We start from the raw sequence: 57671 nt of genomic DNA, 5'->3' as shown, positions 1-57671 counted from the left end.
TGCCGATCGGAATGGCCAGCACGTCGGCGGCATCGCGGTAGCTCATGTCCTCGACGCAGACCAGGACCAGCACTTCACGCTGCTCTGTCGGCAGCCTCTGCAGGGCGGCGGTCACCCCGGCGAGATCCATCCGCGCATGAGCGGCCGCCTCGCCCGACGGCACGGAGACGTCGCGGGCCTCATCGATGTCGTCGTGCGGGCCGGCGGTCTTCTGGCGGCGCAGGTGGTCGATCCACAGGTTGCGCAGGATGCGGAACATCCAGGCGTCGAAGCGGCTGTCGGGCGCGAAGCTGTCAGCCGCGAGGATCGCCCGCTCGCAGGCCGCCTGCACCAGGTCGTCGGCCAGCTCCCGCGACCGGCAGAGCGAGATCGCGAAGCGTCTGAGGTTCGGCAGGAAGGCCACAAGCCGTTCCGGTACCGTCGGCATGGTGTTCGTCATGGGATTTCTTTGGCATGCCATGGAATAAGCTGTCGAGTCGAACGTATGCCAGGAAGGACAATCAACGGAAGGCCGCACCCGACGGACGGCCGCCGCCACGGGAGACGGACCATGCCGAGCCGCCTTGCAGACAGAACCAAGCGCCTTTCCCTCCTCCTTTCCCTCGCCATGGCGGGGCTCGTCGCGCTGCCCGCGCCGCAGGGTGGTTTGTCGCCCGGCATGGCCGTGGCCCTCGCCGATGACGACGACGGAGGCGATGACGATGACGACGACGACCGCGGCGGCAGTCGCGGGCGGGGCGGAGACGATCGCCGTGCAGACCCGCAGCGCATCCTGCGCCCGCTGTTCCGCCAGTCGACCCGCGCGGTGCGCCGTGCGCCCGTGCGCCGCGCGGTCGCGGTGCCGGAGCAGGCGCCGAACGAGATCGTCGCCGCTGGCCTTGACGAAAACGCCCTTGCCGGCCTGACGCAGGACGGCTTCGTCATCGACGGCCGCGTCGAGGTCGCGCTCGTCGGCGGCGAAATGGTCCGCCTCATCGTGCCGCAGGGCCTGACGCTCGAGGCGGCACGCGCGGCCGTTTCGGCCCGCAGCGCCTCGGCGACGGTGGATTTCAACCATTTCTACCAGCCGCAGGCCGCGGACAAGGCCGTCTGCAGGGGCGAAAGCTGCACCCTGGTGCGCCATATGGTCGGCTGGCCGACCGGGGGCGACGGCAGCGGCATGGCCTGCCTGAAGCCGCAGCGCATCGGCCTCATCGATACGGCGATCAACGCCGACCATGCGGTTCTGGCGCGGGCGCGGCTGGAGGTGCTGAGCCTCGGCGACGAGAAGGACGCGGCATCGGGCGAGCAGCACGGCACGGCGGTCGCCGCCCTTCTGGTCGGCGCGCCCGGCAGCCGCGTGCCGGGCCTCCTGCCGGAGGCAGAGGTCGTCGCCGTCGATGCCTTCCAGCGTTTCCGCAAGACCGCCGACATCGCCAATGTCTACGACCTCGTCCGCGCACTCGACCTCTTGGTTCGGCGCGATATCCGGGTCGTCAACCTGAGCCTCACGGGCCCGGCCAACGCGGTGCTGGAGCGGGCCGTGGCGGCCGCCGCCGGGCGGGGAACGATCCTGGTCGCGGCTGCCGGCAATGACGGACCGAATGCCGAGCCGGTCTATCCCGCCGCCTATGACGACGTGATCGCCGTGACGGCGGTCGACAAGGCCCGCAATCCCTATCGCCGTGCGGTGCGGGGCGATCACATCGACATCGCCGCGCCCGGTGTCGGCGTGTGGACGGCGGCGTCGATTTCCGGTGCGCGGCAGAAGACCGGCACCTCGTTCGCCGCCCCCTTCGTCACGGCCGCCGTGTCCGTGCTCCTCTCCGCCAGGCCCGACCTTTCGCCGGATGCGCTCAAGGCGGAGCTGATGAGATCCGCCGAGGACATCGGCAAGCCCGGCAAGGATGCGGTCTACGGCTGGGGGCTGCTCAACGCCCGTGCGCTTTGCGGGACCTAGGGCAGGCCCGGTGAAATCCCGGAATTGCTCTTGATCCTTGTTTCTACTGCGTTATCCGGTGCCGTTTCGGCTGGGAATGCGCTACTTCGCTCCGTCGAAGACGAGCGGCGGGCAATGCAGGTAGCGGGCGACCTTGCGCTTGGCGGCGATATCGGCCCAGACCAGCTCGACGTCGCTTGCCTCGAGGCCCGTCGCCGCGGCGATCTCCACCGGCGGCACGGCGTTCTCCAGCCCGTAGAGGCAGATGTCCATCTTGTCGTAGGGCAGGGCGAAGTAGAATTCCTCCTGCGTCTGCGGCAGGGAATAGGTGTCGGTGGTGGGCGGGCGCGAGAGGATGTCGGCCGGCACGCCGAGATGGGCGGCAAGCTGGAAGACCTGCGACTTGTAGAGATGGGCGATCGGCTTGATGTCGGCGGCGCCGTCGCCGTTCTTGACGAAGAAGCCCTGGTCGTATTCCAGCCGGTTCGGCGTGCCGAGCACGGCGAAGTTCAGCCGGTCGGCATGGTAGTATTCGAGCTGCTTGCGGGTGCGCTGCTTCATGTTGGTCGCCGCGACGATGCCGAGATAGGCTCCGGCCGAAAGCCGCACCTTGCGCATCGCGCCGTCCGGCGAACGCACGACGAGCGAGGAAATGTTGTAGCCGCCCGTCGTCATCGGGTTGTCGAAGACGATCTTGGAGGCCCAGCCGGCCTCGTATTCCGGCACGGCCTCGCGGATGAAGGCGTCGCGGCGCTCGTAGCAGCCCATGGCGGCAAGCGACGGGCCGATATCCTCCACGATGCCCTCTATGCCGAAGGTCTCGGCGACGCTGCGCCCGAGGCGCAGGCTTTCCGGGTCGGAGTCGTTTTCCGGCATGAAGAGGGCGAAGACGTTCTTCGCGCCGAGTGCCTTGACGGCGAGCGCCGCGCAGAGGCTGGAATCGATGCCGCCGGAAAGGCCGAGCACCAGGCCGCGCTTGCGCAGGTCGAGGCGCAGCCGGTCGCGCATCCAGCCGGTGATGCGCTCCACCTCCGCGGCGGGATCGAGCACGAGCGGGGCGAAGGAGGGCGTGTGGGGCTTCGGCGTGGTCATGCGGGCGATCCTGTATCTTGGCCGGACGTGCCGGCGGGGTCGGCGGCAAGCCGGCGGCTTGCCTTGCCGGAATCGGTCCTGGGGAGAAAATCCCGGAATTCGACCTGCCTGGGGACCATATGGTCCTCCAGATGGCGGGCGCAGAAACGCAGCACGTCCCGTTCGGTAAGGGCCGGGTCCGAGGCGACGATCACGGCCTTGACGGCCTGTCCGAGCACTTCATGGGGAACGCCGGCGACGAGCGCTTCCGCCACGCCCGGCATGCGGCAGAGCACGTCCTCCACGGCCTTGGGCGCGACCTTCTCGCCGCGCGACTTGATGATGTCGTCCATGCGGGAGACGAAGGTGAGATAGCCGTCCGCATCCGCGGTGAAGAGATCGCCGGTATGGAGGCGCAGGCCCCCCGTGTGCGGATCGGGCCGCAGCGCGCGGCGCGTCGCGGCCTCGTTCTGCCAGTAGCCGCGCATGACATGCGGCCCGCTGATCACCAATTCGCCGGTCATGCCGGGCACCACCGGCTCGCCCGCCTCGTCGACGACCTCGGCCCGCCCGCCCGGTATGCTTATGCCGACCGAACCGCGCCGGGCGTCCACCTCGCCCGGCGGCAGCCAGCTGGCGCGGGTGCATTCGGTCTGGCCGTACATGGAATAGAGCTTTACCTGCGGCAGGAAGGCGCGCAGCCAGTCGAGATGGGGAAGCGGCAGGGGCGCGGCGGCGCTGGTGATGTAGCGCAGGCTCGCAAAGAGCGAGGCGTCGAGGTCGCGCGCCTGCATCATCATGGCCGCCATGGCCGGCACGAGCGGAAAGCCGGTGACACGCTCGTCGCGGATCTTCTCGAAGATCGCCTGCGGAAAGGCGAAGGACTTTTCGATGACCAGCGTCGCACCGCAGCGCATGGCGGTGACGAGCTGGTTGAGCCCGTAGCCGAAGGACATGGGCAGCACGACGAGGATCGTGTCGGCTTCGGTGTTTTCGAGATAGCCGGTGATCGCGCGGGCGGCGGCGTCCACGTTCTCATGGGCGAGCATCACGCCCTTCGGTTCGCCCGTCGAGCCCGACGTGTAGATCAGCGCGGCAAGGTCGGTATCGGGCAGGGGCCCGGCTTTGAGCGGTGCTGCATCGAGCGCGGCCTCGAAGCTGCCGCCTGTCACGATGCGTGGTGTGGTGGCGAGCTCGATCATCTCATCGAGCAGCCGTTCGAGGCGGCTCTCCACGAAGACCAGCCCAGGGGTGCAGTCGCGCACGATCTGCGCGAGCCGCGCGCTCCTGGTCGCCGGGTTGACGGGGCAGATGACGGCGCCGGCGATCCAGGCGGCGAAGACGGCGACGGCGGCCTGCCAGCCATTGTCGAGGAAGACGAGAACGCGGTCGCCGCGCCTGACGCCGCGCATGCGCAGCGTGGTTGCCATGCGGGCGGCGAGGTCGTGGAAGCGCGCGTAGCTCAGCCGCACCTCGCCCGAGACGATCGCCGTCCGGGCGCCGTCGCGGGCTGTGCTGTCCTCAAGATATCGCTCGATCCGCATGGCCGGCCCGCTGTCAGGCCGCCTGCTTGCGGGTGATGAAGCCGGCGATGCGTTCGATCGTGTCGAGATTGGCCGGCACGATGTCCGCGTCAGCGACCTGGACGTCGAAGCGTTCTTCAAGAAAGCCGACGAGTTCGAGGATGCCGGTGGAATCGACGAGGTCGTTGTCGATCAGTGACAGGTCGGCGGGCAGCGGGTGGCTGTTGTCGCCGAACAGGAAGTTTTCCACGATGAAGGTACGAATGGCGGCTTTGGTCTCGTCGGACATGGTCAGCTTATCCCGATGCTGGATGCAGGTTCTGTGGATCGTGCGGCGCCGGTGCCGCGCAGGAGCTGGGTCGACAGGATGCCGATGAAGGCCGCGTTGTCGCGGAAGCCGGAGACCTGCCCCCTGATGACCTTCTCCTTCAGCTTGCTGACGGCCTGGACGTTGAACAGTCCGCTCCCGGCGAGCCGGTCCGGCGACAGCACCGTGTCGAAATAGGCGGGTGTCTGCGGGGCGGCGAAGCTCTCGCTGTCCGGCGCGCGGTAGGGCTGCTTCGGGCGCTCGATGATGGCCGCCGGCACGAGGCCGCGGGCGGCTTCCTTGAGGATATGCTTCTCTCTAAGGCCGAGCAGCTTGGCATCCGGCGCAAGGCCGGCGGCGAAGGAGACGACCCGGTGGTCGAGGAACGGGAAGCGCCCCTCCACGGCATTGGCCATCATCACCCGGTCGCCCTGGCTGGAGAGGATGTAGCCCGGCAGCAGGAAGGCGGTTTCAAGATATTGCGCCTGGTGCAGCGGATGCCAGCGGCGGAAATCGGCCGGCAATTGCGCTGCAAGGTCCTCGGCGGCGTCGTAGTCGCCGAGCGCCTCCTTGAGGCCGGCGGAGAAGAACAGTTTTGCCGCCGCCGTGGAGCGGAAGCGCGGGCGGTGGGAATAGAGCGGATCGTCAAGGGCTTCCGAGCCGAAGGCGAAGAAGCGCGCGAGATATTCCGGCGTCTGCTGCTTGAGGCCGGGAAGATAGGGATAGAGCCGCTGGAAGAGGCGGGAACGGTGGACGGAGCCCGGCTGCCGGCCGCAGAAGCGCCGGACGCGCGCCTCGCGGAAAAGGTCGTAGCCGGCAAAGATCTCGTCTGCGCCCTCGCCGGTCAGCACCACCTTCATGCCGCGCGCGCGCACCCTTCCGGCGAGCAGGTGCAGCGGCACGGGCGCGGTGCGCAGGATCGGCCGCTCGATATGGCCCATCACCGCGGGCAGATGGCGGGCGATCGCCTCCGTCGTGCATTCGACGCTGTCGGCCTGCGCATCGAGCGTTGCTGCCATCTGCCGCTGCCAGGCGCTTTCGTCATGCTCCTCGCTGCGGAAGGTCAGGGAGAAGGTCCGCAGGCCGCGCGTCACGGTGCGTGCGGCAAGCGCGGCGACGACCGAGGAATCGATGCCGCCGGAGAGATAGGCGCCGACGGGCACGTCCGCGCGCAGGCGAAGACGGGTCGCATCGGCGAGCAGGGCGCGCAGTTCCTCGACCCGGCTCTCGAACCGGCCGGCCGGCTCGGCGTCGCCCCGGTCGGGGAAGGAGAGCTGCCACCAGGGACGGACCGTCCGGCGACCGTCCTCGACGGTCATCACGTGGCCCGGCGGCAGTTCGAAGATGTTGCGGTAGGCGGTGCGCGGCGGGATCGGGCACCAGAGCGTGAAGATCTGGTCGAGCGAGACGGGGTCGATCTCGGCCACCATGCCGGGCAGGGCCAGCAGCGCGCCGATCTCGGAGGCGAAGAACAGGGCGCCCTCGTGCTGGGTGTAGAACAGCGGGCGCACACCCATCCGGTCGCGGGCAAGCACCAGCCGGCGGTTCCTGGCATCGTGCAGGGCAAAGGCGAAGTCGCCGTTGAAATCCTCCAGGCAGGCGGCGCCCTTTTCCGCGAAGGCCGCAAGCAGCACCTCGGTGTCCGATGTGGTGCGGAACCTGTGGCCGCGGGCCGCCAGGTCGTCGCGCAGCTCCACATAGTTGAAGATTTCGCCGTTGAAGGTGAGAGCGAGCGCCCCGTCCGCCGTCGCCATCGGCTGGGCGCCGTCGGCAAGGCCGACGATGGAGAGGCGGGTATGGGCAAGGCCCGCATCGCCGCGCACCAGGATGCCTTCGCCGTCCGGTCCGCGATGGCGGAGCGCGTCGACCATGCGGCGCAGATGGTCCGCCGCCCGTTCCGGTGCGATGTTTCCCCCGCAATATCCGGCGATCCCGCACATGGCCTTATCCGAACCGATCGCCGATGAGGCGGGTCCAGCCTTCGCCGGCAAGACCGTTGAGGAATGCCCGGCCGCTGGTCAGCGCCTCCAGCAGCGCGGGATTGCGCGAGTGCACGATGGTCGAGGACGTATGCAGGAAGGCGCACTTCTTGCCGATCATCGCCTGCAGCAGGGCGGGTTGCGTGCGCCCGCGAATGCCGACGAGACCGCGGGCATGGGCGTTGCGTATCAGGCAGTCGATGACGATGGCCTCCTGGCCGGGCTCGGCCATGATCTGCACCGTGCGGCCGATGCCGCCGGGATCGCCGTAGTAGAGGTAGAGGCCGATCGCCTTGCCGGACCGCGTCTTGACGGCATGCTGGATGCGCTCGCCGTGCAGCGCCTTGCGGGTGGCGTGCCCGAGCATGGTCTCCAGCATCGGTGTCTCCCATGCGGGGCGCAGCGGGAAATGGCGTACGAACTGGCGGCACAGATGGGCAAATTCGGTATCGCTCACCGCGTCGACGACGAAGGCGTCGGCCTTGCCGGCAAGCGGCGCGTAGTGCGACCAGCTCTGCTTCCCACCGCGTCGGCAGAGAAGCGCGTCGATGGGCCGGGTCATGGGGCTGAGCAGCCTCAAGGCGGACAGGCGCCCGGCGGCGGCTTCCAGCGCGAAGGCGGAGGGTCTTATCACACGCAGCCATTCGAGGCTGTAGGGGCCGAGGACGGTGGCGCGCGTCGTGCGCCACATGTCCGTCGAAACATCGTTCGAGGTCTCGGTGAAGGACAGGTCCTGCGGGCCGGAGAGCACGTCGCGCAGCAGGCGCGCACCGGCGAAGGGGTCGCCATCGCGGTCGTCACAGGCGAAGGTGCCGCAATTGGCGGCCTTCAGGCGCCGCCCCTCGAATTCCATCTCCACCGGCAGCACGCCGAGGAAGCCCGAAACGCTGCCATCCGCGCGGACATGCACGCGCGAGCGCAAATCCGGTTCGGCGGCGGGAAAATCGATGAAGAGGGTGCGGAGATAGGTTTTCAGGTCGTCGCTTGGCGGCTGGGCGCTCTTTCGCAGAAGGCGCTGGAACAGGTCCGCGACCGCATCCACATCCCCCGCTTCAAATGAACGCACGCTCGACATCGACACCCATCCGGCCCCTGTCCCATTCCGGGCCTCGTCCCCGCTTTGCTTACGCGAGGAGCGTGAAGAAAAGGTCAAGAAGGCCTTGCGGCGCGACGGCGTGGGGCGAGGAGGGGCCGCGAGACGAAGCGGACCCTCCATGGCGTGGCTACATGGCGTGTCCGCCGGCATAGCCGAGGCTGACCGCCGCCATCCAGACGGCCATGGCGATCATCATCAGGTTCTCCGTCAGCGAGATGAAGCCGAGGGGGACGTTGCTGGAGCCGCCGACGCAGGCGCATTTCAGCGCGCGCTTCTCGATATAGACCGCCTTGAAGACCGAGACGGCGCCGACCGTGCCGATGAAGAGGGCGACCGGGATCGACAGCCCGTTGAGCGCGCCCGCCACCATGAGGATGCCGGCAAGGCCCTCGGCATAGGGATAGATGTAGCTGTAGGGCACCCAGCGCTTGGCGAGCAGGTCGTAGTTGAGGAACATGGTCGCGAAGCTCTCGACATTCTGCAGCTTCAGCATGGCGAGCGCGACCATCGAGAAGGCGATGAACCATTCCGCCGCCCTGACGGTGAAGGGCGTGCCGCTGACGGCATGGCTTGCGGCCATCGCCATCAGCGCCGTGAGCGCGAAGAGCACGACGACCGGGCGGTAGGTGGTCGCCTTCGGGGCCGCGACGGGCTCGCCGAGATAACGCCTCAGGTCGTCGTAGCCGCCGACGCGCACGCCGTCGATGAAGACCTGCGGGGTGGTGGGAACGTCGTGTTTCGCCTTGAAGGCGTCGGTCTCCGCGCGGCTCGTCAGGTGACGGTCGTCGACCGCGTAGCCCGAGCGGCGGAGCAGGTCCTTCGCCTTCAGCCCGTAGGGGCAGATGTGGCCCGGCATCACCATGCGGTAGAGGATGGCCGTGCGGCCGGCCTGATTGTTTCTGTCCAACATCTCACGTCTCCTGTCTTGTGAAATCGTTGGCGGGACTATAAGTTCCGTACCATGGTACGGAGTCAAGCGCCCGACGACCTGACGATCGGAAAACTCGCGGCGGCGGGCAATGTCGGCGTGGAGACCGTGCGCTTCTACCAGCGCAGGGGATTGCTCGCGACGCCAAGGCGCCTCGACGGCATCCGCCGATACGGGCCGGCCGACGTCAGCCGCCTGCGGTTCATCCGCCAGGCGCAGGCCGCCGGCTTCACGCTGGAGGAGATCCGCCAGCTTCTCGCGCTCGATTCCGGCGAGGACCGGGCGGCGGTGCGTCTTCTGGCGACGAAGCGGCTGGCCGAGCTCGAGGCCCGGATGGCGGAGCTGCAGGAGGCGCGCCTGTCGCTGCAAAGGCTCGTTTCGGAATGCGCGGTCGGCAAGACCGGCCCCTGTCCCATCCTGAAATCCTTCAAGGCCTGAACAGCCGGCCGCACGGCCCATCGGCTCGATCGCGGCCTTCCGCCGTCCGCTCGGCGGTATTTCCCTATTGTTTTTCCTCGATTTTCTCTTGCCGGCGGCGGCTTCAGCGGGGCACGCACTCCTTTGCCCGAAAATGGGCGCCTGGAAAATTTGTAACATCTATTGACGATATTATAACGTATGTATACGTTACAAACAGCGCTGGACGAAGCGGCGCATTCGGAGGAGAATCCATGAAAACCAGGACTTTGCTGACGGGCCTGTCAGCGATGACGCTTGCCCTTTCCCTGTCGACGGCTGCCGTGGCGAAGGACAGCTACCGTGTCGCCGTGATCCGCTGGGAGCCCAACGACATCTATTTCAACGGCGTACAGCTCGGTCAGGAGATCGAGAAGAAGCGCATCGAGGAAAAGGACGGCGTGAAGATCGAATTCACGGTGTTCGGCGCCAATGACGTGAGCGCGCAGCGCAATGCGCTCGACGCGCAGATCGCCCGCGGCGTCGATGGCGTGCTCCTGGTTCCCTGGCGCGGCGAGGCGATGATCAAGGTCGTCGAGGACCTGGCCGCCAAGAACGTCCCGGTCGTCGTGACGAACGCCTTCGTGCCGAAGTCCAAGTCGACCTTCGTCGCCTTCGACAACGAGACGGCCGGCCGCAAGGGCGGCGAGGCGATCGTGAACTGGCTCGACAAGAACCGGGGCGAGGACTGGCGCAAGCAGGACGGCGTGATCATCGAGCTGCGCTGCATCATCACCGCGTCCTTCGATATCGGCCGCAGCGCCGGCTATCACGCGGCCTTCGATCCGATCGTCAAGGACAACCCGAACATCAAGGTCGAATCCCACGAGGCGGGCTGCGACGGCTCCAAGGCCCGCAAGGTCGTCGACGACATGATCTCGCGCTACGGCAAGGACAAGATCCTCGCGGTCGCCAGCATCGATGGCACGATGGGCATCGGCGGCGCCATCCCGGCCTTCGGGGCGCAGGGCATGCTGAAGAAGTCGGACGACCCGGCGCATATCCCGGTCGCGACGATCGACGGCACCCAGCCGGAACTCGCCGCCGTGGAGAAGGGCGATCTCACCCACGTCTCCGTGCAGCCGGCGACGGGCGAGGGCATCGTCTCCATGCGCCTGCTCTACGACATGATGAAGAGCGGCAAGCTCCTCGACAAGTCGGCTTCCGCCAGTACCTTCCCCATCGAGGGCGAGGAGCTCTGGGCGCCGGTCGAGATCGTGCCGTCCGACGCCTTCGACGGCGACTGGTACAAGATCCAGGCCTATTCCGTGCCGGAGGACGTGCCGGCGGCCGACGCCCGCAACTGGGCGAACCAGATGAAGGCCGCCAACTGATCGACGGGCGGCGGCATATCCGCCGCCGCCTTCTTTCCCGCCGTGAGCAAGACCATGATCCAATCCGCCGCCCTTCCGGCGACCGAGGCGCCGTCCTATCGCCTTGCCGGGCTGACCAAGACCTTCCCGGGCCTTACCGCCGTCGCGGATGTCGATCTTTCCGTGCGCCGCGGGGAGATCCACGGCATCATCGGCCGCAACGGCGCCGGCAAGTCGGTGCTGATGAGCCTGATTTCCGGCGCGCAGCAGGCGACGTCGGGCACAATCGAAATCGGCGGCGAGAGCGTCGCCATTGCCGACTACGATCCCGTGCGCGCCCACGGGCTCGGCGTCTCGCTGGTGCCGCAGGAGCCGAAATTCGCGCCGCGCCTGTCCGTCGTCGACAATATGTTCATGGGCCAGCCGCTGACCCGCAGCTTCGGCTTCCTCCGCCGTGCCGACATGCGGCGCAAGGCCGTCGAGGTCGCCGGGGCGGTCGGGCTCATCGTCGACCCGGACGCGCTGATGCTGACGCTGCCCATCGAAAGCCAGCAATTGCTCGCCTTCGGCAAGGCGCAGTTCATCGACGAGGCGAAGGTCATCCTGCTCGACGAGATCACCGCGTCGCTGTCGCGCGAGCGCAAGACCATGCTGCTGTCGCTGCTGCGCGATCTCGTGCGTCGCCATCCCGACCGGTCCTACACGCTGATCTCGCACCACGTTTCCGAGATCATGGAATTCTGCGATCGCGTCACCGTCATGCGCGATGCCCGCGCCGTCGCCACGCTCGATGTCGCCGCGACCACCGGCGCGGAGCTTGCCAACTGGATCGTCGGCGACATTCCCGTGATGAGCCTCGACGGCCTGTCGCGCGCCGTGCCGGAAGGACAATCCCGCCCGATCGCCCGCATTTCCGGCCTCACCCGCCGCGGCGTCTTCGAGGACCTCACGCTGTCGCTCGGCACGGGCGATGTCATCGGTTTTGCCGGGCTCGACGGTTCCGGCAAGGACGAGGCGGCCGAAGCCCTGTTCGGCCTCGGCAAGCTCGACGCCGGCACCTTCGAGATGGAGGGCAAGGTCCTGCATCTCGCATCGCCCGGCGAGGCGATGAAGCACCGCATCGCGCTTCTGCCGAAACACCGTGAGCGCCAGGCCGTCATCCAGGGCCGCTCGATTGCCGAGAACACGCTGATCTCCAGCTATCGCCGGTTCTCCACGGCGCTCGGCCTGATCGACAGCCGCCGCGCCCGCCAGGTGACCGCCGACAAGATCGTGGAGTTCAAGGTCAAGGCCAAGGGGCCGGAGATCGGCATGAGCGGCCTTTCCGGCGGCAACAAGCAGAAGGTGCTGATCGCGCGCCTGACGCTGAACGCGCCGCGCCTTCTCATCCTCAACGAGCCGACGCGCGGCGTCGACCTTGCGACGAAACCCGAAATCCTCAAGGCGATCCGCACCGACCTGTCGCGCGACAGCGCGGTGATCGTGCTGACGGAGAGCGAGGAGGAGATGATCACGGTCTGTGACCGCATCTATGTCTTCTTCCGCGGCCGCATCATCGCCGTCCTCAAACGCGGCGAGGAGAATTTCACCGTCTCCGCGCTCTACAAGACCATCCAAGGAGTTTGAACGATGTCCAGCACAGTCCGGCTGTTCTCTCGTCTGATGGAGCGCCACCTCATCTGGGTGCTGCTCGCCGTTCTCGTCGCCGTCGGGCTCACCGTTCCGGGCTTCGCCTCGCTGCAGAACATCACCAACGTGCTCTGGGCCGCCGCTCCCCTCGGCTGCATGGTGCTCGGCCTCTTCCTCGTCCTGCTCATCAAGGAGGTCGATCTCTCTCTGGAATCGAGCTTCGCCTTCGCCCCGGCCGTCGCCATCGTGGCGATGACGGTCTGGGCGCCGGATGTGGTCCATCCCGTGCTTGCCGTCATCCTGACGCCCGTCGTCGGCCTGCTGGTCGGCCTTGCGGCGGGCGCCTTCGCGGTGAACCTGCGTGTCAATGCCTTCCTCGTGACGCTCGCGACGCTGCTTGTCATGCGCGGCGCCGTCGTCTTCCTCATTCCCGAGGGCGTCTATTACCTGCCGGCCGAATACACCTATCTCGGCGAGGCCCGCTGGTTCGGCATTCCCGTGGCGATCTTCGTCTGGCTCGTGCTCTACGGCGTCGCCTATATCTTCATGGAGCGCCATCGCATCGGCAAGGAGATCTACGCCATCGGCAACAACGAGGAAGCCGCCTTCCTCGCCGGCGTGAAGGTGCACCGCACCAAGATCCTCTGCTTCGGCATTGCCGGTCTTGCCGCCGCGATCGGCGGTCTCCTGGAAGTCGGTCGCCTGCAATCGGTCGTCGCCGATCTCGGCGAGGGGGATATCCTCATGGTCTTCGCCGGCACCATTCTCGGCGGCACCAGCCTCAATGGCGGGATCGGGCGGCTTTCCGGCGTGTTCGGCGCGGTCATCGTCATCGCCATCATCGAGAACCTGATGAACCTCACCGGCATCGAGCCCTCGATCCGCCAGATGGTCTTCGGTTGCGTGCTGCTCGTCGCGATCTATCTTGCCAGCCTGCAGGACCGTTTCGCCCTGCGTGCAAGCCGGAACTGACGGGAGAGAGAACCATGGCGCTGCTTCTGGGCATCGATAACGGCCTGACGGTCACCAAGGCGGTGATTTTCGAGCAGGACGGCACGCCGATCGCCGTCGCGCGGCGGCGGGTGCCGCAGTCCTTCCCCGAGCCGCGCCATGTCGAGCGCGACATGGCGGGCCTGTGGACCGCAACCGCCGAGGCGATCCGCGAGGCGATCGAAAGGAGCGGCCGGCCGGCGGCTGACATCAAGGCCGTCGCGGCGACCGCCCATGGCGACGGCCTCTACCTGCTCGACCGCGACAAGCGTCCGCTCGGTGCCGGCATCCTCTCGCTCGACAGCCGCGCCGGCGCGATCGTCGACGCATGGGAGAAGGACGGCGTGGCGCAGCGCGCGCTGGACCTGACCGGCCAGACCGCCCACGCCTCCGCGCCCTCGGCCCTGCTCGCCCATATCCGGCAGCACGAGCCGGAGCGCTACGGCGCCATCGGCCATGTCTTCACCTGCAAGGACTGGCTGCGCTTCTGCCTGACCGGCGTCGTCGGCACGGATCTGACCGAGGCGAGCACGAGCTTCACCAATGTGCGCACGCAGGCCTTCGACAAGGCGGCGCTGGAGGTCTTCGGCCTCGGCGACCTCTGGCCGGCCCTTCCGCCCGTCGCCCGACCGGACGAGATCATCGGCACGGTGACGCGCGACGCGGCGGCAGCGACCGGCCTCGTCGAGGGTACGCCCGTTGCCGCGGGCCTGCACGACGTGACGGCCTCGGCCCTCGGCATCGGCGGCCACGCGCCGGGCCTGCTTGCCGTCGTCGCCGGCACCTATTCGATCAACGAACTGGTCACCGAGGAGCCGATGGCCGATCCGCGCTGGTTCTGCCGCAACGGCATCCGCAAGGGCTGGTGGAACGCCATGGCGATCTCTCCGGCCTCCACCGCGAACTATGACTGGTTCCTCGACAATTTCTGCCGTGACCTGGCGGAGAAGGCCGAAAGCGAGGCGAGCGACATTCACGCGCTGCTGCGGCCGGAACTCGACCGCGCGCTGGAAAAGCCCTCGGACATCGTCTTCCATCCCTTCCTCTTCGGCTCGCCCTTCGGCAGCGGCGCGAGCGCCGGCTTCTTCGGCGTGCACGGCTGGCACGAGCGGGGCGACCTCCTGAAGGCCGTGCTGGAAGGCATCGTCTTCAACCACAAGCTCCATATCGACGACCTCCTGTCGCGCGTGCCGGTGGAGCGCATGCGCATCAGCGGCGGCGGCGCGCGCAGCCCGGTTCTGGCGCAGATGTTCGCCGATGCGACGGGGCTCGCCGTCGATGTCTCCTCCGCCGACGAGGCTGCTGCCTGGGGGGCGGCGCTCGTCGCCGGCGCCGCGGTCGGGCTCTATGCGAGCCCGGAAGCCGGCGCGGCGACGACGACCCGCATCCTGCGTTCCTACCGGCCGGATACGGCGCGCAGCGCCCGGCTTGCCGAGCGCTACAATCTCTATAGACAGCTTGCGGACGGGATGGCGCCGCACTGGCGGGCCATCGAGGATCTCGCAAGACGGTCAAGGGGAGTGGACGGATGAAGGCGGACGCACGGCGCGAGGAGATCGCCGACTACATCACGCGGGCCGGCCAGGCGCGCATCGAGGATCTCGTCGAGCATTTCGGCGTGTCACGCATGACCATCCATCGGCATATCGACGCGCTCGCCCAGCAGGGCGTGCTGCGCAAGCTGCACGGCATGGTCACCGTCCAGCCCTCCGGCCTCTACGAGAGCACGTTCCGCTACCGCGAGACGGTCGGCAAGGCGGAGAAGGAGGCGCTCGCCCGCGCCGCCATGGCCTATGTCGAGGCCGGGCAGGCGGTGATGCTGGATGATTCCTCGACGGCCTGCGCGCTCGCGGACCTCCTGCCGGAAGCCCGTCCGCTCACGGTCATCACCAACAGCTACATCTCGGCCGGCAAGCTGATCGAGGCCGAGGAGGTGGAGCTGATCAGCCTCGGCGGCAAGTACCACCGCAACTACAACGCCTATATCGGCATCACCTGCGAGAAGGCGGTGGCAAGCCTTCGGGCGACCGTCCTCTTCTGTTCCGCCTCCGCAATCGACGGCGTGACGGCCTTCATCCAGGACGCGCAGGTCACCAAGGTCAAGCAGGCGATGATGGCCTCGTCGAGCCGCAAGATCCTGCTCGTCGATTCCTCGAAATTCGGCAAGGTCGCCCTCAACGTCCTGAGCGACCTCACCGCCTTCGACGTCGTTCTGACGACGGACCGGGTCGGCGAAGCGGACAGGGCACGCCTGAAGGAAGCCGGCGTCAATCTCGAAATCGTGAAAATGGGCAAGAGTACATGAATGCGAACGCGGCAGGCGCCGCCGCCTTTCCCGGCGGCATGGGCGAACGAATGGCGGCGATGGAGGCGCGCGGCACGCTCGACGTGCTCATCGTCGGGGCGGGCGTCAACGGTGCGGGCCTTTTCCGCGACCTCACGGCCCAGGGGCTGGACTGCCTGCTGATCGAGAAGAACGATTACGCAGCCGGCACCAGCGCCGCGCCTTCCCGCCTCATCCATGGCGGGCTGAAATATCTCGAGACGGGCGAATTCCGTCTCGTCGCGCAGTCGACGCTGGAGCGCAACCTGCTGCTCGCCAACGCGCCGCATTACGTCAAGCCGCTGCCGACGCTGATCCCGATCTTCTCCTGGACGAAGGGCATCGGCGCGGCGCTGCGCACGCTGTTCGGCTCGAAGAGCGCCCCGCGCAGCCGCGGCGCGCTGCTCGTCAAGATCGGCCTGATGCTCTACGATTTCTACGGTGCGCGCCACCGCGTCATGCCGCGGCATTCGACGGCGAGCCGGGCCGCCTCGCTGCGCGACCTGCCGGCGCTGACGCCCGACATCGTGGCGACGGGCACCTATTACGACGCCACCGTCACCCATCCCGAGCGCCTGATCCTCGAACTCGTGCGCGACGGCCTTGCCGACAGCCCGCGATCCGCCGCCCTCAACCATGTCCGGCTGGAACGCGCTGATGGTGGTGCTCTGACGGTGAGAAGCCTTGCCGGCGAGGCGGCTGCGGCCGTGCGGCCGAAGATCGTCGTCAATGCGGCCGGCCCCTGGATCGACGAGGTGAATGCCATTCTCGGCGCGCCCTCGCGCATGATCGGCGGCACCAAGGGCTCGCATATCCTGCTCGACCATCCGGACCTGCTGAAGGAATTGAAGGGCCGGATGATCTATTTCGAGGCGGATGACGGGCGCATCTGCCTTGTCTTCGAATATCTCGGCCGCGCCCTTGCCGGCTCCACCGATATCAAGGCGGCCAATCCCGACACGGTGCGTTGCGAGCCAGACGAGGTGGAATACCTCCTCGAAAGCCTGCGCAGGCTCCTGCCGAAGCTTCGCTTCTCCCGCGAACAGATCGTCTATGTCTATAGCGGCATCCGCCCGTTGCCGGCCTCCGATGCGAAGGACCCGGGCCTCATCACCCGCGACCATGCGACGCCGGTCCTCGAACCCGTCGCCGGCCGGCCCTATCCGGTCTATTCGCTCGTCGGCGGCAAGTGGACGACCTTCCGCGGCTATGCGGAAGAGGTGGCGGACATGCTGCTGAAGCGCCTGTCCGCGACCCGCAAGGTGTCCACGCGCGACCTCGCCATCGGCGGCGGGCGCGATTACCCGAAGACCGAGGCGGCAAGGCAGGCGTGGATTGCCGATCTTGCGCGGGAAACCGGGCTTGCGGAAAAGCGTATCGGCGAGCTCTTCGCCCACTACGGCACGGCGGCGCGGGTCGTTGCGGCGCATGTCGCGGCGTTTCCGGCCGACGCGCCGCTTCCCGACGCTGCGGACTACAGCACCGGCGAGATGGACTACGTGCTGCGGCACGAGCAGGTCGGTTCCCTCGCGGACCTTGCCTTCCGCCGCACGACGCTGGCCGTGACCGGCCGCCTGACGGCCCGGCTGGTCGAGGCGCTCGCCCTCCAGGCGGGCGAGACGCTCGGCTGGGATGCGGCCCGCCGCGCCGCTGAAATCGCCGCCGTCCGCGAGCGGCTGAAGACCTTCCATGGAGTCGACCTGACATGATCCCCAAGAGCTACGACGAGAAGATGGCGCGCATCCGTGCCGGCGCCTACCGATCGGGTGACTTCATCTTCGTCGACGCCAAGGATGCCGACATTTCCGGCGGCATCCTGACGACGGGTTTTCGCCGCGGCGCCGACGGGTCGGCCGCCGGCAGCCGCACGCGCCGGGAATTCCTGGCCGAGATGGAAACCCTCGTGGCGGAAAGGGCCGTCGACGTCATGCTGGGATCGGCAGGCAACATCGAGCGGCTGGTCGAGGGCGGCATCTTCGCGGAAAGCACCGTGACGCCGGCCTTCCGCGCCAACGAGACGACCGACGTCTGGCTCAACATCCGCGGCGGCCGCTACCGCGAGACACCGGCCCAGCCCTATCGCGGCGCCGATCTTCTGCGCGCGCGGGCCGACCTCTGCCTGTTCTCGATGACCTTCAACAACGACGCCGCCTCGGACGTCGCCATGCTGGAGGCCTACCGCGCCTTCCGCATCGAGGCGCGCGCTGCCGGAAAGCGTCATTTCCTCGAAGTGTTCAACCCGAATGCCGCGACCGGCTTCGGGGTCGCGGGGACCGGCGCCTTCGTCAACGACTGCATCGTGCGGGCGCTGGCGAGCCTCACGCGCGCCGAGCGGCCGGAATTCCTGAAGATCGTCTATAACGGCCGCCGTGCGCTGGAGGAACTGGTCGCCCATGACGACACGGTCGTCGTCGGCGTGATGGGCGGGGCGAGCGGCACGCATCGCGATGCGATGGAAATGGTCGCCCGCGCCGAGGCGAGCGGCGCCCGCCTTGCCATCTTCGGCCGCAAGATCAACCTTGCCGAACACCAGCTGTCGCTGACGACATGGATGCGCGCCGTCGCGGACCGAAACGTGACGCCGGCGGAAGCCGTGCGCGGCTATCACGGCGACCTGCAGCGGCTCGGCCTGAAGCCGGACCGCGCGCTCGATCTCGACAACACGATCACCGATGCGGCCCTGAGAGAAGACGGCACCCCGTAGCCGCCGGGCAGAATCGATCGAAATGCATTTCGCCCCGGCTTGCCGGGGCGAAAGCGTTTTCAGGCTCCTGCCGCCGGTCAGACCGCGAGGTAGGACGAGATGATCGACGCGATCTCGGATTGCGGGTCGCTCTCGGCCTGCGGCTCGCCTGTTCCGGTGCCGGCGTCTTCCGCCACGGGCTCGTCGCTCATGGTGAAGAAGGTGAAGCTCTGCGCGCCCGCGCCGCCGGCCTGCGGCAGGGCGTTGATCTGCGCCGAGGTCATGGCGGCGAGCTGGCCGGGCGTGAAGGCGGCGGCCTGCTCGCTGGAAAGGCCGGCGAGCGTTGCCGTGCTGAGGCCGGAAATCGCGCTCGAGCTCAGCGAGAGGATATCCTCGGTCGAGAAGGAGGCGAGGTCGTCGGCACCGAGGGCCGCGGCCTGCGTCGCCGTCAGGGCGCCGATCTGGTCGGACGAGAGCGCGCCGACCTGCTGCGGGCCGAGCGCCGACATCTGGCCATAGGTGAGGGCGGCGACCTGGGCCGTCGACAAAGCGGCAATCGAATCCGTGGACAGCGCACCGATCGTGCCGCTCGAAAGCCCGCGGATGGCTGCCGTGCCGATGGCCGCCAGCTCCTCGGCGGAGATGGTCTGCATCTGCGCGGAGGTGAGGCCGGCAATGCCCGGCAGGCTCAGCGCGGCGATCTGGGCAAGCGAGAAGGCCTCCACCTGCGCGGTGCTGAGCGCGGCGATCTGGGCGCTGCTGAGGCCGGAGATCGCGGCGGTGCCGAGGGCGGCGATCTCGCTCTCGGAGAGCGTCGCCATGTAGCCCGGCGGCAGGCCCTTGATCGCGCTGGCGCTGATGGCGGCGAGCTTGCCGGGCGAGAACGTGTCGAGCGCTTCGGTCGAAAGGCCGGAAAGGGCGGCCGAGCCGAGGGCCGCGATCTGGCTCGTGGTGAGAGCTTCGACCTGTTCCAGCGAAAGGCCCGCGGTCTGCGTGCCGGTGAGGCCGGCAACGCCGCTCGTGCTGAGCGCGGCGATCTGGGCGGGTGTCAGCGCGCTGACGTCGATGGCATCGAGGGCGGCCACCTGCTTCGAGTTGAGCGCGCCGAGCTGCTGGGTGGAGAGCCCGGCGACCTGCGCGGATGTCAGGGCGGCGACCTGGCTGGTGGTGAGCCCGCCGATCCCCGCGGCGCTGAGCGCGGCGATCTGGCTGGCCGAGAAGCCGGCGAGCACCGCCGGCGGCAGGCCGGCAATGGCGCTCGAACCGATCGCCGCCATGTCGGCCGTCGAGAACAGCGCGATATCGTCGGCATCGAACGCCGCGATCTGCTGCGATGTCAGGGCGCCGACCTGCGCGCTCGTCAGGGCCTCGACCTGGTCGGCGGTCAGCGCCCCGATCTGCGCGCTCGACAGGCCGGAAATGCCGGAGGGGCTGAAGGCGGCGATCTGCCCGGGGCCGAGCGCGGCGAGCATTGCCGTCGACAGGCCCGAAATGGCCCGCGAATTGATCGCGGCGAGATCGGCGGTCGAGAACAGTTCGAGGTCTTCGGCCTCGAGCGCCGCGATCTGGTGCGAGTTCAACGCGGCGACCTGCCTGCTGGTCAGGGCCTCGGCCTGGCTGCTGGACAACGCCGCGACCTGTGCGGTGGAGAGGGCGGCGATGCCGGCGGTGCCGAGGGCGGCGATCTGCTCGGGCGAGAGAACGGCGATGTCATCCGTGCCGAGCGCGCCGATCTGCGCCGAGCCGAAGGCGGCGAGCTGGGTCTTGGTCAGCGCTTCCAGCTGGCCGCTGTCGAGGGCGTTGACCTGCGCGGATGTCAGGCCCGCGCCGTTGAGCGCGGCGATCTGCCCCGTCGTCAGGGCGGCGATGGTTGCCGGCGACAGGCCGGAGACCGCGCCGGACGTGATCGCGGCCATCTCGGCGGTGGTGAAGGTCTCCATCGCGTCGGTGCTGAAGGCGGCGACCTGCGTGGAGCTCAGTGCGGCGATCTGGGCGCTGGACAGCGCCTCGGCCTGGCCGGTGGAAAACGCGGCGATCTGGTCGGTGGTGAGGCCGGAGACGCCGGCCGAGCCGAGGGCGGCGATCTGCGCCGGCGACAGGGCGGCGACATCGTCCGTGCCGAGCGCCGCAGTCTGCCTGGAGCCGAGGGCGGCGATCTGCGCCGTGGTGAGCGCACCGACCTGGTCGCTGGTGAGCGCGGCGATCTGGCTGCTCGTCAAGCCGGAGAGGCCGGCCGGGCTGAGGGCGGCGATCTGGCTCGTGGTCAGCGAGGCGAGCATGTCGGTCGAAAGGCCCGGCATGGCACCGGAATTGATCGCCGCCATGTCGGCGACGGAGAACGTGTCGAGGTCGTCGAGGCCGAGGGCGGCGACCTGGCGCGAGGTGAAGGCGGCGACCTGCTTGCTGGTGAGCGCTTCGGCCTGGGCGGTGGAGAGCGCCGCGATCTGGTCGGTGGAAAGGCCGGCAATGGCGGCCGTGCTGAGGGCGGCGACCTGTTCCGTCGAAAGCGCGGCGATATAGTCCGTGCCGAGCGTCGCGATCTGCCGGGCGTCGAGCGCCCGGACCTGGGCGGGCGACAGGGCGTCGAGCTGGGCGTTGGTAAGGGCCTGGATCTGGCGTGTCGCCAGGCCGCCGATGGCGGCGGTGGAGAGGGCGGAGACCTGCGCGGTGGAGAGGGCGGCGACCGCGGCCGACGAAAGTCCGGAGATGGCACCCGCGCCGATGGCGGCGATCTCGCGCGTCGAGAAGGTGGCGATGTCGTCGGTCCCGAGGGCGGCAAGCTGTGCCGAGTTCATCGCGCCGATCTGGGCGCTGGTGAGCGCCTCGGCCTGGGCGACGCTGAGCGCCTCGAACTGCCGCGCCGTCATGCCGCCGATGCCGGCTGCGCTCAGCGCGGCGATCTGGACGGTCGAAAGGGCTGCGAGCGTATCGGTGGCGATGCCGGCAATGGCGCCCGAACCGATGGCGGCGATGTCCCGGGTGGAGAAGGTCGCCAGGTCATCGGCCCCGAAGGCCGCGAGCTGGGCCGAGCTCAGCGCGGCGACCTGCTGGCTGGTCAGGGCCTCGGCCTGGGCGGTGGAAAGGGCCGCGAGCTGCTGGGCGCTCATCGCGCCGATGGCGGCGGTGCTGAAGGCGGCGATCTGCGCCGTCGAGAGCGCGGCAAGCGCTGCCGGCGAGAGACCCGCGACGGCGCTGGCGCTGATCATGCCGATATCCTTCGGCGAGAAGGTGGCGATGTCGTCAGTGCCGAGCTGGTGGATCTGGTCGGAGTTGAGGACGCCCACCTGGGCGCTTGTCAGCGCTTCGGCCTGCGCGGTGCTGAGGGTGGCGAGCTGCTGGGACGTAAAGCCCGCGATGCTGCCGGCATTGAGGGCGGCGATCTGCGCCGTGGTGAGCGCCGCGACCTTGTCGGTGCCGAGCGCGGCGATCTGCGCGGAGGAGAGGGCCGCCATCTGGCGGTTGTTGAGGGCGTTGATCTGTGCGGTGGTGAGCGCTGCGACCTGGCTTGCGGTCAGGCCGGAAATGCCGGTCCCGCTCAGGGCGTTGATCTGCGCGGTCGTCAAGGCGGCGATGTCGGCGGTGCTGAGGGCGCCGACCTGTCCGGCACTGAGCGCCGCGATATGCGCCGTCGTCAGGGCCGCGATCTGGTCGGATGACAGCGCTGCCATCTGGCCGGTGGTAAGGCCGCCGATGGCGGTCGGATTGAGGCTGGCGATCTGCGTGGTTGAAAGCGCCTCGATATCGTCGGAAAGGCCGCCGAGCTGCGCCGCGCTGAGGGCCCGGAGCTGTGCGGCGGAAAGCTGGCTCACCTGCTGGGAGGTCAGCGCGTCGAGCTGGCTGCTGGTGAAGCCGGTCATGCTGTTCGGGCTGAGGGCCGCGATCTGGTCGGAGGACAGGGCCGCGATGGCTGCTGCGCCAAGGCCGGAGATCGCCCGTAGGGGGAGGGCCGCGATCTGTGCGGTGGAAAGCGCACGGACGTCTTCCGCCTCCAGGGCACCGGCCTGCGCAGGGGTGAGGCTGGCGATCTGCGCGGTGGTGAACGCGGCGATCTGGGCGGACGAGAGGGTCTCGATCTGCCCGGCATTCATGCCGGCGATCGCATAGCGGTCGAGGGCGGCGATCTGGCTCGGCGAAAGGCTGGTCAGCACACCGGCATCAAGCCCCCCGATGGCCCTGCTGCTGATGGCCGCAAGGTCCGCGGTGGAGAAGGTCGCGATGTCTTCCGCGGTCAGCGTGGAAAGCTGGGAAAAGGTCATTGCCCTGATCTGCGCCGGGGTCAGAGCCTCGATCTGCTCCGTGCTCAGCGCGTCGATCTGGTCGGGCGTGAAGCCGGCGACGACGCTGGCGCCGAGGGCTGCGACCTGGCCGGTGGTCAGCAAGGCGAGGAATGCGGCGTCCATGCTGGCGAACTGCTTGGCGGTGAGACCGGCGATCTGGGCGGTGGAAAGCACGCCGACCTGCTCGTCCGAAAGCCCGGTAAAGGCATCGGAGGTGATGCCCTGCATGGCCTTGGCGTTGATCGCCGCCATGTCCTCGGCGGAGAAGGTGGCAAGATCGTCCGCGCCGAGGGCCGCGATCTGCTGGGCGCTGAGCACACGGACCTGTGCGGGCGAAAGCGCCTCGACCTGGTCGGGGGAGAGGGCGGCGATCTGCACGGATGTCAGGCTCGCGATGGCGTTCGTGCCGAGGGCGGCGATCTGGTCGGTGGAAAGGGCGGCGATGGCGTCGCTGCTGAGGCCCGCTATGGCCTTGGCGTTGATCGCCGCGATATGCGCCTCGGTGAGCACCGCCATGTCCTCGGAACCGAGCGCGGCGAGCTGCGCCACGCCCAGCGCGGCGATCTGGGTGGTGGACAGCGCCTCGATCTGCTCCGTGCCGAGGGCGCGGATCTGCGCGCCCGTCAGGCCGCCGAGCGCACCGCCGCTGAGGGCCGCGATCTGCTCGGTGGAAAGGCTTGCGATCGCCGCGGTGCTGAGGCCGGCCGCACCCCGGTTGCTGATGGCGGCCATGTCCTCGGTCGAGAAGGTCGCGACGGCGTCGGGCGCCAGCGCCGCGAGCTGGGCGGCGCTGAAATAGCGGACCTGGTTGGGGATGAAGGCCTCGACCTGCTCGGTGGTGAGCGCCGCAAGCTGCGCCGGCTTGAGGGCCGCGATCTGGGCCGTGGTGAGCGCCGCGATCTGCTCGGGCGAAAGGCTGGCGATGGCGCTACTGCTAAGGCCGGAAAGCGCGCCGACCGAAAGGGCGGCGATATCGGCGGTCGAGAAGGTTTCCAGGGCCTCGGGGCCGAGGGCGCCGACCTGCCGGGCGGTCAGCGCCTTGACCTGCGCGGCGGTGAGGGCCTCGGCCTGTGCGGCGTCGAGGGTGGCGATCTGCTGGGACGTGAGGCCGGGGATCGATTTCACGTTGAAGGCGGCGATCTGGTCGGTGGACAGGCTGGCGACGGTATCGGTGGTAAGGCCGGCCACCGCGCTTACCGAGAGGGCGGCGATGTCGGCGGTCGAGAAGACCGCGATGTCGTCGGCATCGAGGGCTGCGATCTGTGCCGCGGTGAGCGCCTTGGCCTGCAGCGGCGAGAACGCTTCGACCTGGTCGAGGTCGAGCGCGGCGATCTGGGCGGTCGTCAGGCCGGGGATGGCGCTGCTGTTGACGGCGGCGATCTGCAGCGTGGAGAACAGCGCGATGCCCGCGGCGCCGAGGGCGGTGATCTGCCGTGCCGACAGCGTATTGATCTGGCCGGTCGACAACGCCTCGATCTGCTCTTGCGAAAGCGCGGCGATGGCGGCGGTGTTGAGCCCCTTCAGCGCGGCGTTGTTGATGGCGGCAAGGCTGTCGCTGGAGAGCGCCGCGATGTCGTCGCCCCCAAGCGCTGCGATCTGCGCCATGTTCATCCCGCGCATCTGGGCGGGGGAGAAGAGCGCGATCTGGCCAGGGCTGAGGGCGTTGACCTGGGCCACCGTCAGGGCCTGGACGGCGACCGGGCTGAGCGCCTCGATCTGCTCGGCGGAGAGCGTGGTGATGATGCCGATGCCGAGGGCCGGGATCGCGCGGCTGGAGATTGCGGCGATGTCCTGGCTGGAGAAGGTGGCAAGGCCGGTCGATCCCATCGCGGTGAGCTGCTGGCCGCTCAGCGCGCGCACCTGCGCCGGGGTCAGCGCTTCCATCTGCGCCGTGCTCATGGCCTGGATCTGCGTCGGCTTGAGGCCCGTCAGGGCGCTGGTGCTGAGCGCGGTGATCTGGGGCTCGCTGAAGGCGGCGATCGCGGCCGCGCTGAGTGCGGCGATCTGTGCCGGCTTGAGGAGGGTGACCTGCGCCGGGGTCAGTGCTTCGATCTGCTCCGGGGTCAGTGCGGCCGTCTGTGCGGGCGTGAAGCCGGCGACGGCGAGCGGCGTCAGCGCGCCGACCTGTTCGGGGGAAAGGGCGGCGATGGCCGCGGTACCGAGGCGCTGCACGGCCTTGTAGCTGATGGCCGCCATGTCCTCGGTGGAAAAGGTCGCAAGATCCTCCGGGTCGAGGGCGGCGAGTTGGGCCGCGCTCAGCATGCGGACCTGCGAGGCCGTCAGCGCCTCCGCCTGGTCCGACGACAGGCCTTTCACCTGGGTCGCGGTGAGGGCGCCGACCTGGGAGGGCGTCAGATTCTGGATGGCGTATTTGTCGAGCGCGCCGAGCTGGTCGAGCGACAGGCCGATGATGGCGCTTTGTGAAATGGCGCTCAACTGCCGGGTGTTGAGAACCTCGATGTCCTCCACTTCCAGTGCGGCAAGCTGCCTGGATGAAAAGGCGTTGAGCTGGCTGGTGGAAAGCGAGGCGACGTCCTCCGTCGTCCAGGCCGAAATCGCCGAAGCGGATAACTGCTTGATCTGGGCGATGCTCAGGGAGGGTACGATCGACGTCATGGATAAAGTCCTGAAATATGGAATCGAAAGAACAGCAAACGCACCATTCTGCTGAATTTCGATACAGCGACGAGCTTGCCTGAACCTGTACCTGAAGGTTGCCCGCCCGAAGGCTGGAATTCCCGCGGGTTGCGCGGTTTTTCCGCGGGTGGCAGGCGAAGGAGCGAGCCTCCGCCGCGCGCGGTTCTACAGGGAGGCGTAGAGCACGGGCATGAGGCCGGCGCAGGCCTTGAACCGCGCCCAGGATTTGTGTTCCGGGTGGGTCCAGCCGGTTTCGGCGACGGCCGAAAGGCGGGGAAAGACGAGGCGATCGAAGACGGCGCGGTCGAGCATAGGCTCGGACCAGATGCAGGCCTGCACGCCGAGCAGCTTCGCCTTCTGCGCCGCGCTCCAGCCGGCGACGGGATCGAAGGCATAGGTCATCTCGGGCGTCGAGGCGCCGGCCCAGCTTGCCCCCGGCTCGTCCCAGTCGGCCGTATGCGCCATGTCGAGATAATAGGCCTGGCCGGGGCAGACGACCATGGTGTAGCCCTCGCCGGCAAGCGCCGCGGAGGCCGCAACGTCCCGCCAGCCGCAGAGATAGGCCTTGTCCTTGTCGATGACGTTGCCGTGTGCGGCTTCCTGCCAGCCGCCGGTGACGCAGCCCTGCGCGGCGAGGAATGCCTGGACGCGCTTGAGGAAGACCGCCTGCAGCGCCGCCGCGCCGGAGCCCTCGATGGCGTCGGCGCCGTGCGTGTTGGTGATCACGTTGAGCCGCTTCGCATGGGCTTCGGCCGCGTCCTTGCCGGCGATTTCGGACAGTTTTTCGAGCGCCTCCGGCGAGCCGGACCAGGCGCCGAGCGGGACTTCGTCGGCGCCGATATGGATGGTGCGGAAGGGAAACAGCGCGATCAGTTCGGCAAGGATCGTCTCCACCACACGGTAGGTCGCCTCGCGTGCCGGGTTGAGGCAATTGTCGGCAAACCCCTGGACCGAATGATAGCTGCCCCGCTCCTGCGGATCGCGCAGTTCGGGAATGGCCATTTGCAGGGCGTGGCAGTGGCCGGGCATGTCGATTTCCGGCACGATCTCGATGCCGAAATCGCGGGCCTGCCGGACGATGTCACGGATGGCGGCCTTGCTGTAGTAGCCGCCGCTCCGTTCCGCGCCGGAGCCCAGGAGGGGCGGAATGGCAAGGCCCTCGCCGCGCCAGGCGCCGATCTCCGTCAGCGCCGGATAGGCATCGATCTCGACCCGCCAGGCCTCGTCGTCGCAGAGGTGCCAGTGGAAGCGGTTGAGCTTGTTCCAGGCGAGGATCGCGAGCAGCCGCCGGATTTCCGCCGCGCCGTAGAACCGGCGCGCCACGTCGAGATGCAGCCCGCGCCAGCCCATCGCCGGCGCATCGGCGATCCGCCCCTCCGTGGGAAAGCCGTAGGCGTGCGGAAAATGGTGCGCGCCGCGCCAGATCTGGCCGAGCGTGACGAGCCCGTAGAAGAAGCCGGCCTGCCCGCAGGCGCGGATGGAGACGGAATCGGGCGTGAAGACGAGTTCATGGGCCTCGGCCGCAAGATCCTCGCTGACATGGAAATATACCGGCAGCCCGCCTTCCTCGGCGGGCCGCACGATGCCCTCGACGGCGAAAAGCGCCTCGGCCAGCCGCCGGAACGCCTCCGTTGCCCCCCTTGCCGCGGCGTCCTCCGCAAGGAGCGTCAGGCCGGCAGGGGCGGGGCCGAGGCGGGTGAGCGCGACATGGTTCGGCCAGGGGATGATCGAAACCGGTGCCGGCGGGTTGGTGGGCACGGGGCAGGGTTCCACGCCCCGCTTCGGCGCTGTATTGTCGCCCATGCGCCTCGTTGGCGTGGTGGCGACCCTGCGCGTGCTGCCATCGGGAAAGAGGAGATAGGCGCCCCGCGCGCCGTCCGTCCAGTGCCGGAACGGCCAGCTCAGGCCGTGGATGGTGACGGTCCAGCTTGCGCCGGGGGCAAGGTCCAGCCCGTCCGGCGGCAGCAGTTCGGTGAAGGTGGAAAGCCGTCGGCCGATACGGCCGCCCTCGGCGGTCGCCGTGGCATCGACCTGGCAGGGGCCGCTGAAGCACAGGCGAAAATCGCAGAAGGGGGCCGTCCCGTCGTTGCGCAGTGTGAGCCTGTAGGCCATCGGATGCGCGTCCGTGGCCGGGATCCAGACGGTTTCGAGCGTGGGGACGTGAAGGTCCTGCATCGGCATGGCGGCTATCCCTGGACGGCCAGCATGCCGGCATAGATGCCGGGCGCCGATCCGGGGATCGGCATGGCGCCGACTGTCTTCTCGTAGAAGGCAGAGGGGCCGACATCGCCGATGATCGCATAGCCGTAGCCCATCGCCTTCAGATCGAAGAGGCAGGCGAGCAGCAGGGCGTGGCCGATGCCGAGCCCGCGCGATTGCGCTTCCACCCCCGTTGGCCCGAAGAAGCCGCGGGCGATCGATTCATGGCAGGCGAAGCCGACGAGCCGGCGCGCGCGCGTCGCGATGAAGACGGTGGGCGGCTGGCGCGTCAGCGCGATCGCGGTCTCGCTGGCCCAGCCATTGCCGAACGTGTCCGCCACCCAGTCGGTGACGAGCCGGGCTTCCGGGGCAAGCGCCCTGCGGATCGTCACGCCGGCCTCCGCCATCCGGGCATCGAGCGCTGCGTCGGGGGAAAGACGCGAGAGATTGACGAGATAATCCAAGACCGGCCCTCCGGTTCGATGCTCCGCATACCAGATTGGTAGTCAATCGCCGCGATTCAGGCAAACCGCCAAATTCCGCACGACCGGCGGTGATAGATATTCCCTATCAAGCCATTCGAACTGGCCTCTTGATCAATCCTGACGAATGGCAAATACCTGACCTATGGATACTCGTTTTATCGGAAAGAAATCCTCCGCGGCCGGTGGCTGGGGGGCCTTGAAGAGCTGTGGCAAAAGGCTTCTGGAGAGCGGCACGCCGCTGTCGGGCGCCATGACCATGCTGAAGGCGAACCAGCCGGACGGGTTCGATTGCCCGGGCTGCGCCTGGGGGGACCCCGAGCACGGCTCCTCCTTCGAATTCTGCGAGAACGGCGTGAAGGCGGTTGCCTGGGAGGCGACGGAAAAGCGCGCCTCGCCCGCCTTCTTCGCCGCGCATACCGTCTCGGAGCTGCGCGAGCTGAGCGACTACGAGCTGGAGCTCCATGGCCGTCTCACCCATCCGATGCGCTATGACGCGGCGAGCGACCGCTACCTGCCCGTCGCCTGGGACGATGCTTTCAGGGAAATCGGCAACATCCTGAAGAGCCTCGACAATCCCGACCGCGCCGAATTCTACACGTCCGGCCGCGCCAGCAACGAGGCGGCCTATCTCTACCAGCTCTTCGTGCGCCTCTACGGCACGAACAATTTTCCCGATTGCTCGAACATGTGCCACGAGGCGAGCGGCGTTGCGCTGCGCCAGGCGATCGGCGTCGGCAAGGGCACGGTGCTGCTCGAGGACTTCGAGGCGGCGGATGCGATCTTCGTGATCGGCCAGAACCCCGGCACCAACCACCCGCGCATGCTGGGCGACCTGCGCCGGGCGGCATTGCGCGGCGCGCGCATCGTCGTCTTCAATCCGATCCGCGAGCGCGGCCTGGAGCGGTTCTCCGACCCGCAGGACAAGATCGAGATGCTGCGCGGCGGCTCGACCGACATTGCCAGCCACTATTTCCAGCCGCAGCTCGGCGGCGACATGGCGGCCGTGCGCGGCATGGCGAAGGCGGTGCTCGCGGCGGAGGATGCGGCGGTCGCGGCGGGCCTGCCGCCGGTGCTCGACCATGCCTTCCTTGCCGAACATTGCGTGGATTTCGCCGCCTACCGTGCCGCGGTCGAGGCGACCGGCTGGGCCGAGATCGAGGACCAGTCCGGCCTGACGCGGGCCGAGATCGAGCGCGCGGCGGCGGTCTACATGCAGGCCGAGCGCGTCATCTGCACCTGGGCGATGGGCGTGACGCAGCATGTGCATTCCGTCGCGACGATCCGCGAGATCGCCAGCTTCATGTTCCTGCGCGGCAATATCGGCCGGCCGGGGGCGGGCCTCTGCCCGGTGCGCGGCCATTCCAACGTGCAGGGCGACCGCACGGTCGGCATCAACGAGAAGCCGTCGAAAGCCTTTCTCGATGCGCTGGAGCGCGAGTTCGGCTTTTCCCCGCCGCGCAGGCATGGGCACAATGTACTGTCGGCCATCGGCGCCATGCTGGACGGCTCGGCGGAAGCCTTCATCGGCCTCGGCGGCAATTTCGCCCGCGCGACGCCGGACAGCGCGCTGGTGGAAACGGCGCTGCGCCGCCTCAAGCTGACGGTGAACATCGCCACGAAGCCCAACCACTCGCACCTGATGCCGGGGGAGGTGTCCTTCATCCTGCCCTGCCTCGGCCGTACGGAGATGGACCTTGCGCCCAACGGCAATTCGCAGCTGATCAGCGTCGAGGATTCGATGAGCATGGTGCATGGCTCGGCCGGCATCAACCGGCCCGCCTCGCCGCACCTGCGGTCGGAAGTGGCGATCATCGCCGGCATCGCCGAGGCGACGGTCGGCAGCGGCATCGTCAGCTGGAACGCGCTTGCGGAAGACTACGACCGCATCCGCGACCATATCGAGGCGACCATTCCGGGCTTTGCGGATTACAACACGCGGCTGCGCAAGCCGCGCGGCTTCCTCCTGCGCAATGCGGCCGCGCACCGGGAATGGGATACGCCGGCCGGCAAGGCCTCCTTCTTCTCCGGCCCGCTGCCGGAGGAGACCGTGCACCAGCGGGCGCGCAAGGCCGGCGGGCGTTTCGCGCTGCAGACGTTCCGCTCGCACGACCAGTACAACACGACGGTCTACGGCCTCGATGACCGCTACCGCGGCGTCTACGGCGAACGGCAGGTCATCTTCATCCATCCCGAGGACCTGAAGGCGATGGAGGCGGAGGCCGGCGACCGGGTGGACGTCGTCGGCGCGCATGACGACGGAATCGAGCGCGTGGCGCGCGACTTCCGTTTCGTGCCCTACGATGTCCCGCGCGGCAGCATTGCCGGCTACTATCCGGAGCTGAATGTGCTGGTGCCGCTTTCCAGCGCCGGCGAGCAAAGCGACACGCCGACCTCCAAGTCGATCATGGTCTCGTTCCGCAAGCGCGAGGCCGCGTGAGCGGCGAAACGGAGGAGGCCGGGATTTTCCTGGAACTTGTCGCACGGTTGCAAAGCGAGGATCCGCGGCTGACGGGCATCCAGGCCGCGCTCGTCGCGGCGGTGCGCACGGGCGTCGCAAGCGACAGCCGCACCTTCGCCCGCCGCCTCGGCCTTGCCCATGCCCTCGTGCTGCGGGAGTTGAACGCGTTGGCAGAGCAAGGCGCGATCCGCATCGACGGCCGGGACGCGCGCACGATGCGCACCCGCTACTCCCTCGCCTCGTAGGGCAAGCACCCCTGAAGACCCTCTCTGCCCGGGCGCCTATTTGACGGCGATGGGCTGGAAGTCGGCAGCGAATTTTTCAGCGTTCCTGACGGCCTTGCCGCCGAGCTTTTCGCCGAGCGTCGCCACCATCTCGCCCGCCCGCTCGACGCCGTTGGCCTTTGCCAGCATGAACCAGTTGAGCGCCTGCCCGGCATCCTTCTTGAGGCCGATACCGTCGAGATAGAGCGTGGCAAGCCGGAACTGCGCCTCGTTGTAGCCCTGCCGGGCGGCCTTCGATATCCACTGCGCGCCCGTGGCGGGGTCCTTCTTCAGGGCGCTGCCGTCGAGATAGAGGTCGCCGAGCCGGAGCTCGGCATAGATATGGCCCATCTCGGCCGCGCCCGTCAGCAGGATCTCCGCCTGGGCGACGTCCTTCGGCACGGCCTTGCCTTCGAGGTAATAGGCCGAAAGCTTCTCCATGGCCGGCGCGAATCCCTGCTTGGCCGCGCGCCAGAGCCAGTAGGCCGCCTTCTGCGGATCGGCCGTCACGCCGAGGCCGTTCTCGTAGATCAGGGCGAGGTTGAACTCGGCAAAGACGTTCTTCTTCGCCGCCCCCAGCACATACCAGTAGCGGGCTTCCGTCAGGTTCTTCTCGATGCCGCGGCCGTCGCGATAGACGTCGCCCAGCGAGCGGTAGGCGATGGGAAAGCCGGCGCTGGCGCCGGTGCGGTAGATTTCCCGCGCCTCGTCATGCCGGCCGGCGGCATCGATGGCGCGGCCGTAGTTCATCAGGATGCGCAGGCTGTCGGGAAACTGCTTCAGTGCCGTCATGCAGGCCGGGACCGCGGTCTCCGGCCTGATCTGCTTGAAATAGACGCCGACCGCGGGATCCGCGATCTCCTGCACATGGCCGGCCTCGCGGTCGCAATCGGTGATCTCGGGGTAGAGCGGGTTCTGGGCGAATTCCTCGTAGTTCGCCGTCACGCGGCCGGAGATCGCCGGCACGGTCTCGTCGGAGCCCTTCGTCGCATCTTCCAGCCGCAACCGGGCGAGCTTGGCGAACACGCCCTCGGGGAATTTTTCGAGATAGCCGCGATACTGGTCGGCGGTGCCGTTCGCCTGGATGCCGTTCCACATCAGGAGGTCCTCGGCGGCATTGATGCTGCGGTCGACCGGCAGGGCCGCCACCTCCTGTTCCTTCTCCTCCTTCGGCCTGTTCGCCTCGGCCAGCGCCTCGACGCGCATTTCGGCGATGTCGGCGAAGAGGCCTTGCGGGAAGGAAGCAAGGTAGGACCGGTAGCTTTCTGTCGTGTCGCCATCCGAGGCGGCCTGCCAGGCTTCCGCATCCTTCGTCGCTTCCGCGGAGAATTTCGGCACTTCCGGCAGGGCGTCGGTGAAGAAGAAGTCCTTGGTCAGCGAGGAATTGTCCCACGGCACCTGCTCGCCGCCGGTCTCCTCGACCACCCGCTCGCGCACCCGCTTGAAGACCTGCTCGATGGGCAGGCCCGGCGCGGTGATGAAGTCGGCAAGCGCCCGCGTGAAGGGGCTGTTGCCCTTCGTGCCGTCCGTCGCGACCTTTCCCGGCGCGGTGGCGAAGGCGATGAAGGTGCCGAGCGGGCCGGTGGCGCGCGCAAGGCCGCGCGAGGCGCCGTCATTGGCCGCCGCACCGGCCGAACGGTTCGTTTCCAGGGGGTTGTTGCGGCAGGCATCGACGATGAACACGGCGATGCGCGGGCGCGCACGCTCGATCTGCTCGGTGATCATCTTCAGGCTGAAGGCTTCGAGCGGCAGGTCGGAGGAGGAGGTGAGCTGGCTGTCCGTCGGGATCAGGTAGTTCTCGTCGGCGAACTGGATGCCGTGGCCGGCATAATAGACGACGACATTGGTGTCCGGCGTCAGCGCCTCGGCCAGGCTCTTCATCGCGCGGACCATCTGCTGGCGGTCGCCGTCGATGACCGAGACGATCTTGAAGCCCGCCGCGGAGAGCGCCTTCTCCATCAGCTTCGCATCGCTCTGCGCATTGGGCAGGTGCGGCAGGTCGGCATATTTGCCGTTGCCGATCACCAGCGCGACGCGATTGTTGCCGGCGGCAAGCGCCGCGGCTGTCATCGACAGAAGAAGCGCGAGAAAGAGAAACAATCTTTGCATGAGCATCGCCACCCCATGAAGATCCCGGCGGGACGCTAGCATAGTCCCGCGGCCCGATCCTGGACAAGACGGGATATAGCCCGGTGTTATTCTGCGCCGCCTTCGTCAAAACTGCCTTCCAGCATGCGCGCCAGCGTTTCCGCGCCGTTCCGCCAGCCGCCATCGGCGCCGGCGATGGCGGCACATGCGGCGGTAAGGCCCGCGCGGATGTCGGGGCGGAGCAAACGGTCGAGGGCGGCGGCACGCTGCGTCTCACCGTCTTCGACCCGGTGCAAGAGGGCGGCGCCGCGCGCCTGTGCCCAGCGCGCCCGGTCGACCTGCCGGTCCATGTCCGGGCTTTCGTCCGGCACGAAAAGGGTCGGGATGCCGCCGGCGATGGTCTCGTGGAAAGTGTTGTAGCTCGCGCGCACGATCGCCGCGTCCCAGGCGAGGCTTGCGGCATAGGCCGGATGGAGCGTGACCCGGTGGTGCCGGGCGGGATGGCGAGGGGCGGCGCTTCCGGTCAGCGGCGACTGCAGCTCCACCACATGCAGGTCCGGCCGGGCGAGGAGGTCGTCCAGCAGGCGGGCGTGAAGGCGCATGAGGTCGGGATTGGCGGAGCGGGAGAGGTCGAGGAGGATGACGGTCGCCTCCTGCGGCAGGCCGAGCGCCTGGCGGGCCGCCGCCCGTTCCGTGCGCTCGGACGGGTCGATCAGCAGCATCGGCGGCACCAGCCGGGTCTTCGCCCGGTCGGCCACGGTCGGCCCGCCGTCGCATTCGCCGGCATAGTCGCCCGGCTCGATGACGATGGGGAAATGTGCCCCGGCGCCGATATAGCCGGCATGGTGGGCCGGCCACATGCCGCGCCGGATCCAGACGGCCTGCACGCCGCTATGCTCGCCAAGGGCCTTGATCACCCCGTCGAAGACGAAGTTGACGTCGTAGACGAGGGTGGTCGCGTGATAGGCTTCGAGCAGCAGGCCGATTTCCGCGGCGAGACGGTCGTTCCAGGCGGCGGGTTCCTCGCCCGTCAGGCCGTGGTGCGGCACGAAATGCACGGGAAAGCCGAGATCGCGCACGATTGCGGCACTGTAGCTCATGGTCAGGAAGGCGGACGGGCGGTGCTTCAGCCGGCGCGCGACAGCGAGCTGGCGCGTGAGATGGCCCTGGCCGATGCCGTTTGCCGAGACGAACAGGACGCCGTCGGGGCGAGGGGGACGGGGGGCGGGGCTTGCGGGTTGCGCTGCCGGGGTCGGGGCCTCCAGGACCTGCCCGTCCCCCTGCCTTTCGATGAGGAAGACGGCATTGTTGTTGAAGCCGCGCCAGGCCGCTTCCGGCACGTTGATGGCCAGGAGCCGCTCTGCCGGAACGAGGCGGGTCGCGTCATAGTCCGCCGGCAGCGGCAGGGCCGAGCCGAGCGTGGCGGCAAGATCCTCCGGCGAGAAGATGCGCATGTGATCCGACTGGCCGAAGCGCGCCGCACGCTCGGCGCCGGTGTGTCCGTCCAGCGCCTCGCGGAAGCCGCCTTCGAGGAAGGGGATGCTGAAGATGTGCAGGCCGCCGGGCTTCACCAGCCGGTGGAGGCCGGCGGCGACGGCGCGGTAGTCGCAGGCGACATGTTCGAGCACATGGTTGTGCAGGACGATGTCGAAGGAGGCCGGCGCGAGGGTCGGAAGATCGCGGCAGAGATCGAGGCGGGCGACGGCGAAGGGGAACTGGCCCGGGTCGATGTCGGCGCCGAGATAGCGGCTGCCGAAGCGGCTTCGGAAAAGGGTGGCGAGGCACTCCTCGGGGGCGAGGTGCAGGATGCGGCGGTTTCCCGACAGGAGGCCCCGCAGGCGCAGCACCTCGAAGATCAGCCGGTGACGCTCCAGCGAGCCGCACCCCTCGCAGCGCACGTTCTGGCGCAGGAAGGCGCTGTCCTTCTCGCCATAGGTATCCCCGAAGACCGAACTGCCGCAGATGTTGCAGGTTGGCCGGGCCACCGTCGTCCTCACAGGCTGCCGAGTTTGGTGATGTCCCAGTCGGTCCGGACGATGCGGGCATGGTCCTCGACATAGCGGGCAATGTCCCGCGCCCCATTGGTCCAGGCGATCGACCGGCAGCGGCGCACGACGCTCTCCCGCTCGACGGGGTCCAGCAGGCGCTCCACATGGGCCGCGACGAAGCCGAGGTCGTAGTCGCGGCGCATCAGCCAGCCGCGGCCGGTGAGTTCCGCCCAGCGGGCGCGGCTCGCCTGCAGGTCCATCTCGTCGGCCTCGTTGGGCACGAACAGCGTCGGGATCGCGCCGAGCACCTGTTCGTGGAACGTATTGTAGCCCGCCGCCGTGATCGCCGCGTCGAAGGCGTTGCTGAAGCGGAAGCTCGGGAAGAGCTCGACGACCCGGTGCCGCTCGCCCAGCCTTTCGAGGCCGGCGGCCTCGGGCGTGATCGGCGAGCGGATTTCGAGCGCGATCGTGTCGGGGCGGCGCAGCACTTCGGCAAGCAGCGCGCCGCGCACCTCCCGCATGTCGAAATTGGCGCCCGAGCCGAGCTGGAAGGCGACGACGGTCATGCCCTCGGGCAGGTCGAGGGCGGCGCGCGCGCTTTCGCGCACCATGCGCTCGGCCGGATCGAGATGCAGGACGGGCGGCACGAGGAAGGTTTCCTTGCGGCAGGCCGCCGTCGGGCCATGGTCGAAGGTCTCCGCCAATTCGCCGGGTTCGATCACCGCATCGAAGCGGTCGGAGAAGTCGAGGAACACCCGGTGGCATTCCCGCCAGAGCGGCCGGCGCACCCAGATCTTGAAGATATCGGGAAACGCGCCGAGCGCCCGGGTGACACCCTCGAAGACCGCCGTCGCATCATAGGCGAAGACCGCGGGGCGCAGATGGGCGATGAGCTCGAACAGCTCCTCGGCAAGGCAGGTGTTCCAGTCCTCGGGGTCGGCGTCGAGGATGCGGTGGTGCGGCAGGAAATGCGCCTGGTAGCCCTGCTGCACGGCGGCCTTCATGGAATAGGACATGGTGGCGAAGACCGGCGTCAGGCCTGGCGGCAGCCGCTGCGCGATGGCGAGCTGCTGGGCGAGGTGCCCGACGCCGATGCCGTTGCTGGAGGCGAAGAGCACGTTGCGTTGCGGCAGGGCGGGGAAAAGCCGGCCCTGCGGCGCTACCGCCTCGTCCGGTGCCGCCATGATGCGGGCGAGGCGATCGGCGTAGATCGCCGCGTCGTGGTTGTTCTCGACGAAGCGGCGGGCCTGTTCGCTTTGTGACCGGTAGCGTTCCGGGTCGCTCACGAAGCCGTCGATGAGGCGCTCGACATCGGCCGGCTCGCCATAGACCGCGGCCTTGCCGAACAGCAGCGCGAAATGTGGGGGCAGGATGACGACGAGGCCGGTCGCGAGCGCTTCGAGGATCGTCCGCCCGAAGGCCTCCGACCAGGCCGGATCGTGGAAATAGACGTAGAAATCGAGCGTGCCGAGGAAGGCCGGGACATCGTCCCAGGTGAAGGGCACCAACTCCCAGTTGGGCGGGATCGTGCCGTATTTTTCCGCAAGGAAGGCATCGGCGCCGAGCGCGCGCACGCGAAACCGCGCGCCGTCTGCCGGATAGGCGAGCAGCACCTCCTCGGCGGTCGGCCATTTCAGCGGGTCGGGGCGTGAATGCCGCCCGATGACGACGGGATAGGCGGGCTGGCGGGCCGGTTTGGCCGCCCAGTCGTCGAGGTCGATGAGATTGCCCCAGTCCTCTTCCAGCATGTGCGCATAGGGCGGCAGGCGGCGTGGAAGGCTGTCGCGCACGACGGTGCTGACCGGCGCCAGGAACACGTCGCTGCCGAAGGCGTCGCAGGCATGGGCGACGACGCGGTCGAGATCGTATTGCCGGCGGCCGTATCCGTCATACATCGGGTGGTGCAGCACGACCAGCAGCCTGTCGGCGGTGATCGACAGCGGGCGCGTCGGGCGGTTCTCGATGATCGTCGGATGGTGGATCAGCACGAGGCGGGCATGAAGGCGCATGTCGGGGTCGATGCGCTCGGTCAGCCCCTCGTCGATCAGGCGCCGCAGGTCCGGATGCATGGGGAAGGGCAGGCCGAGCAGCGGCCCCTTGATGGCGAGCAGCCCGGTGCGCAGGCCCGCCCGCGCCGCCGTGCGGATTTCCACGGCGAGCGCCGTCGAGGTTCCTCCCTCGAAGCGCACATCCGCGACGAAGAGGACGTCGAGAGCCGTGCTCATCGATCGGTCCGCGCCGTCATCGGGGGCGCTGCGGCAAGGAAGACGTCGATGTTCTGGCCGTAGCCGATGACATGCACCGGCTGCCATTTCGACACGAGGAGGCGCCAGCGCCTGGCGAGATAGGCGTTCCAGGAGATCTCGGCGGCATGCAGCTTCTGCTCGAGGGCGGAGGGCAGGTATTCGAAGATGGCGTTCCTGTCGCGGAACCGCATGAAGTCGAGGCTGTCGGTGAGATAGACGATCCTGTGCTTCTTGCCGAAGCGGCGGGCGGTCACGTCGATGATCTCGTCGATCTGCTCTGCCTCGATGCCGATGAGCGTGACGATGATCGTGGTAAGCGCGGGTTGCGAGGCGTAGATGGCGAGGGTTTGCTCCGGCGCATCGTCCGGTGCGGCGGGCTTAGGGCCGCGTTGCGGCAACCAGCCGAAAATCCCCATTTCGCCTCCCCTCTCGATCCCCCGGGCGGGCCTGAAAGCGCCTTTGGATCAAGGCTATTGCCGGGATCGGGGACTGTCAACGAAGGGGCGGGCGGAAAATGCGGGAGGCGAGGGATCAGGCGTCGAGCGGCCAGTCGGCAATGGCGGCGGGGCGCCATCGCGAAGGCCGGCCGGCGGCGAACCGGACGATGACGAATTGCGTTCCGGCGGCCGCGGGCACGCAGAAGAACAGCCGGCCGAAGGCGGCATTGCTGCTTTCGCCGTCGGGGGAAGGGGTGGGCTCGAACAACCAGGCGAGGCCGTCCGGCGCCAGGATCTCCGCCGTCACCGCCGCGCCGTCGAGGGTGAGGAGGGCGCCGGGGCCGTCGAGCGCCGCCGCGGCTTCGGTGTAGAGCTGCCAGGTGCTCGCCGGGGTGGCGGCGCCCTCCTCTCCCAGCTCGTCGACGATGAAGACCGTGTCGGTGCCCTCGAGAACGGCGCCCCGGCGCCAGCCGACCGGCCATCCGTCATCGCTGACCGCGTAGGCGGCAAAACGGCGGTCGCCTTCCCGTCCCGTGCCGAGGAGCCTCGCAAAGGCTGCGGTCGATTGCGGCGCGCCATCGATCAGCAGGGTGCTGTGGGCCGCGGCCTGCGTGCGGAAGTAGCCGAACCGCCGCCCGGGCTCGAAATAGCCGGGGAGGGCGTAGTTTTCCCGGCCGAGCTCGCTGACGAAACGCCGGCCGGCCATTTCCAGCACGAAGGTGCCGAGGTCGAGATGGGCGTGGTTGACGTCGTTGCACCCGCCCTTCAGCACCAGCCAGGTCGTGCCCGCGCGCAGCACGGCAAGGCCTGCCGGCTCATAGGCGGACGGTGCATCGTCGGGCGGCGGCGGCTCCGTCTCCGGCGCGCACCACAGGAGGTCGAAAGGGTGCGGGTCGCCGGGCGCGGCGTGCTGCCAGGCCATGGCCGCCGCCTCGCCCGCGCGGCCGGCGAGCCAGCCGAGCACGGGCGCGCGGCGCGGCCGTTCCGTCGCATCGCCGAAATTGAACACGCGGCCGCTCGGGCCGGTGAGGTCGCGGCCGTATCGCCAGGTGCGCGCGAGCGCGGCGGGCACCTCCGACCCAGGCCCGATATCATCGAGAAGGGCGTGGGCGAGCACCGCGTAGCGGACGGCATATTCCCAGTAGTCCGGGCCCTCGTCATAGCCGCCATCGACGCCGAAGGCGGAAAGCCCGTGCCGCAGTGCGGGTACAAAACAGGCCAGGGCGTCGCGCGCGAGAGGATGGCCGGTGCCGGCCATCGCGGCGGCGCCGGCGATCATGCCGGTGCAGCAGACGATGTTCCAGTTGTTGCAGGCCGTCATCCAGGGCACGCCGGCCGCGGCGGCGGCAAGGCCGGGGGAAAGCCCCTTTTCGACGATCGCCGCGGCGATCGTGTCGTGCTCCGTGCGGGCGAGCAGCGGGCGGGTCCAGCAAAGGCCGAGCGCCATGCCGGTCGTCATCTCGGCGGTGTCGAGGAAATGCGAGGGGTTCCAATCGGCAAAGGCGGCGGCGTTCAGAAGCTCGCGGATCGCCCGCCGGCGAAAGGCACTGCCGCCGACCAGGCAATCGGCAACGGCCAGCGTCGCGACGCGATCGAACAGCTTGCGGCTCGTCGGAAGGATGACGTCGCGTCCGTCTTCCCGCTCCAGTTCAAGCAGGGGAGAGGCATGGATGTCCCCGGCGACCCGCAGGACCGCCTCGGCATAGCGACTTCCGGCAGCGGAGGACCGGGCCGAAGACCGGATCTGTCCCGCATCCAGGGATAGGATCAATAGTTCCTGTTCCTGGCCCCGCGCGTGGCGCTCGACGTATCGACCTGCGTCTTCTTGGCGACCTTGCAGGGCACTTGCTTGCCCTTGACAGTACAGACCGTGGGCTTGCCTGAACTCGTCTCGCAGCCACTCAGTAACACAGCCGCCGACAGGAGAGCCGCGAGGGAAGTCCACTTTGCTACTACGAACCTAGTCATGGCCGTGTCCACCCGAAATTAGCAAGTCTGCATGGAAAGCGACAAGCCGGGCAAAGTCAATATCTCCTCTGCCCAAAACAGGGTCTTTCGCACGGCCATGTGGCGTGTCGGCAGGCAAAGCCGGTCCGGCCGAACATTCGATCGGATGTTTTGCCTGTTTGCAGTTCGCAAAGCCGCCCTCCGGCGCGCGAATCGCCCGGGCGGCTCGCGGCCTGCCCGGACTAGGCGCGCCGGCCGGCGGCGGCCGAGCGCAGGTTGTCGAGCAGCACGGCGAGCAGCAGGATCAGGCCGCGCACAACATACTGGTAGAAGGCCTGGATGTTGAGGAGGTTCATGACGTTCTCCGCGATGCCCATGATCAGCACCCCGACGATGACGCCCGTCATCGCCGCCCGCCCGCCGGCCAGCGACACGCCGCCGAGCACGCAGGCCGAGATGACCGAAAGCTCGAGGCCCGTCGCGGCATTCGGCTGGCCGGAGGTGATGCGCGAGGCCAGCAGCACGCCGGCGACGGCGCAGACGAGGCCTTGCAGCGCGAAGATCCAGATGCGCATGTTGGAGACGTTGACGCCGGCAAGGCGCGAGGCTTCCGGATTGCCGCCGATCGCCAGCGTGTTCTTGCCGAAGACGGTGCGGTTCAGCACGAAGCCGAAGATGATGAAGAAGACGGCCATGACCCAGATCGGCGTCGGGATGCCGAGGAATTTCGACAAGGCGAGCTGGTAGAAGCCCGAGTCGTTGATGCCGACGGCGCGGCCGTCCGAGGCGATCAGCGCGAAGCCGCGCACGATCTGCATGGTGGCGAGCGTCGTGATCAGCGCGTTGATGCGGAAGCGGGCGATCACCACGCCGTTGACGAGGCCGACGCCGCCGCCGCAGATCAGCGCCGCGATGAGGCCGACGAGGATAGAGCCCGAGGCGTTGGACGCCATGACGGCGACCATGCCGGAAAAGGCGACGGTGGAGCCGACCGACAGGTCGAAGTCACGCGAGGCGAGGCAGAACATCATCGTGCAGGCGACGATGCCGATGGTGACGACCGACTGCAGGAGGCCGAGCATGTTGCGCTCGGTCAGGAAGTTGGGCACCGTCAGGGCCACGATGGCGAAGGCGACGGCGAAGATGACGACCAGACCCTGTTCGCCGAGGAGGAGTTTTTTCAAGGACGTCATCGGGACTTGACCTGCTGGTTGGGAACGTCGGGAAGGGCGGCGGCGAGGATGCGGCGCTCGTCGAAATCGGCCCGCTCGATATCCGCGGCGACGCGGCCCTCGCACATGACCATGATGCGGTCGGTGATGCCCATCACCTCGGGCAGTTCGCTGGAGATGACGACGATCGCCATGCCCTGTCCGGCGAGTTCATAGAGGATCTCGTAGATTTCCGACTTGGCGCCGACATCGATGCCGCGCGTCGGCTCGTCGATGATGAGGACCTTGACGCCCTGCTCGGACAGCCAGCGGCCGAGAATGACCTTCTGCTGGTTGCCGCCGGAAAGGTTGACGATCTCCTGCTTGCGGGAGGGCGTGCGCACGCGCAGCCTGGCGATGAAGCGGTCGGCAAGCTCGGCCTCCTTCTTCGGCTGGAGGATGCCGAAGGGGGAGAAATGCCGGCGCGAGGAGATCGCCATGTTCTCCTCGATGTTGCGGCCCTGCACGATGCCGTCGAACTTGCGGTCCTCCGGGCAGAGCACGATGCCGGAGCGGATCGATTGCGGCGGGCTGTCCGGGGCGACGGCCTTGCCGTCGACGCTCACCGTGCCCTGCGAGCGGCTGTCCGCGCCGTAGACGAGGCGTGCCATCTCGCTGCGGCCGGCGCCGATGAGGCCGAAGAAGCCGAGGATCTCGCCCCGGCGCACGGAAAAGCTGATCGGTGTGCGCAGCTTGCGGCCGGCGAGGTCCTTCACCTCCAGCCGCACGGCGCCGCGCTCGCGGGGGCGGAAACCCCAGATATTGGCGATCTCGCGACCGACCATTTCGGAAATGATCTGGTCGCGCGTCACCTTGGATATATCAGGATGGTGGGCGGCTAGCTTGCCGTCGCGCAATACGGTGAGGCTGTCGCACAGGCGAAAAATCTCGTCGAGGCGGTGCGAGACGTAGAGGATGATCTTGCCTTCGGCGCGCAGGCGATCGATCAGCGCGAAAAGGATCTCGCTTTCGCGCGAGGAGAGCGAGGAGGTCGGCTCGTCGAGGGCGATGACGCGCGCATCGGCCATCACGGCCTTGGCGATCTCGACCATCTGGCGCTCGCCGATCGACAGCGAGGCGACCTTGGCGGCCGGATCGATGTCGATGCCGATATCGTCAAGCTTTTGCTTCACCACGCCGACGAGACGCGTGCGGTCGATGATGCCGGCCTTGCCGGGGAAGCGGCCGAGCCAAAGGTTCTCGGCGACCGTCAGCTCGGGCACGAGCTGCAGTTCCTGGTGGATGACGATGACGCCCGCCTCGAAGGCGTCGCGCACCGAGCGATAGTGCTGCGCCTTGCCGTCGATCAGGATCTCGCCGGTGTCGGCGGACTGGTCGCCCGAGAGCACGCGGATGAGGGTCGACTTGCCGGCGCCGTTTTCACCCATCAGGCCGTGCACGGCGCCCTTCTTCACGCAGAAGGAAACGTCGGCCAGCGCCTGCACGCCGGGATATCCCTTGGATATCGCGTTGAATTGAAGAAAGTCCTGCATCTCTCCACCCCGAAAGAAGGCCCGGCGGCCCAAAGCCTTCAACTGCGCCGCCGGGCTGACGTCATCCTGGGAGGATGATTATTCGATGCCGAGGTCCTTGCGTACCTGCTCGTAATTGTCGCGCAGGGCGACCTGGCCGGCCGTCAGGATGAGCTTTTCCGGTTCCTTGCCGTTGGCGACCCACTCGAACATGTTGAGCGCGGTCTCGTAGCCATGGCGCTTCGGCGAGATGATCACGGTGCCGAAGAAGCCGGTTGCCGCGGGCTTCTTGAACTCGTTGATCGCCGAATCCGCACCGCCGATGCCGACGCCGATCATGCTGTCGGCGGCAATGCCGACGCTTTCGGTGGCGCGCACCGCGCCGAGCACGGCTTCGTCATTGAGGCCGACGGCGACCCAGTGCTTGATGCCGGCATTCTTGTTGAGCACGACGGTGGAGGCGTTGAGCGCCGCTTCCGTGTCGGTCTTGGCCTGTGGGGCGTCGAAGATGTTGGCTTCCGGGAAGCCGGCGGCCTTCAGCACGGAGAGCGCACCTTCGACGCGGTCGACGGCGGTCGGCAGCTGGTCGTAGGACACGCGGATCGCGCCGACGTCCTTCATGTCCCATCCACGCTTCTTGATTTCCGCGACGATGGTCTCGCCGACGGCCTCGCCGATCTTTGTGGCCGAGATGCCCATATGCGGCACGTCTTCGATCGGGCTGCCATCGGCGTTGACCAGGCGGTCGTCGACGGTCATCAGCTTGAGGTCGTTGGCGGCCGCCTTGGCGACGATGCCCGGGCCGAGCTTCACGTCGGGTGTGCAGATGATGAAGCCCTGGGCGCCCTGCGCGCCGAGATTGTCGATGGCCGACTGGACCTTCTCGCCGTCCTCGGCGCCGATCTTGACGAGGGTGAAGCCCTTCTCCTTGGCGGCGACGTCGGCGAACTTCCATTCGTCCTGGAACCACGGCTCTTCCGGCTGCTTCACGATGAAGCCGATCTTCACGTCGGCGGCGAAGGCGGAGGTTGCGGCGAATACGGCGACGGTGCCAGCCAGGATGGCTGCTTTGATAAAGCCCATGTCTCTCTCCCAAGTTAACTGCGCCTGCAGTGTGGTTTGGTGTAGTGTCTTTCATCATATCCGTCAATTGTCTTTGTATGATGAATGAAATATCAGTGTATGATAGTAGCGTCGGGACGATGCGAAGCGGGCCGTCGCCATCGGGCGCGAAACGGGCTATGCATCGCGGACGGAATGGGTGGAGAATGATCGTGCAGGAACAGGACGGGCGCGCGGGCGTGGTCGATGGCGAGGGCGGCGTGCGGCGCCCCCGGGTACAGAAGAACGTCACGCGGGCGATCGCCTCGGATATCTGCGCCGACGTCTTCCCCATCGGCGGTTTCCTGCCGACGGAAAACGAGCTGTGCCTGCGCTACGGCGTCAGCCGCACCGTCATCCGCGAATCGCTGAAGATTCTCGAATCCAAGGGTCTGGTGCGCGGGCGCTCCCGGGTGGGCACGCTTGTCTGCCCCAAGGAGGAGTGGAACATCCTCGACCAGCAGGTGCTGGAATGGATCGGCCCGCGCATCTTCGAGTTCGATCTTCTCACCTGCGTGCTCGATGCGCGCCGCGCCATCGAGCCCTTTGCCGCCGAATTCGCCGCCGAGCGCGCGACCGTGCAGGACGTGGCGGAAATCGAGCGGGCCTGGGAGCGCATGCGCGACGCGGAGAGCGATCTCGATGCATTCTCGCAGGCGGACTTCGCCTTCCATGCCGCCCTGCTGAAGGCCAGCCACAACCAGGTCTTCATGCAGCTCGCCAGCATCATCCAGGCGGCGCTCGAATTCTCGCTGCATGCCTCCGCCGAAGCCGCGGATGCCCGGGACGAGGCGCTGGAAATCCACAAGCGCCTCGTGGACGCGCTGCGCATGCGCGACAAGGCGGCGGCGCGCGAATGTTCGCACCGCATGCTCGATCTTGCCGCGCGCGACCTTGCCATCGCCGTCAAGAACCACCCGGCGCCGGCCGGCGCCTGACCTCATTCCCTTTCCTGTTCCCAGACGAGTGTCCCATGAAGATCACGAAGCTCACGACCTATATTGTTCCGCCGCGCTGGCTGTTCCTGAAGGTTGAGACGGACGAGGGCATCGTTGGCTGGGGCGAGCCGGTGGTGGAGGGCCGCGCGCTGACGGTGGAGGCGGCCGTGCACGAGCTTGCGGACTATCTCGTCGGCAAGGATCCGCTTTTGATCGAGGATCATTGGCAGGTTATGTATCGCGCCGGCTTCTATCGCGGCGGCGCCGTGCACATGTCGGCGCTCGCCGGCATCGACCAGGCGCTCTGGGACATCAAGGGCAAGGCCTATGGCCAGCCCGTCCATGCCCTGCTCGGCGGCCAGGTGCGCGACAGGATCAAGGTCTATTCCTGGATCGGCGGCGACCGGCCCTCGGACGTTGCCAACAATGCCCGCGAAGTCGTTTCCCGCGGCTTCAAGGCGATCAAGCTCAACGGCTGCGAGGAGATGCAGATCGTCGACAGCTGGGACAAGGTGGAGAAGGCGGTGGAGACCGTCGCCGTCATCCGCGAGGCGATCGGCCCGCATGTCGGCATCGGCGTCGACTTCCACGGCCGCGTGCACCGGCCGATGGCCAAGGTGCTGGCGAAGGAGCTCCAGCCCTACAACCTGATGTTCATCGAGGAGCCGGTACTGTCGGAGAACCGCGAGGCGCTGAAGGAGATCGCCAACCATTGCGCGACGCCGATCGCGCTCGGCGAGCGGCTCTATTCGCGCTGGGACTTCAAGTCGGTGCTGTCGGACGGTTATGTCGACATTCTCCAGCCGGACCTTTCGCATGCGGGCGGCATCACGGAATGCCGCAAGATCGCGGCGATGGCGGAGGCCTATGACGTGGCGCTGGCGCCGCATTGCCCGCTGGGCCCGATCGCGCTTGCGGCCTGCCTGCAGGTGGATGCGGTGTCGCACAATGCCTTCATCCAGGAGCAGAGCCTCGGCATCCACTACAACACGGGCAACGACATCCTCGACTACATCTCCAACAAGGCGGTGTTCCACTATGCCGACGGCTTCGTGTCGATCCCGCAGGGGCCGGGCCTCGGGGTGGAGGTGGACGAGCAATACGTCATCGAGCGGGCGAAGGAGGGCCACCGCTGGCGCAACCCCGTCTGGCGCCATGAAGACGGCAGCGTGGCAGAGTGGTGAGGAGAGCGGAGATGGGCGGACGCCTTGATGGAAAACGGATCGTCGTCACCGGCGCGGCGCAGGGCATCGGCCTTGCCATGGCCGAGTGCTTCCTTGCCGAAGGGGCGAGCCTCTTCCTCATCGACCGGGACGGCGGCCTGCTCGCCGCCGAAGCCGGGCGGCTTCGTGCCGGCGGCGGCCGGGTCGGCCATGCCGCGGCCGATATCACCGATGCCGACGCCATCGCGCGGGCGGTGGCCGCAGCGGCGGTCGAGATCGGCCGGCCGAACGCGCTCGTCAACAATGCCGGCGTCAACGTCTTCTTCGAGCCGCTGACGCTTTCGGACGCCGACTGGCAGCGCTGCTTCGACATTAACCTCAAGGGTGCGTGGAACTGCAGCAAGGCCGTGCTGCCTGGCATGATCGAAGAGGGCGGCGGGGTGATCCTCAACATCGCCTCGACCCATGCCTTCACCATCATCCCGCACACCTTTCCCTATCCCGTCGCCAAACATGCGCTGCTCGGCATGACCAAGGCGCTCGGCCTCGAATATGCGGGGCGGGGCGTGCGCGTGAACGCGCTGGCGCCCGGCTATGTGCGCACGCAGAAGGCCGTGGAATACTGGAACAGCTTTCCCGACCCGGTCGCCGCCGAGGCGGAGACGATGGCGCTGCATCCCGGCGGGCGCATCGCCTCGCCGGAGGAGATCGCCAAGGCCGCGCTCTTCATGATCTCGGACGAATGCCCCTTCATGAACGCCACCTGCCTGACGGTGGATGGCGGGATGAGCGTGCTGCATCACCCCTGAGCGGGCGGATTTTTCGGTAGCTGAAAAAAAAGAGGCCCCGCACGAAGCGGGGCAGCGAGCGCCACGGTTGGCTCCCAATGACGCGGGGAAGCTCGCGGGTTGCGCGAGTGATACCCCAGTAGGGTTTTGCCGGAGCGCAGGGAAGGTCTGATTCGGCGATTCCGGTACGCTCGTGCAAATAAACTGCAGATGCAGCCGTTTTGGCCGCGGCGCGGCCGGAAAATGCCTGCGAAACAGGCAGGCTTCAGGAGGCCGTTTTCAGGATCGCGGAAAAGCGCGGGTCGAAGGCGCGGCGGATCGGCTCGGCCGCCGCGCCCAGCGCGACGGCCCAGGGACCGATCATGCCGAGCTGCAGGCGCGGCAGTGTGCGGCCGGGCCGGTCGGCATTGGAGGGGATGAGCGGGAACATCGCGTCGAACAGCCGCTTGGCCAGCGGTTCCGGCGCGCTGCCGGAGAGGATGACGGTCTGCGGGTCGAAGATGGTCTCGACCATGTGCACGGCCTGGCGCATGTCGGCCGCCGCATCCGCCAGCCAGGCGAGGATGCGCGGATCGTCCGCAAGCGTTCGCCGCTCGACCTCGGCATAGGCTTCCGTAGTCGCCGAATCGAGGCCGAGATGCTGGAACAGCGAGGCGAGCGACGACCGGTGCTCCAGCGGCGACCAGGTTCCGCCGCGCGAGAACAGCACCATGCCGATCTCCCCGGCATTGCGGTTGCTGCCGGTATAAAGCTCCCCGCCGAGGATGAGGCCGGCGCCGATGCCGTAGCCGAAATAGATGCACACGGCGTGGTCGAGGCCGTCGGCCGAACCGTTCATGCGCTCCGCCGCCGCGCAGGCTGTCGCGTCGTTCTGCAGGCTGGTGGCCAGCCCCGTGCCGGCGGCCAGCGTTTCGACGAGCGGAAAGGCCTGCCACTCGGCCATCATCCAGGTCTCGTCGTCGGAGGGCGCGAGGCCGAAAGGCCCGGGCATCGCAAGGCCCAGCCCGGCCAGCCGGTGCGCCGATTCGGGAATGCGCCGCGTGAGGTCGGCGCGCATGGCCTCGATGAGGCGAAGGATCAGCTTGCAGCCCTCCACCGGCCCGCCCGGCGGAAGGTTGGCCACCGTCCGGGCGACCTCCTGTCCCATCAGGTCGACGGCGACGAGACGCGTCAGGTGCCGGTCGATCTGCACGCCGAGCGCGAAGGCGCCCTCCGGCACGAGCCGGTAGGGGGTCGAGGGCTGGCCCCGCCCGCCGCGCACCACCTCTTCCGATGCGACGAGACCGTCCGCCTCGAGGTTTTCGACAAGGTTGGAAATGGTCTGCTTGGTCAGCCGCGTGGCGCGGGCGAGATCGGCGCGCGACAGCGGTCCGTTCAGCCGGATGGCCTCGATGATGACGCGCCGGTTATGGGCGCTGGTGCCTTCCTGGTTGGTCCCGCTCTTGGCGCGGATCGTCCGCAGTTCGTTCATCGACATCCCCTCTTGACACCATTTGAATAATACAGAACATTTAAGTCAAGAAGTTTGACTTAATAAGGAGCCGGAGAGCTCCGGGGAACGGCGGCGGGTCTCCCGCCATGATCCGGCGATGAACCCGCAACGACCGGGGTGCCTGCAGGGCGCCTTCGGATGCATGAACCAAACAGGAGGACGCAATCATGTTGAAATCGATGAAGAAGACCTTGCTCGGCGCGGCGCTGGCTGCCGGCGTTTCCGCCCCGCATGCCTTCGCGGAGACGACGCTCAACGCGCTCTTCATGGCGCAGGCCGCCTATAGCGAGGCGGACGTGCGCGCCATGACGGACGCCTTCACCAAGGCGAACCCGGACATCAAGGTGAACCTGGAATTCGTTCCCTACGAGGGCCTGCACGACAAGACCGTGCTCGCCCAGGGCTCCGGCAGCGGCTATGACGTCGTGCTCTTCGACGTGATCTGGCCCGCCGAATATGCGACGAACAACGTGCTGGTCGACGTCTCGTCCCGCATCACCGACGAGATGAAGAAGGGCGTGCTGCCGGGCGCCTGGACGACCGTCGACTATGACGGCAAGTCCTACGGCATGCCGTGGATCCTCGACACCAAATACCTGTTCTACAACAAGGAAATCCTCGAGAAGGCCGGCATTTCGGCGCCGCCGAAGACCTGGGCCGAACTGAACGAGCAGGCCAGGATCATCAAGGACAAGGGCCTGCTCGCCACCCCGATCGCCTGGAGCTGGTCGCAGGCCGAGGCGGCGATCTGCGACTACACCACGCTCGTCAGCGCCTATGGCGGCGAATTCCTGAAGGACGGCAAGCCGGCCTTTGCCGAGGGCGGCGGTCTCGATGCGCTGACATACATGGTCGACAGCTACAAGTCCGGCCTCACCAATCCGAACTCCAAGGAGTTCCTCGAAGAGGACGTGCGCAACGTCTTCCAGAACGGCGAGGCAGCCTTCGCGCTCAACTGGACCTACATGTACAACATGGCCAATGGCGGGGAAGACAGCAAGGTCGCCGGCAAGGTCGGCGTCGTGCCCGCGCCGGGCGTTGAGGGCAAGAGCGAGGTCTCGGCTGTCAACGGCTCGATGGGCCTCGGCATCACCACGACCAGCAAGAGCCCGGACGAGGCCTGGAAGTATATCGTGCACATGACCTCGCAGGAGACGCAGAACGCCTATGCCAAGCTCAGCCTGCCGATCTGGGCGTCGTCCTACGAGGATGCCGCCGTCACCGCCGGCCAGGAAGAGCTGATCGCCGCCGCCAAGCTCGGCCTTGCCGCCATGTATCCGCGGCCGACCACGCCGAAATACCAGGAGCTCTCCACCGCTCTCCAGCAGGCCATTCAGGAAGCCCTGCTCGACCAGGCATCGCCGGAAGACGCGCTGAAGTCGGCGGCGGACAACAGCGGCCTTTGAGGTTCGGCCTTGCGGGCGACGCCGGCCGCCCGCACACTCGCCCTTCCTGAAATCGACGAAGAGGACGCTATGTCCAGCACCTGGATGACGACCCGGGCATGGCTTCTCATGCTGCCGCTGCTGGCGGTCATGCTCGCCGTGATCGGCTGGCCGATGGTCGATACCGTGCGGCTTTCCTTTACGGACGCCAAGCTGATCGGTTCCGGCGGCGCTTTCGTCGGCTTCGACAACTATCTGAAAATGCTGTCGAACAGCAATTTTCAGCGGGCGCTCTACGCCACGACCTGGTTTGCCGTGGTCTCCGTGACGGCGGAGATGGTGATCGGCGTTCTGGCCGCCCTGCTGCTGAACCAGCGGTTCTATGGCCGCACCGTGCTGCGCGCGCTGCTGATTCTGCCCTGGGCGCTGCCGACGGTGGTCAACGCGACGCTCTGGCGGCTCATCTACAATCCGGAATACGGCGCGCTGAACGCGGCGCTGACGCAGGTCGGCCTCATCGACGGCTATCGCTCCTGGCTCGGCGAGCCCGGCACCGCCATGACGGCGCTGATCGTCGCCGACTGCTGGAAGAATTTTCCGCTCGTCGCCCTCATCGCGCTCGCCGCCCTCCAGGCCGTGCCGCGCGACATCACCTCCGCCTCTCTCGTTGACGGTGCCGGCCCCTTCGCGCGCTTCCGTTTCGTCATCCTGCCCTATCTTGCCGGCCCGCTGATGGTGGCGCTGGTGCTGCGCACCATCGAGGCCTTCAAGGTGTTCGACATCATCTGGGTGATGACGCGCGGCGGCCCGGCCAATTCGACGCGCACCCTGTCGATCCTCGTCTACCAGGAGGCCTTCTCCTTCCAGCGCGCCGGCTCCGGCGCCTCGCTCGCCCTCGTCGTCACCCTCATCGTGACGGTGCTGGCGGTCGGCTATGGCATGCTCGTGCGGCGCACGGCGGGGAGCGCCGCCTGATGGAACGCCGCAGCCTTCTCGCCTCGATCCTCATCCACGCCGCCGCGCTACTGCTCGCCGCCGTCATCGTCGCGCCGATATTCTGGCTCTTCGTGATGAGCATCTCGCCGGCGGCCGATCTCGTGGCGCGCCCGCTGCGCTGGTGGCCGGGCACGGTCGATTTCTCGCGTTATGCCACGCTGCTGTCGACCATCCCGAACAGCGCGGGCGCCAATTTCGTCGCCTCTCTTGTCAACAGCATCCTCGTGGCGGGCATGGCGACGGTCGCCGCCGTCGTGCTTGCCGTGCCGGCCGGCTGGGCGGTCTCGCGCACGCCCTCGGTCGGCTGGTCGCTCTCGCTGGTCATCGCCACCTACATGCTGCCGCCGGTCGCGCTTGCCGTGCCGCTCTACATGGCGCTCGCCACCTTCGGGCTGCTCAATTCGGTCTTCGGCCTGGCGCTCGTCTACCTCACCATCCTCGCGCCCTTCACCACCTGGCTGATGAAGTCCGGCTTCGACGGCATTCCGCGCGAGATCGAGCAGGCGGCGATGATGGACGGGGCGAGCCTTCTTGCGACGTTGCGCATCATCACCCTGCCGCTCGCCATGCCGATCGTCGCCACCGCGGCGCTTTTCGCCTTCCTGCTCGGCTGGGACGAGTTCTTCTATGCGCTGCTCTTCACCTCGGACCAGCGCGCCCGCACGCTGACGGTCGCAATAGCCGACCTCGCGGGCGGCCGGGTTTCCGACTACGGGCTGATCGCGACGGCCGGAGTCCTGGCCGCGCTGCCGCCGGTCCTGGTCGGCCTCATCATGCAACGGGCCCTGATCTCGGGCCTTACCAGCGGCGGTGTGAAAGGATGACGATGAACACGACTGCATCCCGGCCGGAAGGCCTCAAGGCGATCGATCGGGAAATGGCGCGCCAGCATGCCGATGCGCTCGCCTCCTTCCGCAACAACGGCGCGATGGCCGAAAGGGCCGCCGCCAGCCTGAAACGCACCGGCCGGCTGCTGCTTCTCGGCATGGGCGGCTCGCAGGCCGTCGGCCGCGCCGTCGAGCCGCTCTACCGCCGCCTCGGCATCGAGGCGATCGCCCTGCCGCTTTCCGAGCAGCTTGGCGCGCCGCTCGCCATCGACGGGCGCACGGTCTTCGTCACCTCGCAGTCCGGGGAAAGCGCGGAGGTGCTGCGCTGGTTCGAGGAGACCGGCGGCAATGACGAAACCTTCGGCTTCACGCTCGAAGGCGGCTCCTTCCTCGCCCGCACCGCGCCCTGCCTCGTCGGCCATGGCGGCACGGAGCAGGCCTTCGCCGCGACACGCAGCCTGACAGTGAGCTTCTCGCTGCATCTGGCGATCCTCGCCACCCTCGGCGAAGATATCGCGCAGGCGGTCCATGCCCTGGAGAACCCGCGGGAACCGGCCATCGACGCGGCGCTGGCCGAACTGTCCGGCGTGCGCTCCGTCGTGACGTCCGGGCGGCGGCTGCAGGGGCTCGCCGAGGCCATCGCGCTCGGCTTCACGGAACTGTCGCGCCTGCCGTGCTTCTCGCTGGAAGGCGGCCAGCTGCGCCATGGGCCGATGGAAATGCTCTCGCCCGATGTGGGCGTGGTTCTCTTTCGCAGCGACGACGCGACGACGGATCTCGTGACGGCGATGGCGACTTCCGTGGTCGAGGCGGGTGCGAAGCTCGTCATGTTCGACGCGTCCGGCCGCCCGCCGGTCGAGGGCGCGGCGACGATCGCCTTTCCGCCGCTGACCGGGCTTGCCGCCGTCTTCGCCATGCTGCCGACGGCGCAGCGGCTGATGATCGCCTTCGCCGCCGCGCGCGTCGCCGATGCCGGCACGCCGGTGCGCTCGACGAAGATTACCCGGAGTGAATGAGTGAAGCCGCTTGCCGTCGTCGGAAACGTCAATGTCGACCTGATCATGGGGCCGGCCGCGCCCTGGCCGCAGCCGGGCACGGAAAGCATCGTCGAGCATGACGAGCTGCGCGTCGGCGGTTCGGCGGGCAATGCCGCGCTCGCCTGGATGGCGCTCGGCACGCCCTTCGAGATCGCCGCCAGCATCGGCCGCGACCAGTTCGGCCGCTGGCTGGCGGAAAGTTTCGGTGCGCGCGCAAGCACCTGGCCGGTGCACGGCGACAGCACGACGCTTTCCGTCGGCATCACCCATCCGGACGGCGAGCGCACCTTCTTCACGACGCGCGGGCACCTGCCGCTGTTCAGCCTGGAGGATGTCTTCGCGGTGCTCGACGGGCCGCGGCTTGCCGGCGGCATCGTGCTGCTCTGCGGCTCCTTCCTGACGGAGAAGCTGGTGGAGGATTACGACCGGTTCTTCGACTGGGCGGATCGCCACGCCATTGCCGTCGCCCTCGATACCGGCTGGCCGCTGGAGGGCTGGACGGAGGCCAACAGGCGGGCGGCGAAAGGCTGGCTGTCGCGCTGCCGGATCGCGCTGTTCAACGAGGTGGAGACGACCAGCCTTGCCGGCGTTGCCGATCCCGCCGCGGCCGGGCGCATCCTGCGGCACGGCATGCCGGACGGGGGCATCGTCGTCGTCAAGTGCGGCCCGAAGGGTGCGATCGCCGTGGATGCCGACGACCGGGTTGTCCGCGCTGCGGCGCCTTCCGTGCGGGTCGTCGATACGATCGGCGCGGGCGACGTCTTCAACGCCGCCTTCCTCGCCGCGCATGCGGCCGGGGAGGCGCTGCAGGCGAGCCTTGCCGCCGGCACGGCGGTGGCCTCGCGCGCCATTTCCACCCATCCCCGAAGCTACGCACCGACCGCGCAGGACGTTCCGGCATGAGCACGCTGACCATTGACGCCATCCGCAAGAGCTACGGCGCCGTCGAGACGCTGAAGGGCATCGACATCGCGCTCGAAAGCGGGGAGTTCCTCGTGCTGCTCGGCGCCTCCGGCTGCGGCAAGTCCACGCTGCTCAACATCATCGCCGGCCTTGCCGAGCCGACGAGCGGCGATATCCGCATCGACGACCGCTCCATTGTCGGCGTGCATCCAAAGGACAGGGACATCGCCATGGTGTTCCAGTCCTATGCGCTCTATCCCAATCTCACCGTGCACCGGAACATCGGTTTCGGCCTCGAAATGCGCAAGGTGGACAGGGCGGAACGCGACCGGGCCGTGCGCGAGACGGCGAAGCTCCTGCAGATCGAAAACCTGCTGGAGCGCAAGCCCGGCCAGCTTTCCGGCGGCCAGCGCCAGCGCGTGGCGATCGGCCGGGCGCTGGTGCGCAACCCGAAGATCTTCCTGTTCGACGAGCCGCTGTCCAACCTCGATGCGAAGCTGCGCATGGAGATGCGCACCGAGCTGAAGCGCCTGCACCAGATGACGAGGACGACCGTCGTCTATGTCACGCATGACCAGATCGAGGCGATGACGCTCGCCACCCGCATCGCCGTCATGCGCGGCGGCCGGATCGAACAGCTCGACACGCCGGAGAACATCTACAACCGGCCGGCGACGCTCTATGTCGCAACCTTCGTCGGCGCACCGCCAATGAACCTTCTGGCCGCGACGGCGGGCGAGGGCGGCTTGCGGATCGACCGCACGGATATCACCGTGCCCGTGCCGGACCTGGAAAGTATCGCGCCGGGCCGCCGGCTCGTCCTCGGCATCCGGCCGGAGGCGATGGAACGGTCGGGCGCGGGCGTGCCGCTCACGGCGCGCTGCGAGGTCGCGGAGCTGACCGGGCCGGAGCTGGTCGTCACGGCGGCGATGGGCAACCAGCGCCTCGTGGCCGCCCTGCCGGCGACCGCCCGCGTCGCGGCTGGCGACGAGATCGCCCTTGCCGTTGCGCCCGCCGCCTTCCACGTCTTCGACGCGGAGACGGAGCAGCGCCTGAACTGACGGTTATCTCGCCGCGCTAAAGGCCTCGGCGATGGCGGAATAGACGCGGATCATCGCCTGCGCGCCGCCGGCGGCGATGTAGAAGTCGCCGGACGGCAGGTAGACGACCTGGTCCTTCTTCCACGCCACCGTCTCGGCGACCAGCTCGTTGTCGAGCGTGATCCTGGCATTCTGCTCGCTGGAGCCGATCGCGGCGGCGCGATCGAGCACGATCAGCCAGTCCGGGTTCGCCTCGCGGATGAACTCGAACGACACCGCCTCGCCATGCGTCGCCGCCTCCACCTCGGTGATCGCCGGCGGGAGGTCGAGCGAGCGGTGCAGCCAGCCGAAGCGCGAGCCGGGGCCGTAGGCGGTGACCTTCGGCCCGTTGGTCATGACGATCAGCGCCTTGCCCTTGCCGGCAACCGCGGCGCGGGCCGTTTCGATGGCGTTGTCCAGGTCCTCGCGGGCGGCCTCGGCTTCGGCCTCCTTGCCGAACAGGCGGCCGTAGGTGGCGATGCGCGCACGCGCCTGGTCGACGAGGTCGTCGCCGTCCATCGTCATGTCGATGGCCGGGGCCACCTTGGCCGCGGCCTCCACCTTGGTGGAGGAACGGCCGCCGAGGATGATGAGATCGGGGGCAAGCGCGCTCAGCGCCTCCAGGTCCGGCTCGAAGATGTCGCCGACCGCGCTCGCGCCGTCCTTCAGGTGCGACAGCTCCCTCAGATAGAGATTGGACGGCAGGCCCGCCGGCTTCACGCCGAGCTTGTCCAGCGCGTCGATGGCCGCGATGTCGAAGACGGCGACGGTGGTGACGGGCGTTGCCACGGTCTTGCGGCCGGCGGCCGTGTCGATCTCCACATCGGCGGCGCCGGCAACGCCGGCGGCAAGCAGGACGGCCGCGAGGGCAAGGGATTTCAGGCGTTTCATGTCTGTCTCCGATAAGGCCCCGGCGGTCGGCCGGGGCCATGTCATCAGAACGTGGCGCGCAGGCTGACGAGGAACGCGCGTCCCGGCTGGTAGAGCGGCTTCACCTCGCCGAATTCCTGGCCATAGGTCGCGCGGTCGGTATAGGTCTCGTTGAAGATGTTCTTCACCTCGGCGCGCAGCGTCAGGTTCTGGTGGCTCGGCGGCTTGTACTCGACGAAGCTGTTGACGACCTGGTAGGCCTTGAAGGCCGGGCTGCCGTCTGGAACCTTGTCGTATTTCGGCGCGATCTCGATATCACCGCCGACGGTGAGGCCCCAGTCGGCGAAGGTGTGGGCGGCGGAGACCGTGATGATCTCGCCGACCGGCGTCGTGAGGTAGGTGCCGGTATCGGAATCGGCCGGCTTGCCGTCGATCAGCGTGTCGATATTGGCATATTTCACGCGGATGTAGCCGTCCGTCCAGTCATAGCCGGCACCGATGGAGAAGCCTTCGGATTCGACCTGCCGTGCCGCATAGGCATAGGCGTATCGGGCGGCGCGCGCATTCTCCATTTCCGTGCGGAAGATGGAGCCTTCGACGCTGAAGCCCTGATATTTCGCGAGAAGGCCGACCGTATAGTTGTCGGATGTGGTCGGCTCCGGCTCCGGGAGATAGGTCCAGGCCGGGTTCATGATGAAGTTTTCCGCCAGCGGAATGCCGGCCCAGACATGGGAATAGCCGGCCTTGGCCGTCAGGAAGTCCGCAATCAGGTCGTATTCAGCGGAAATATTGCCGCTGAGGCCGGAATTGTCGAATTCCTGGCCGCCCGTGCCGGTGAACCACTGGTGATCCGCCCGCCCGCCGAAGGAGAGGCGCGCACGTTCGAAGGGCTCCAGCCGTGCCTGGACATAGGCGCCGAGATTGCTCGCCTTTTCCGTCGCCGGCTCGAACATGTCCTCGAGTTCCGCCCTGTCGCGATAGAAGTCGATGCCCGCCGTGACGGTGCCGAGATCGAAATGGAAGCGGTTCTCGAACTTGCCGTTGAACGTGTCCGTCGCGCCGGCCACCGGATAGGTTTCCGGATTGGTCCCCGGCCTCAGGAAAACCGTCGTGCCGACCTTCGTCCGGCCATAGGCGAGCACCAGCTTGGGATCCCACCAGCCCTCGGACGTCGTGTCCGTATAGGTGAAGACCGTGTTGGTGCGGTTGAATTCGTAGTCGCGCACCAGCGGCTCCCAGGGCTTCGCCCCGGTCGTCGTGCCCATATTGGCGCGGAACGGGCGCGGCGCCTCGTCCTTGATCGCCTCGTGGCTGAGCTCGACGCGGTCGCCGCTTTCGAATTCATAGGCGATTTTGCCGATGCCGCTCTGGAAATGGGTGCGCGTGCCGAGCACCTCGTCGCCGTTGCCGGCGGAAAACTCCTGGCCGCGGCCGATGTTGAAATAGCCGAGATATTCGAAACCGTCCTGCTTGCCGAAGGTCGAAAGGCCCGTGGTGAAGATGTTGCCGTTGGTGTTGAAGCCGGAGTGGACGAAGCCGCCGTAACCGTTGGCCTGGAGGAAATCGCCGACATCCTTGGTCTCGTAGACGATGGAGCCCGCAAGCGCGCCCGGGCCGGCATCGGCCGGCGCAACGCCCTCGTCGACGCTGACGGCCTTCAGCAGCGTCGGGTCTATCAGCGTCGTCGCATTGTGGTGGAAGACCTTGTTGTTCTGGCGGCTGCCGTCGATGGAGATCGCAAGGTTGGTTTCCTCTATGCCGTTGACATAGACCTTCTGCGACATGGGCAGCGAGGAGCCGACCTTGACGCTCGGCTCCTCGCGGAAGACGTCCTGGATGGTGGCGGGGTTCTTGCGTTCGAGGTCCCTGGCGGAAATGTTCAGTTCACTGACGTCGCCCTGGCCGACCTTTTCGCCCTCCACCGTGATCCGGTCGAGCGTCGTCGATCCGTCTTCCACGGAACCGGTGACGAGCGGGGAGAGATGCGCGGCGGTGACGATCGCGGTGCCGTCGGTGGTGACCGAATGGCGCGTGTCTGTGCCTTCGAGAAGCCGGGCAAGCGCCTCCTGCGGCGTAAACGCGCCCTTGACCGGCCGGGATGTCAGCCCGCGCGAGGTGGCGGCGGCAAGCGAGACCTGCAGGCCGGATTGCCGGCCGAAAGCGTTGAGCGCGCCCGCCAGCGGCTGGGCGGGAATATCGAATGCCATGGTGCCGACGCGGGCGGATTTCGCCTGGGCGGCCGCCGGCTGCAGGACCGCCTGCGGCAGGCTGAAGACGAGTGCGGCGGCGGTGGAGACCATCAGCCTGGCCATGAAGACGGTACGCGTGCGCGCCCCGGCGCGCGACGTGGTCGATCGATCGATATGCAAACGCATTTTACCCCCGGTATATCCTCGGGATGCGCCGCCCCTGAAGCGCGCATTCCCGGTGCAGAGACGATCGCCTCGGGAATCTTTTTCACGCTTCCGGCAAATTTCCTGAATTTTTCGGAAAACTTTCCGAAAGGCTCAGTAGCGCGAGACGATCCGGGTATAGGGGGAGATGGAACGCACCTTGCCGCCATAGGGTTTTACCAGCGCCTTCAGCGCCCGGTCGGGATCGCGGAGGTCGTAGAGGCCGGTGACGCGCTGGCGGCCGAGCGTGCGGTCCGGCACGCTGATCCAGGCGGAATGGTAGCGTTGCAGGCGCGCGACGACGCTGTCGACGGTAACGTCGTTGACGAAGAGCAGGCCGCTCCGCCAGGCGCCGATCTCCTCCAGCGGAACCGTCGCGCGGGTGATCGCGCCGGTCGCGCCATCGACCGTCGCCATGTCGCCCGGCGCCATTTCGGCAACGGCATGCGTTTCGCCCTCGCCGGAAATGCCGACCACGCCGCGGGCGAGCTGCACTGTGGTCGCGGCGTCGTCGAGCGCCACGTCGAAGGCCGTGCCGAGCACGACGACCCGGGCATTGCCGGCCTCCACGGTGAAGGGGCGCCTGCCGTCATGCGCCACGTCGAAGAAGGCCTGACCGGCAAGGAGGCGCACATGGCGGCCCTCCGGCGTCAGCTCGACGTCGATGGCACTGTCGGCGGACAGGTTCACGGCGCTGCCGTCGGCGAGCGTCACTATCCGGCTCTCGCCGGTGCCGGTGCGAAAATCGGCCTGCAGCCAGATCATCAGGGCAGGG

42 protein-coding genes (2 of these 42 only partly in view) are annotated in these 57671 nt (G+C 67.9%); 20 read left to right on the top strand and 22 right to left on the bottom strand.

Annotation, left to right across the window (positions count from 1 at the left end):
* Window positions 1-439 carry the 5' portion of an RNA polymerase sigma factor gene (locus AABF56_RS24220; protein ID WP_272807862.1) on the bottom strand. The gene continues 104 nt to the left of window position 1, outside the view, so 439 of the gene's 543 nt are visible here — the first part of the coding sequence; the start codon lies at window positions 437-439; its stop codon lies beyond the left edge, outside the window.
* Between the two features lie 381 nt (window positions 440-820).
* Here AABF56_RS24220 and AABF56_RS24215 point away from each other — a divergent pair, with 381 nt between their 5' ends.
* A complete protein-coding gene (locus tag AABF56_RS24215) occupies window positions 821-1939 on the top strand; it encodes a S8 family serine peptidase (RefSeq protein ID WP_432349331.1) in 1119 nt (372 codons plus the stop codon).
* A gap of 81 nt (window positions 1940-2020) precedes the next feature.
* On the opposite strand, the gene nadE is transcribed toward AABF56_RS24215, so the two are convergent.
* The 6 genes from nadE to AABF56_RS24185 all read right to left on the bottom strand — a co-directional run bounded on the left by nadE (window position 2021) and on the right by AABF56_RS24185 (window position 8804).
* Window positions 2021-3010 carry an NAD(+) synthase gene (gene nadE, locus AABF56_RS24210; protein ID WP_272807864.1) on the bottom strand — a complete coding sequence of 330 codons (990 nt, stop codon included), beginning with the start codon at window positions 3008-3010 and terminating at the stop codon, window positions 2021-2023.
* Window positions 3007-4533, bottom strand: coding sequence for a class I adenylate-forming enzyme family protein (locus tag AABF56_RS24205; RefSeq protein ID WP_272807865.1), 1527 nt, complete (start codon window positions 4531-4533; stop codon window positions 3007-3009). The genes nadE and AABF56_RS24205 overlap by 4 nt, the downstream gene beginning before the upstream one ends.
* 13 nt (window positions 4534-4546) lie before the next feature.
* Entirely contained in the window at window positions 4547-4801 is a 255-nt protein-coding gene (locus tag AABF56_RS24200; RefSeq protein ID WP_272807866.1) for an acyl carrier protein, read from the bottom strand.
* A gap of 2 nt (window positions 4802-4803) precedes the next feature.
* The gene (gene asnB / locus AABF56_RS24195; protein WP_272807867.1) at window positions 4804-6759 is read right to left on the bottom strand and encodes an asparagine synthase (glutamine-hydrolyzing); all 1956 of its coding nucleotides are present in this window, start codon (window positions 6757-6759) and stop codon (window positions 4804-4806) included.
* A 4-nt stretch (window positions 6760-6763) separates the two neighbouring features.
* Entirely contained in the window at window positions 6764-7873 is a 1110-nt protein-coding gene (locus AABF56_RS24190) for a hypothetical protein (protein WP_272807868.1), read from the bottom strand.
* Between the two features lie 148 nt (window positions 7874-8021).
* Complete coding sequence (locus AABF56_RS24185; RefSeq protein ID WP_272807869.1) at window positions 8022-8804, bottom strand: glutaredoxin family protein; 783 nt, start codon at window positions 8802-8804, stop codon at window positions 8022-8024.
* A gap of 51 nt (window positions 8805-8855) precedes the next feature.
* Between AABF56_RS24185 and AABF56_RS24180 the strand changes: the two genes are divergently transcribed.
* From AABF56_RS24180 to AABF56_RS24145, 8 genes are all read left to right on the top strand, one after another.
* Complete coding sequence (locus AABF56_RS24180) at window positions 8856-9260, top strand: MerR family transcriptional regulator (protein WP_244766522.1); 405 nt, start codon at window positions 8856-8858, stop codon at window positions 9258-9260.
* Window positions 9261-9493: 233 nt separating this feature from the next.
* On the top strand, window positions 9494-10612 hold the full coding sequence (locus tag AABF56_RS24175; RefSeq protein ID WP_272807870.1) for a sugar ABC transporter substrate-binding protein: 1119 nt from the start codon (window positions 9494-9496) through the stop codon (window positions 10610-10612).
* 54 nt (window positions 10613-10666) lie between these two features.
* Window positions 10667-12217 (top strand): sugar ABC transporter ATP-binding protein, encoded by a 1551-nt coding sequence (locus AABF56_RS24170; protein ID WP_272807871.1) that lies wholly within the window; start codon window positions 10667-10669, stop codon window positions 12215-12217.
* A gap of 3 nt (window positions 12218-12220) precedes the next feature.
* Window positions 12221-13192: an ABC transporter permease gene (locus tag AABF56_RS24165; protein ID WP_244766525.1), complete on the top strand. Its 972-nt coding sequence runs from the start codon at window positions 12221-12223 to the stop codon at window positions 13190-13192.
* Window positions 13193-13206: 14 nt separating this feature from the next.
* Window positions 13207-14742, top strand: a complete 1536-nt coding sequence (locus AABF56_RS24160; protein ID WP_272807872.1) for an FGGY-family carbohydrate kinase — start codon at window positions 13207-13209, stop codon at window positions 14740-14742.
* Window positions 14739-15515, top strand: coding sequence for a DeoR/GlpR family DNA-binding transcription regulator (locus tag AABF56_RS24155; RefSeq protein ID WP_272807873.1), 777 nt, complete (start codon window positions 14739-14741; stop codon window positions 15513-15515). Before AABF56_RS24160 ends, AABF56_RS24155 begins: the two co-directional genes overlap by 4 nt.
* A gap of 38 nt (window positions 15516-15553) precedes the next feature.
* Window positions 15554-17242: a glycerol-3-phosphate dehydrogenase/oxidase gene (locus AABF56_RS24150; protein WP_272808148.1), complete on the top strand. Its 1689-nt coding sequence runs from the start codon at window positions 15554-15556 to the stop codon at window positions 17240-17242.
* Window positions 17239-18237 (top strand): hypothetical protein, encoded by a 999-nt coding sequence (locus AABF56_RS24145; protein ID WP_272807874.1) that lies wholly within the window; start codon window positions 17239-17241, stop codon window positions 18235-18237. The genes AABF56_RS24150 and AABF56_RS24145 overlap by 4 nt, the downstream gene beginning before the upstream one ends.
* 77 nt (window positions 18238-18314) lie before the next feature.
* Here AABF56_RS24145 and AABF56_RS24140 read toward each other — a convergent pair whose 3' ends face one another.
* The 3 genes from AABF56_RS24140 to AABF56_RS24130 form a co-directional block, all read right to left on the bottom strand.
* Window positions 18315-25109: a beta strand repeat-containing protein gene (locus tag AABF56_RS24140; RefSeq protein WP_272807875.1), complete on the bottom strand. Its 6795-nt coding sequence runs from the start codon at window positions 25107-25109 to the stop codon at window positions 18315-18317.
* A 186-nt stretch (window positions 25110-25295) separates the two neighbouring features.
* Entirely contained in the window at window positions 25296-27311 is a 2016-nt protein-coding gene (locus AABF56_RS24135; RefSeq protein ID WP_272807876.1) for a beta-N-acetylhexosaminidase, read from the bottom strand.
* Between the two features lie 5 nt (window positions 27312-27316).
* Window positions 27317-27793 (bottom strand): GNAT family N-acetyltransferase, encoded by a 477-nt coding sequence (locus AABF56_RS24130; RefSeq protein ID WP_272807877.1) that lies wholly within the window; start codon window positions 27791-27793, stop codon window positions 27317-27319.
* 163 nt (window positions 27794-27956) lie between these two features.
* Here AABF56_RS24130 and AABF56_RS24125 point away from each other — a divergent pair, with 163 nt between their 5' ends.
* Together AABF56_RS24125 and AABF56_RS24120 are read left to right on the top strand one after the other, a co-directional pair.
* The gene (locus tag AABF56_RS24125; protein WP_272807878.1) at window positions 27957-30251 is read left to right on the top strand and encodes an FdhF/YdeP family oxidoreductase; all 2295 of its coding nucleotides are present in this window, start codon (window positions 27957-27959) and stop codon (window positions 30249-30251) included.
* Window positions 30248-30517, top strand: coding sequence for a hypothetical protein (locus AABF56_RS24120; protein WP_272807879.1), 270 nt, complete (start codon window positions 30248-30250; stop codon window positions 30515-30517). The genes AABF56_RS24125 and AABF56_RS24120 overlap by 4 nt, the downstream gene beginning before the upstream one ends.
* Window positions 30518-30553: 36 nt before the next feature.
* Here AABF56_RS24120 and AABF56_RS24115 read toward each other — a convergent pair whose 3' ends face one another.
* The 8 genes from AABF56_RS24115 to AABF56_RS24080 form a co-directional block, all read right to left on the bottom strand.
* Window positions 30554-32644, bottom strand: a complete 2091-nt coding sequence (locus AABF56_RS24115; RefSeq protein WP_272807880.1) for a caspase family protein — start codon at window positions 32642-32644, stop codon at window positions 30554-30556.
* Window positions 32645-32730: 86 nt separating this feature from the next.
* Window positions 32731-34608, bottom strand: a complete 1878-nt coding sequence (locus AABF56_RS24110) for a methyltransferase domain-containing protein (protein WP_272807881.1) — start codon at window positions 34606-34608, stop codon at window positions 32731-32733.
* A gap of 8 nt (window positions 34609-34616) precedes the next feature.
* Entirely contained in the window at window positions 34617-36836 is a 2220-nt protein-coding gene (locus AABF56_RS24105; protein WP_272807882.1) for a glycosyltransferase family protein, read from the bottom strand.
* Window positions 36833-37273: a hypothetical protein gene (locus AABF56_RS24100; protein WP_272807883.1), complete on the bottom strand. Its 441-nt coding sequence runs from the start codon at window positions 37271-37273 to the stop codon at window positions 36833-36835. The genes AABF56_RS24105 and AABF56_RS24100 overlap by 4 nt, the downstream gene beginning before the upstream one ends.
* 115 nt (window positions 37274-37388) lie before the next feature.
* The gene (locus AABF56_RS24095) at window positions 37389-39065 is read right to left on the bottom strand and encodes a heparinase II/III domain-containing protein (protein ID WP_272807884.1); all 1677 of its coding nucleotides are present in this window, start codon (window positions 39063-39065) and stop codon (window positions 37389-37391) included.
* Window positions 39066-39483: 418 nt separating this feature from the next.
* Complete coding sequence (araH, locus tag AABF56_RS24090; RefSeq protein ID WP_272807885.1) at window positions 39484-40434, bottom strand: L-arabinose ABC transporter permease AraH; 951 nt, start codon at window positions 40432-40434, stop codon at window positions 39484-39486.
* Window positions 40431-41945, bottom strand: coding sequence for an L-arabinose ABC transporter ATP-binding protein AraG (araG, locus tag AABF56_RS24085; RefSeq protein ID WP_244766540.1), 1515 nt, complete (start codon window positions 41943-41945; stop codon window positions 40431-40433). Before araG ends, araH begins: the two co-directional genes overlap by 4 nt.
* Window positions 41946-42023: 78 nt before the next feature.
* On the bottom strand, window positions 42024-43007 hold the full coding sequence (locus AABF56_RS24080) for an arabinose ABC transporter substrate-binding protein (RefSeq protein ID WP_244766541.1): 984 nt from the start codon (window positions 43005-43007) through the stop codon (window positions 42024-42026).
* Between the two features lie 185 nt (window positions 43008-43192).
* Between AABF56_RS24080 and AABF56_RS24075 the strand changes: the two genes are divergently transcribed.
* Genes AABF56_RS24075 through AABF56_RS24065 form a run of 3 tightly spaced genes read left to right on the top strand, consistent with a single transcriptional unit; the run spans window position 43193 to window position 45935 of the window.
* The gene (locus AABF56_RS24075) at window positions 43193-43963 is read left to right on the top strand and encodes a FadR/GntR family transcriptional regulator (RefSeq protein WP_443021175.1); all 771 of its coding nucleotides are present in this window, start codon (window positions 43193-43195) and stop codon (window positions 43961-43963) included.
* 35 nt (window positions 43964-43998) lie between these two features.
* Complete coding sequence (gene dgoD / locus AABF56_RS24070) at window positions 43999-45147, top strand: galactonate dehydratase (protein ID WP_244768269.1); 1149 nt, start codon at window positions 43999-44001, stop codon at window positions 45145-45147.
* Between the two features lie 11 nt (window positions 45148-45158).
* The gene (locus AABF56_RS24065) at window positions 45159-45935 is read left to right on the top strand and encodes an SDR family oxidoreductase (protein ID WP_272807887.1); all 777 of its coding nucleotides are present in this window, start codon (window positions 45159-45161) and stop codon (window positions 45933-45935) included.
* Window positions 45936-46179: 244 nt separating this feature from the next.
* On the opposite strand, the gene AABF56_RS24060 is transcribed toward AABF56_RS24065, so the two are convergent.
* Entirely contained in the window at window positions 46180-47385 is a 1206-nt protein-coding gene (locus tag AABF56_RS24060; protein WP_272807888.1) for an ROK family transcriptional regulator, read from the bottom strand.
* 188 nt (window positions 47386-47573) lie between these two features.
* On the opposite strand from AABF56_RS24060, the gene AABF56_RS24055 reads away from it, so the two are divergent.
* The 6 genes from AABF56_RS24055 (at window position 47574) to AABF56_RS24030 (ending at window position 53615) form a co-directional block, all read left to right on the top strand.
* Window positions 47574-48812 (top strand): extracellular solute-binding protein, encoded by a 1239-nt coding sequence (locus AABF56_RS24055; RefSeq protein WP_272807889.1) that lies wholly within the window; start codon window positions 47574-47576, stop codon window positions 48810-48812.
* A gap of 69 nt (window positions 48813-48881) precedes the next feature.
* Entirely contained in the window at window positions 48882-49766 is an 885-nt protein-coding gene (locus AABF56_RS24050) for a carbohydrate ABC transporter permease (RefSeq protein WP_272807890.1), read from the top strand.
* A complete protein-coding gene (locus AABF56_RS24045; protein WP_272807891.1) occupies window positions 49766-50611 on the top strand; it encodes a carbohydrate ABC transporter permease in 846 nt (281 codons plus the stop codon). Before AABF56_RS24050 ends, AABF56_RS24045 begins: the two co-directional genes overlap by 1 nt.
* 2 nt (window positions 50612-50613) lie before the next feature.
* Entirely contained in the window at window positions 50614-51630 is a 1017-nt protein-coding gene (locus AABF56_RS24040; RefSeq protein ID WP_272807892.1) for an SIS domain-containing protein, read from the top strand.
* On the top strand, window positions 51631-52554 hold the full coding sequence (locus tag AABF56_RS24035) for a PfkB family carbohydrate kinase (RefSeq protein ID WP_272807893.1): 924 nt from the start codon (window positions 51631-51633) through the stop codon (window positions 52552-52554).
* A complete protein-coding gene (locus tag AABF56_RS24030; protein ID WP_272807894.1) occupies window positions 52551-53615 on the top strand; it encodes an ABC transporter ATP-binding protein in 1065 nt (354 codons plus the stop codon). Before AABF56_RS24035 ends, AABF56_RS24030 begins: the two co-directional genes overlap by 4 nt.
* A 3-nt stretch (window positions 53616-53618) precedes the next feature.
* Here AABF56_RS24030 and AABF56_RS24025 read toward each other — a convergent pair whose 3' ends face one another.
* From AABF56_RS24025 to AABF56_RS24015, 3 genes are all read right to left on the bottom strand, one after another.
* Window positions 53619-54524 carry a siderophore ABC transporter substrate-binding protein gene (locus tag AABF56_RS24025; RefSeq protein WP_272807895.1) on the bottom strand — a complete coding sequence of 302 codons (906 nt, stop codon included), beginning with the start codon at window positions 54522-54524 and terminating at the stop codon, window positions 53619-53621.
* Window positions 54525-54568: 44 nt separating this feature from the next.
* The gene (locus tag AABF56_RS24020) at window positions 54569-56878 is read right to left on the bottom strand and encodes a TonB-dependent receptor (protein WP_272807896.1); all 2310 of its coding nucleotides are present in this window, start codon (window positions 56876-56878) and stop codon (window positions 54569-54571) included.
* 132 nt (window positions 56879-57010) lie between these two features.
* A protein-coding gene (locus AABF56_RS24015; protein WP_272807897.1) for a FecR family protein crosses the window boundary here: on the bottom strand, window positions 57011-57671 show its 3' portion. The gene runs 311 nt beyond the window's last position; the window shows 661 of its 972 coding nt (coding positions 312-972); its start codon lies beyond the right edge, outside the window — the gene reads right to left on this strand; it ends in the stop codon at window positions 57011-57013.

It is taken from the genome of Shinella sp. WSC3-e, assembly GCF_945994535.1.
In the GTDB taxonomy this organism is placed as follows: domain Bacteria; phylum Pseudomonadota; class Alphaproteobacteria; order Rhizobiales; family Rhizobiaceae; genus Shinella; species Shinella yambaruensis.
Note: the sequence above shows the minus strand (reverse complement) of the source record. Positions and strands in the feature narration are given on the sequence as shown.

Bases quoted from the DNA above. Each gene is read 5' to 3' on its own strand.
- AABF56_RS24125 (WP_272807878.1), top strand. From the start codon at position 27,957: ATGGATACTCGTTTTATCGGAAAGAAATCCTCCGCGGCCGGTGGCTGG.
- AABF56_RS24190 (WP_272807868.1), bottom strand. From the start codon at position 7,873: ATGTCGAGCGTGCGTTCATTTGAAGCGGGGGATGTGGATGCGGTCGCG.
- AABF56_RS24170 (WP_272807871.1), top strand. From the start codon at position 10,667: ATGATCCAATCCGCCGCCCTTCCGGCGACCGAGGCGCCGTCCTATCGC.
- AABF56_RS24185 (WP_272807869.1), bottom strand. From the start codon at position 8,804: ATGTTGGACAGAAACAATCAGGCCGGCCGCACGGCCATCCTCTACCGC.
- AABF56_RS24150 (WP_272808148.1), top strand. From the start codon at position 15,554: ATGGGCGAACGAATGGCGGCGATGGAGGCGCGCGGCACGCTCGACGTG.
- AABF56_RS24155 (WP_272807873.1), top strand. From the start codon at position 14,739: ATGAAGGCGGACGCACGGCGCGAGGAGATCGCCGACTACATCACGCGG.
- AABF56_RS24115 (WP_272807880.1), bottom strand. From the start codon at position 32,644: ATGCAAAGATTGTTTCTCTTTCTCGCGCTTCTTCTGTCGATGACAGCC.
- AABF56_RS24160 (WP_272807872.1), top strand. From the start codon at position 13,207: ATGGCGCTGCTTCTGGGCATCGATAACGGCCTGACGGTCACCAAGGCG.
- asnB (WP_272807867.1), bottom strand. From the start codon at position 6,759: ATGTGCGGGATCGCCGGATATTGCGGGGGAAACATCGCACCGGAACGG.
- AABF56_RS24055 (WP_272807889.1), top strand. From the start codon at position 47,574: ATGTTGAAATCGATGAAGAAGACCTTGCTCGGCGCGGCGCTGGCTGCC.
- AABF56_RS24040 (WP_272807892.1), top strand. From the start codon at position 50,614: ATGAACACGACTGCATCCCGGCCGGAAGGCCTCAAGGCGATCGATCGG.
- araH (WP_272807885.1), bottom strand. From the start codon at position 40,434: ATGACGTCCTTGAAAAAACTCCTCCTCGGCGAACAGGGTCTGGTCGTC.
- AABF56_RS24045 (WP_272807891.1), top strand. From the start codon at position 49,766: ATGGAACGCCGCAGCCTTCTCGCCTCGATCCTCATCCACGCCGCCGCG.
- AABF56_RS24135 (WP_272807876.1), bottom strand. From the start codon at position 27,311: ATGCCGATGCAGGACCTTCACGTCCCCACGCTCGAAACCGTCTGGATC.
- araG (WP_244766540.1), bottom strand. From the start codon at position 41,945: ATGCAGGACTTTCTTCAATTCAACGCGATATCCAAGGGATATCCCGGC.
- AABF56_RS24020 (WP_272807896.1), bottom strand. From the start codon at position 56,878: ATGCGTTTGCATATCGATCGATCGACCACGTCGCGCGCCGGGGCGCGC.
- AABF56_RS24205 (WP_272807865.1), bottom strand. From the start codon at position 4,533: ATGCGGATCGAGCGATATCTTGAGGACAGCACAGCCCGCGACGGCGCC.
- AABF56_RS24145 (WP_272807874.1), top strand. From the start codon at position 17,239: ATGATCCCCAAGAGCTACGACGAGAAGATGGCGCGCATCCGTGCCGGC.
- AABF56_RS24060 (WP_272807888.1), bottom strand. From the start codon at position 47,385: ATGAACGAACTGCGGACGATCCGCGCCAAGAGCGGGACCAACCAGGAA.
- AABF56_RS24180 (WP_244766522.1), top strand. From the start codon at position 8,856: ATGGTACGGAGTCAAGCGCCCGACGACCTGACGATCGGAAAACTCGCG.
- AABF56_RS24105 (WP_272807882.1), bottom strand. From the start codon at position 36,836: ATGAGCACGGCTCTCGACGTCCTCTTCGTCGCGGATGTGCGCTTCGAG.
- dgoD (WP_244768269.1), top strand. From the start codon at position 43,999: ATGAAGATCACGAAGCTCACGACCTATATTGTTCCGCCGCGCTGGCTG.
- AABF56_RS24140 (WP_272807875.1), bottom strand. From the start codon at position 25,109: ATGACGTCGATCGTACCCTCCCTGAGCATCGCCCAGATCAAGCAGTTA.
- nadE (WP_272807864.1), bottom strand. From the start codon at position 3,010: ATGACCACGCCGAAGCCCCACACGCCCTCCTTCGCCCCGCTCGTGCTC.
- AABF56_RS24080 (WP_244766541.1), bottom strand. From the start codon at position 43,007: ATGGGCTTTATCAAAGCAGCCATCCTGGCTGGCACCGTCGCCGTATTC.
- AABF56_RS24075 (WP_443021175.1), top strand. From the start codon at position 43,193: ATGATCGTGCAGGAACAGGACGGGCGCGCGGGCGTGGTCGATGGCGAG.
- AABF56_RS24065 (WP_272807887.1), top strand. From the start codon at position 45,159: ATGGGCGGACGCCTTGATGGAAAACGGATCGTCGTCACCGGCGCGGCG.
- AABF56_RS24100 (WP_272807883.1), bottom strand. From the start codon at position 37,273: ATGGGGATTTTCGGCTGGTTGCCGCAACGCGGCCCTAAGCCCGCCGCA.
- AABF56_RS24030 (WP_272807894.1), top strand. From the start codon at position 52,551: ATGAGCACGCTGACCATTGACGCCATCCGCAAGAGCTACGGCGCCGTC.
- AABF56_RS24165 (WP_244766525.1), top strand. From the start codon at position 12,221: ATGTCCAGCACAGTCCGGCTGTTCTCTCGTCTGATGGAGCGCCACCTC.
- AABF56_RS24050 (WP_272807890.1), top strand. From the start codon at position 48,882: ATGTCCAGCACCTGGATGACGACCCGGGCATGGCTTCTCATGCTGCCG.
- AABF56_RS24025 (WP_272807895.1), bottom strand. From the start codon at position 54,524: ATGAAACGCCTGAAATCCCTTGCCCTCGCGGCCGTCCTGCTTGCCGCC.
- AABF56_RS24175 (WP_272807870.1), top strand. From the start codon at position 9,494: ATGAAAACCAGGACTTTGCTGACGGGCCTGTCAGCGATGACGCTTGCC.
- AABF56_RS24200 (WP_272807866.1), bottom strand. From the start codon at position 4,801: ATGTCCGACGAGACCAAAGCCGCCATTCGTACCTTCATCGTGGAAAAC.